Genomic DNA, 57,671 nt, shown 5'->3' on the forward strand with positions numbered 1-57,671 from the left:
GTTGCCCTGACCACCGGCGATCTGCTCCCTGAGAACGGCGACGGGCTTGCGGTGAGGTGGCCGGGCGGGGAGTTCGGGCTGGTGGTGCGCGGGACGCCGCGGGTGCGGGACGGCAGGACACTCAGGCTCAGATTCCCGCAGCCTGCCCCGGCCGGCGCCGAGGTTGCGGTCACCCGTCGGGCCGCCCTGGAGGCGCAGGCCACCGAGATCGTCCGTTCCGGACGGCAGAGTGTCAGGATCGACGCTGCGGTCACCTGGGAGGAGGACGGCACGCCGGTGGTGGCCGGGATCTGCACCCCGCCCCACGGGGAACACGTTACGTTCAATGTCCGGGCCGACGCACCGATGGGCCTGGCCAGAACCCGGCCGCTCGACGCCGATGGGATCAGTGACCATCTCACCAGGACCGGCGGCACGCAGTTCTTCATCGGCCGCCTCGACCTTCAGTACCCCGGCGGCCTCTTCGCCCCGGCCTCATACCTCAACGCTCTCCGCCGGCAGGTGCTGGCCGCCGTCGGTTCGGCCCTCGTCGCCGCCGCCCGCCCACCTGTCGATAATATTGCCGCCGCCCGCGAGCGCCTGGCCGCGCTCCTCCCGGACCTGGAGAGGAGCGCCACCCCCACCCCGGCAGTGCGCCCGGCCCTCGCTGTGCTCACCGACATCCTTACAGGAGTGGCTGCCGCCTCCGACGCAGGGGCCGACCTGATCTTTTTCGAGCCCGCGCCGCCGACATGCCGCCCGGAGACCTTCGAGGAAGCGATCAGGTCCGCCGGCGACCGGCCCCTTGTCTGGAAATGGCCGCGGATCGTCACCCGCACTTTCCTGGACACCGCCCCCTCTCTCCTCTCCGCCGCCCATGCCGCCGGGATCGCCGGGGTGATGGTCGAGGGGCACGGATGTGCCGAGGCCGTGCGCCGGGCCGTGCCCGGCATGCCCCTTTACGGTGGATCCGGGCTGAACATCTGGAACCACGTCTCCGTCGCTGCCCACCCTGACTTCGCTCTCCTCACCCTCTCGCCGGAACTCTCGGGTGAAGAGATCCTTACTCTCGTCTCTCGCCTCCTGGTCGGTTCTCCCGCCCCCTCTCTCCTCGTCCAGGGGACCGTCGAGGCCGCGGTCACCGAGGACTGTCCGCCCGCCACTGCCCTCGGATGCCCGGCCGGATGCAGCGGCATGGCCTGGGCGCTCAAGGACGAACGGGGGATGGTCTTCCCCCTCAGACCCGCCGGGGCGTGCCGGACCGCGATCGGCAACGCCGTCGAGACCTGCCTCCTCGACTACCTCCCCGAACTTGCCGGTGCCGGGGTGGCGACCTTCATCATCGACGCCAGATGGCGCGGCCCCGCCTATGCCGGGGAGATGACCGGGCTGTATCGTGAGGCCCTTGCCGGTCCGGAACGCAGGGCCGACCTCGAACGCCTCAAAAAAGAGATAAAGAAACATGCCCTCGGCGGTATCACCGCCTCTTCATATGTTCACGGTACCCGCGCCTGATCAGGGCAGGTTCCCCTCCCCGGTCCACTCCCGCTGCCGTTCCTCGCTCATCTCAACCAGGATCTCGAAGATCCGGCGCACCTGCACCGGGTCGACCTGCTTCTCCACCGCCGCCTCAAAGGCCGCCTCCAGCAGTGCCTCCCGCCGCTCCTCGTCCCGCACCGCCGCCCCGGCCAGATACTTCTCATGGGCCATCCGCACCGCCGCCGCCTGGCGCGCCGTGATGAGGTCGATGATTCCGGCATCGATCCGGTCGATCTCCCGCCTGACCTCCTCGATCGTCATGACTTTTCCTCTGCTCTCACCCTACAAAACGGTGCCGACCCACAAGGATAAACCCCGGGACGGCGCACTTCTTGTATATGCTAGAGAGAATCCCGCAACGCGAACGGCGGGACTTGCTCGTGGCCTGGGCGGCGATCGCCGTCGCCTTCACGTTCCTCTATCTTCGTGACTTCGCCAACCCGGTGGGACTCCTCATCGTCTTCGTCCTCTCCCTCCTCACCGTCGGGATTGGTTTTGTCCTCCACGAGCTCGCCCACAAGTTCGCCGCGATGCACTTCGGCTACTGGGCCGAGTTCCAGAAAGACAATGTCATGCTCCTCATGGCCGTTGTCCTCGCCGCCCTCGTCGGGGTCGTCTTCGCCGCACCCGGCGCAACCATGATCTACGGTGCCACGACCAGACGGGAGAACGGACTCATCTCGGCCGCAGGCCCGGCAACCAACCTCGGTCTCTGCGCCCTCTTCGCCGGCGTCTATCTTGCGGGCCTGAGCCTCCAGTCTTACTGGGTCGTGATCCTCGGGGTGATGGGTGTCCAGATCAACGCCATGCTCGCCGCCTTCAACATGCTCCCGGTGAGCGTGCTTGACGGGAAAAAAGTGTTGGCGTGGAACAAAGGGGTCTTTGCCGTCCTCTTCGTCGCTTCGTTCGGGGCGGTCATCGCCGCGCTGACATTCCTGTAGTCCGGATGGAGACGACCTCCCCGACCACCTCTCCCCCTTTCTCTTTTGCCTCGGTCAGTGCGGTCGGGTGGCCGCTGATCCCGCCGTACTCGTCCATGTTGTTCGCGATGACATTGTCGTAATACTCGAAACCCGTCCCATTGAAGAACGCCGTCACCATCGGATAGGCCGAGTCGAAGACATAGTCCCACTTCTGCCCGGCCGTCGAGATGAAAACCCCCTTGTGCGCCCGCATATGCTCGTCGGTGAAAAAGAGATCCTTGAGCACGAACTTCCGCGCCCAGAGGAACTGCGCCCGGTCGATGAGTCCTTTCAGGTCGGCGGTGATCCCCATCGAGTAGATCGGGGAGGCGACGGCCAGGACATCGGCCTCCTCGATCTTTTTGAAAAGTATAGTAAGGTCGTCCTTCACCACGCAGACCCCCAGGGTGTGGCAGGCATTGCACCCGCGGCAGGCCGAGTACTTCAGTTCCCTGAGCACCACCTTCTCGACCTCGCCGCCCGCCTCTTGTGCCCCTTCCAGGAAGGCGTCGAGGAGGGTCTCGGTGTTCCCGTGCCGGTGCGGACTGCCCGAGATCCCGAGCACCTTAACAGTCATCGCCGAACCGCTCCCTCAGTTCCCTGACCAGATCTTTACCAAGCGTCTCGGCATCGGCCGCGGCCGACGGGTGCTCCTTCACCTCGCCGGCATGGTCCACCCCCTTCACCATCAGGTACGAGATGTCGGCGTCCCTGATCTCCATCACATGATAAAAACACTTCACGGCCGGCACCGCTGCGTCGAAGACATCTTCCCAGGTCTGCCCGGCCGTCGAGAGAAAAACCCCGAGGCGTCTGCCTTTCCGCTCGGGCGGGACCACCGGCAGGTGGAGGACATATTTGCGCGACCGAAAGACCTGGGCGCGGTCGATGAGCGCCTTGGCCTGAGCGCAGACACCCATGCAATAGATAGGGGCCGCAAGAATGACACAGTCGGCGTCCAGAAGTTTGGGGCCGAGCCAGTCGAGGTCGTCGCGCTGCACGCACCGGTTCAACCGTTCGCAGGCATTGCACCCCCGACACGGTCTGACCGTCACCTCGTTGAGGGTGATCTTCTCAACCTCGATCCCGGCCCCGCCTTTGGCCTGCATGGCGGCGATCACCCAGTCGAGAAGCGTCTCTGAGTTGCCGTGCCGGCGCGGGCTGCCGGCGATGGCGAGGACATGGAGCACCATTACAGGTTCTATCTCCCGGAACCACAAAAAGGTTGGCGGTCAGGCCTCCTCCCGGTACCAGAACCGCCCGACGGGAACCCTGATCTCGAAGCGTGCCCCCTCGCCCTCCCGTCCGGTCTCGACGATTACAAGCCCGGTCAGGGCGAGAACTTCGCGAGAGAGGAAGAGCCCGAGCCCGGTGCCATGTCCGGCCCCGTACCTGAAGATGTCTTCTTTCTGCCCTTCCAGGATCCCGACGCCGTTGTCTTCATAGATGATCGTGACTTCGTCCCCTGCGGGCACGACATGAACGCGGGCTCTGCTCGCTCCCTTACCGTGACGGATCGAGTTGTCCACCAGGTTGTAGAAGACCCGTTCGAGGAGGGGGTCGGCGAGGATCTCGAGGTCTGGCGGAACTTCGACCTCGAAGGCGAGATCGGTGGGCGAAAGTGAGGCGAAGGCCCCCTCGATCTCCTCCCTGACTCCCTGCCAGGTCGGTCCCTTCACCCCGAGTTCCTGGTAGTCGCGGGTGAAATCGACCTGCCGTCTGATCCGCTCCGAGGCCCCGGCGATCTTCTCCAGATACTCACCCGCCTCTCCACTCTGGCGGGCGAGTTCGAGGTAGCCCTGGAGGACGGTGAGCTGGTTGAGGAGATCGTGGCGGAGGACCGAGTTGAGGAGGTTGAGTTTTCGGTTCGCCTCATGGACCGCCATCTCCATCGCCTTGCGTTCGGTGATCTCGGTCCCGTACAGGTTTACGTACTCCCCCTCGGGCACCGGGACACAGGTGACTGAATAGTCGGCACCGTCGACCTGAAAGTCCTGGCGCTTCCCCTCTCCTGCGGAGAAGGTCTCCCTGACAAACGTCCAGAGTTCGTCAGGTACCATGCCCCCCTCCTGGATCCCCCAGAGGTCCATAAAGTGCCTGCTCGCGGGGTTTGCGTAGAGCACCGTCCCGTCTGGGCGCACCCTGAGTACTGGTTCGGGAGATTCTTCCGGGAACTTCGCCAGGTCTCGTGCCTTCTCTTCAGCAATTTTACGTGCGGTGATGTCGTAGAGGAACCCTTGAAGGGCTGCCGGCTCCCCTTGTGCGTTCAGGATCGTCTGGATCTGTTCGTGGACCCACCTCGACGTCCCGTCCTTCCTGACAATCCTGAGGTCCATGGCCCCGGCCCCATGCTTCTCAATAAGGTCGGCAAGAAAGGTATCGAAGGCTTGTCGGTCATTGGGATGGACGATCTCACGCCAGTCCACCTCTCCCGACAGGAAGATGTCAGGGGTATACCCGGTGATCCCTTCTACATCCCCAAAGATATGGGCCGGACTGAGGTCCGGCTTCGCCCTGAAGGCGATACCCTGGAAGTTCTCCAGGAAGACGCGATACTTTTCCTCGCTCCGCCTGAGGGCATCCTCCATCGCCACCCGCTTGGTGACATCCCGTCCGATCCCTGTGGTTCCGATAACTGTCCCGTCCGGTCCGGTGATCGGGGTCTTCACCGTCTCGACCCAGGTCTCGAGACCGTCGGCCCGGCTCAGCGGTTCTACCAGGAACCGTCGTCTCCCTGAGGCCATCACCTCCAGATCCTCCTCGCGGTACCGCTCGGCCAGGTGCGCCGGCCAGACCTCCCGGTCGGTATGCCCGACGATCTCCTCACGCCTGCGTCCAACGAATTCTTCGAACGCCCGGTTGACGGCGATGTACCGACCTTCCCGGTCCTTGAGCCAGGCATAGTCGGGGATGTTGTCCAGGATCGCCTTCTGCACCACCTCGCGCCGCTTGAGTTCCTTCTCAGCCGTCACCCGGGCCGTGATGTCGGTAATGAACCCTTCGAGGGCGACGAGGGCACCGTCAGATCCCTGAACCCCCCGCCCCTGTTCCCAGACCCACCGGTCGCTCCCGTCGGCGGTCGTGACACGGTATGTAACCCTGAAGGCTGTTCCTCTCTGCACCGCCGACTGGATCTCCTCCCAGACATAGTCGCGGTCTTCCTCTCTGATCAGGTCGCCGTAAGAGACCCGTCGGTTCATTACCAGGTCTTCGGGGGTGTAGCCAAGCACCTCTTCGCTCCCGTCGCTCACGAACTCCATCGTGTACGTGGGATCGTTTCTGCACCGGTAGACCATCCCGGGCAGGTTGGCCATTAGGGTGGTGATTTGCCGTTCCCGCTCTTTGAGGGCCTCGCCGGCGCGGCGCCCCTCGTAGGCCTCCAGGGCCGCCCGCACCATCTCACCGGTCCCGCCCGCCATCCCGCCGACCGACCGCGTCTCGATGACCACCGACCGGTCGCCCTCCGAAGGGACGACGAGGAGGTCGGGTGGTGTCTCGCTCCTGAGCACCCGCTCGAAAAAGTCCGGTCCCGTCTCTTCGAGCGGGGCGATGACAACTTCGTAGCGCTGGCGGTCGAGTTCGGCCAGCGCTTCATCAGGCCCCGGAACAATCGTAACCGGGGCCTCCTCTGTCCGGGGCCTGGGACTCTTCCCGACGATCAGGACGCTGGCCCCTTTTTGTATCGTCTCCATGGCTCAAAAGGCAGGGGCCGCTGAGGCTTCCTGCTCAAATCTCCTTAAAACAGAGGTACCAGTCCTTGCAGTCGTACCCCTCTTTTGCCCGCCGTTCCATCTCCTCCGCCGTTTTTGGCGGGGGGACGACGACTTTTTCACCTGGCTGCCAGTTTGCCGGGGTCGCCACCCCGTGCTGATCCGTGACCTGGAGGGCCTTGACCAGTCTGACGATCTCGGGGATAGAACGCCCGTTGCTGAGCGGGTAGTAGATCATCGCTCGCATCTTCCCATCGGGATCGATGAAAAAGACCGTGCGCACCGTCGCCGTGCTGCTCTGGCCGGGATGGATCATCCCGAACTTCCGCGCCACCTGCATGTCCAGATCGGCGATGACCGGGAAGGGGATCGTCACTCCCATCTTCTCCTTGATGTTCCTGACCCAGGCAAGGTGGGAGTGGACGCTGTCGATGGAGAGTCCGATCAACTGCACGTTCAGGCTCTGGAGTTCGTCGTTCGCCTGTGCCAGGGCCATGAACTCGGTCGTGCAGACCGGCGTGAAGTCGGCCGGGTGTGAGAAGAGCACGACCCACTTCCCACGCAGGTCCGAGAGTTTCAGCGGACCCCGGGTGGTCAGGGCCTCAAAGTCGGGCGCCTCCTCCCCGAGGATGGGGAGGGAGTGTCTCTCCTCCATATCTCGTCCCCCCTCGATCTTTCGCTCTAGTCCATGAACTCCTCAAGCGCGGCTTTCCCATAGACGTAGGCCGGCATCCCGGCCAGGAGGAAGGCAACCCGCAACCCCTCCTCGATCGCCTCCTTCTTCACCCCCAGGTTCTTCGCCCCGGCCATCTGAGCCCGCACTGCGTGGCGGTCGCGGAGCGACGCGGCGATCGCGATCGCGAGCACTTTTTTCGTCTGTTTGGAGAGCGCCCCGTCGGCCCATACCAACTGGTCCAGGCCCATCACCTTCTCATAAAGGTCGGGTTCCATCTCCTTGAGTTCGGCAAAGATCTTTGGCACCTTGCCGATCTTCTCTTCCAGTTCTTTCAGTTTCTGTTCCATTTTCATCACTCCCGGAGGACCATCGGTTCGCCGCAGCAGACCAGTTCTCCTCCTCCGACTTCTTTGACTTCGACCACGTTCCCGCAGATCTCACAGAGGAAGACCTGCCCTATCTCTTCGACATTGGCCATTAGTTATCCCTCACTTTCGTTTCGGGGGGTGGACCGCGTCTTCGGGCGTCTTGATGTCGGGCCTGATGTGAGTCATGGGGAAGCACTGGTACTCCTCGCAGGCACAACTCGGGCACTTGACCAGATCTTTCTCGGCATCGGTCACCTTCAGTTCCCGCCCACAGTCGATGCAGATGTACTTGCCGGGCCCCACCCGCTCCCCGGCTTTTACTTTCTCCGGTTCCTCTGCTGTCACGCTCTCACCGGCGGAGGATTATAGTCGCTCTTATATAATTCTTCCCGGCACGGGAGGGGGGTGGGGGGGCGGGCCAGGCATAGATAGATATAGGCCGGGACAGAGGAGTCATCCATGCCCGAAAAGATCATCGCTCTTCTGGGGAGCCCGGTGAGGGGGGGCAACACCGCGTATCTCTTTAACAAAGCGGTGAAAGGGGCCGAGGCGGAGGGGTGCGAGGTCGAGAAGGTGATGGTTCCTTCCCTCAACTTCCAGCCCTGCATGGAGATCCTCCACTGCATGGCCCATGAGGACTGCCAGATGCAGGACGACCTTACGCCGTATTATCAAAAGTTCAGGGAGATGGACGGCCTGATCATCGCCACGCCGATCATGACGATGGGCATCCCCGGCAAACTCAAGTCGTTCATGGATCGGTTCCAGGTCTTTTACATGGCCAAATATATGCGGAACAACTCGTTCATCACGCCCGAGCACCGGGCGCGGAGGAAGACGCTCTTCATCTGCATCTCGGGGATGGACCTGCCCGACAACTTCGCCGGGGCCCTCCAGACGACGCGGGCCTTCTGCGAGATCATCGACTGTCCGTACTGGGACGGAGTCTTCCAGCGGGATATGGATCATGTCAGGGACATCAGGACGCGCCCCGAGGTCGTCGAGGCGGCGTACGAGAAGGGAAAAGAGCTCTGTCGCCTGGTCAGGAGGGAGGACTGACCGCGCCGTCCTCCTCCTCGCCGGGCTCGATATGCACGATCACCTCTGTCATGCCGGGCACGGCGGCGATGATCGCCGCTTCGATCTCAAGAGTGAGCGCATGTGAGGTCTGCACGCTCATCCTGGGGTCGACGGTGACGTGGATGTCGGCCCGGCGGTCACCGGCCCCGCCCCGGCACCTGAACCGGTGGTAACCCTGGACGCCTGTGATAACTGTCACGGCCTTCCGCACTGCATCTTCGCAGTTGACGGTGGCGGCGTCGGTGAGGATCATCCCGGCGTCCTTGAGGATAGAGAGCCCCATCTTCCCGATGATCGCCCCGATGGCCAGGGCGATGAGGGGGTCGGCGAGCGGGTAGCCGAGACAGACGAACCCGAACCCGCCCAGGACCGAGAGGGAGACGAGGATGTCGCTCTGGGTGTGTTTTGAATCGGCGATGAGAAAACTGCTTCCCAGTTCTTCGCCGGCACGGCGTTCGTACCAGGCGACCAGGATGTTGACGACGATCGTCGCCGCCATGACGCCGATGGTGAGTCCGGTGATATTCGGGGCCGCCCCGGTGGTGATCCTGGCCAGTCCTTCGGTGATCACCCAGTAGGCAGTGAGGAGGAGGAGGCCGCCGACGACCAGGGTGCCCATCGTCTCGAACTTGGCGTGGCCATAGGGGTGGTTCTGGTCCGGGGGCATGGCGGCGACGGTCATGGCCGCGATCCCGATGATGTTGGAGACCGAGTCGAAGGTCGAGTGGAGGGCGTCGGCGACCATGGACATCGAACCGGCGAGGAGGCCGAAGACCGCCTTGGCCAGGGCGACGATGATGTTGGCGATGAGGATGAGCCAGAGTACCCGCCTGGCCCGTACGTACTGCATGTCCGGAGTAAGTTGACGTCTCGATATTTAGGGTTTCACAGAAGGCCGCGCTCACGCATGGAGAGGTGATTTTTCCTGGTGAGAATGATATGGTCGAGAACCCGGATCCCCAGGATCCCGGCGGCGTCGAGGAGTTGTCTGGTGATGGCGATGTCCTCGCGGCTGGGTTCAGGGGATCCTGAGGGGTGGTTGTGGACAAAGACCACGGAAGCGGCGCGGTCGGTGATGACGTCGGCGAAGACTTCGCGGGGGTGGACCGGGCTGTAGTTGAGGAGGCCTTTGGTGACGACGCGGTTGCCGACTACCTCGCCGGCGCCGTTGAGGGAGAGGCAGACGAAATATTCCTGTTTTCGCTCGGCGATGTGGCGGACGAGCGGGATGACGTCTTCGGGCGTGCTTATCCGGATGTCTCCGGGAACAAATCGCCGTCTCGCGAGTTCGAAGGCGGCGGAGATCTGGGAGGCCTTGGCGGCGCCGACGCCGGGTATGGCGAGGAGGTCGGCATAGGCGGGAATGCCGCCGGGGGGAAGCGTCCCTTCGATCGCCCGTGCGACCTCGAAGACATCATGACCGGGGCCGCCGCTCCCGATGATCGCGGCGATGAGTTCCCGATCGGTGAGGGCCTCGGGCCCTCTGACGGCGATCTTCTCCCTGGGACGGTCGAGGGCGGGAACCTCGGAGATCCGTTTCATCATCAGGGCATTCATCGGTATCAATGATATATAAATGTTTGAATGTTGTCTATCTGGAGTTTCAGGCGGTCTGAGATCTCTCTAATCCGATTGCGTGGCGTTGAATGGGTTTTTCTGTATCCTGAAGGCAGAAAGTATTTTTAGCGGGCGCTCTGAAGAGATACGTATGGCAACGATGGAGAACCTCAAGGATGCATTTGCCGGTGAGTCGCAGGCGAACAGAAAGTATCAATCTTTCTCCGAGAAGGCAGACGAAGAAGGTTTCCCGAATGTCGCACGTCTCTACCGTGCGGCTTCCAGGGCCGAGGCGATCCATGCCCGCCGCGAACTCAGCGTGATGGGCGGGGTGAAGAGCACGGCCGAGAACCTGGAGGGGAGCATCGCCGGCGAGACCGAGGAGTTCACCGAGATGTACCCCGGCTTCATCGAGGAGGCGAAGCAGGAGGGAAACACCGAGGCAACGGTCATCTTCACCCATGCGATGAAAGCCGAGCAGGTGCATGCCGGGTTGTACACAAAGGCTCTGGAGGCGCTGCAGGCCGGCAAGGATTTCGAGGGTGTCGAGGTCTTCCTCTGCCCGGTCTGCGGGAATATCGAGATCGGCAAACCTCCGGAGCGGTGCCCGATCTGTGGGGTGCCTGGTGCGAAGTTTATGACGGTGGAGTGAAGGCTCTACCTTTTTTCGTGGCAATCAACTGAAACGAATATTTCATGAGGGATTCTGCAGTGAACTCCTCGATAGTTTTAGAGTGAGACAGGGATATTTTTTAACGCGGTTGTCAGAGATCAAGGGAAGACCATGAAAGAGACAACGCTGACATCCCGCCTGGTCGGCGATGCACAGAATATGGGGATCGATCTCTTCGGCGTGGCAGCGGCCGACGGTTTTTCTGATCCCGAATATCTCGGGAAACGTCCGGGGGATGTCTTTCCAGGTCTCGCGTCGGTCGTCGTCATCGGGGTGGCGGTGCCGAAGGGGGCGATCAGGCCTCTTCCGCGAGGGAGGGCACAATACACGAACACCCTGATGGCCGGGACGGCGACCCTGCGTGTCGCCGCCTTCGCTCTGGCCCGCACCCTCGAGGCCGAAGGGTATGGGGCGGCGATCGTACCCTGTGAGGGAAGTGAGTTCGGGTACTGGTATGCTGACCGGCAGACGTTGATGGCAGATTTCTCGATGAAATATGCCGCGTGGCTCGCAGGCCTCGGATCGTTTGGGAAGAACCATCTCCTGATCACAGAGGCGTACGGGCCGCGGGTGCGCCTGGCCGCGCTCCTCACCGACGCACCTCTCGAACCCGGCCGGCCGGTGGGTGGCCTTCTTTCCGAGCAATGTGCCGGGTGCACACGGTGCATCGAGGCATGTCCGGTCGGGGCGTTCACCCATGAAGGGATCGACCGTCAGAAGTGTGCGTCCTATATGTTCGGCGAACTCGGGGGTCTGCGGTGTGGGATGTGCATCAGGGCGTGCCCTCTCGCCGGAGAACACAGGGGCGGGAGTGTTCATGAGTGATCGCGGCCCTGTATCCGGCGGACCATATATCAACAATTTTTGATAGGGCGGGATCACCGCTTCATTGCCGCCCCCCGGCGCGAGTGAGCGACTGAAATTTCTTCAGCCTTGTTATGGGGTGGCCCATCCGACCAACGTGCCTTTCCCCACGCTCGCGTCGGGAGGTCTCCCCTCGGAACCCCGGGATTGCGATTGGATCGGGCAGGCAGCGGGGGATCATGAAGAGGATGGTGTCGCTCCCGACGTTCTCTTCACGCGAGGATAGAGAATTCTCTCGTTCAAGGGCTCTATTGAAAGCCTCTTCTGGAGTGACCATGCGGGGCTGCTCACACCCTTGCCCCTCTGTGATGGATCGGCAGAGGACAGGGACCCCCTCCGAACAATCACCGGCCGCCTTCCCGCCCGACCGCAGCATCTTCACCGCTGTCTCGCACCGGGGGGCGTTGCCCCCCGGACCCCCCACGTATGAAGATAGCCGAGGGGCGGCAAATGAACAGTATCCTTCAGGTGCCCTGTTGCAAGGAGAGGAATCAAATATCCCTCCCCACTCAGGAAAACTGCAACGAGAGATTTTCATCACGTATGCTTGAGCCGGGGGTTCATGCCAGATTCAACAGAGCCCGTTCAAGGGTATTCATGTTGATGACCTTTTGTTCATGAATCGCCACCAGACATTGGGGATGTTTGTGAGCGGATCCAATGGTGTGAATCGGCCATAAAAATTCTTAGATGTTTATTCAGGAGATTTATGATGGTTTTTTGGTGGCTATCAATTTTCATTGGCCTTCAAAAGATAAATAAAAAGATATAATTCTCTCCGCAGAGACTATCCGTCTGGGTTCTCAGATGCAGAAAGAACAGCAGAAAAGATGGCCGATCGGATATATCCTGATGATTGACCCGGATGAAGGGGTTCTGAACCGCATAAAAGACGCGCTCGGTTACGACGACACGCTCCCGGTCGTGACATGCCGTTCGGAGGACGAAGCACTGGCACACCTTTCGGCCGCTCCTTGTGAAGCTGTTTTTGCGAGGTACCGGATGCCGGATACCAACAGCCGCGCCTTTCTCAAGACAGTGCGGGCCCGAAACCCGGATATCCCTTTCATCTTCTTTGCGGGGACAGCACAGGAGGATGAGATCGCGGGGGTGTTCGGTTGTGGGGACGGCCTCTTTCTTCCGACCGTCGACGGAGGTCCGGCACTTGAACCGGTGATCCACCGCATGGTGGCGCATCGACAGATGATGCGCCACCTCGGCATGGCGCAGATCGCCCTCGAACGCGCCGGCGATCTGGTCTTCTGGCTGGACGCCAATGGGCGGTTCGTTTATGTCAATGATACAGCCTCCGCCCTCCTGGGTTACTCGCGCGAGGAGTTCGCAACGATGACTCTTGGCGAGATCGATCCTGCTTTTCCGACAGAGCGGTGGCCTGAGGCCTGGGAGGAGATGAAACGGCGCCGGCGTGTCTCCCAAGAGTCTTCCCACCTGACGAAGACGGGGACGGTGATCCCGTTAGAGATCAGGGGCGAATACCTTCATTTTGACGGGAAGGAGTATCTCTGTGCCGTCGCCAGGGACATCTCCGCTCACAAACAGGCGATGGCCGCGGTGCAGGAGGCGAACAAGAAACTCAATCTCCTCTCCGGCATCACGCGCCACGACATCCTCAACCAGGTCACCGCCCTCACTGGCTACCTCCATCTCCTCGACCGGGAGGCGGGGGCGCTGGACAACCCGGCGGTGCAGCAATATCTTGAACGGTGCAAGGAAACTGCAGAGACGATCCAGCGTCAGATCTCGTTTACCCGCGACTACGAGGTGCTGGGTGTGCACGGGTCGGCGTGGCAGTCGGTGGATGAGGCGGTGTGGCGTGCGGCGACCGCGGTCCTGCCTCCGGGTGTCGACCTCCGGGCTGAGACCGGGGCGCTGGAGGTCTATGCTGACCCGATGCTGGAGAAGGTCTTCTTCAACCTCCTGGAGAATGCCGTCCGTCACGGCGACGGCGTGACCGGGGTGCGGGTCGGGTTCTCCGTGGACGAGAGCGGCGGGGTCATCGTGGTGGAGGACGACGGCGCCGGCGTCCCGGACGGGAAGAAGTCTTCGATCTTTGAGGTGGGGTTTGGCAGGAAGACCGGAGGGTTCGGGCTCTTTCTGGTGCAGTCGATCCTGGCTATCACCGGGATGACGATCGTCGAAACCGGACGGGAGGGCGAAGGGGCACGCTTTGAGATCAGGGTGCCGCCCGGAGGATACCGCAAGGGGGCGGGGGGACGGTGAGGACTATCTGTACCCAGGCACCCGCATCTCTATCATCACCTCCTGCAAACCTCCTTCCAGATGTGTGGCACGGATGACGAGATGGATCAGATCAGAGATTACGTTGAGACGGCCCTGCAGGAATCAGGTTCCCACGGTTTTGATCATATCCTTCGGGTCACCCACCTTTGCGAGGCGATCGGCCGTGTCGAGGGTGCGGATATGCGGGTGCTTATCCCGGCCGCCCTCTTCCACGACATCGCCCGACCTCTTGAGGATGAGCGCGGGATCCCCCATGAAGAGGAAGGGGCGCGGATCGCAGAAGGCTATCTCAATGCCGTCCATTATGATGCCGACCGTATCCCGGGAATCGCCCATGCCATTCGCACCCACCGCTACCGTTCCACAGCAACGCCTGAGACCCTGGAGGCACAAATACTCTCCGACGCCGACAAACTCGACGCCATCGGGGCGGTCGGCCTCGCCCGGACATTTCTGCGGGCCGGGGAACATGGGGGTGGGATACAGGACGCCGTCGATCATATCGGGGAAAAATTGCTGAAGTTGAAGAGTCTGATGTACACGGACGGCGCCCGGCATATCGCTGAAGAGCGCCACGCCTTTCTCACCCGGTTTGTCGAGAATCTGGAGGGGGAGATGCATTCCGGCGGCCGAAGTCGCTGATCCGAAATGGCGCCGGCCCACCCCACAACCCTTTTATCTCCCCTTCACCACCCCCCTCCCATGCCAGAAGTCACCGTCTACTCAACCAGACAATGCCCATACTGCCGGATGGTCAAGGCCTTCCTGGAAAAACATGGGGTCGAGTATCGAGACATCGACGCCGGCGCCGAGGAGAATGCGGCCGCCGACCTCTATCGCATCTCCGGCCAGCTCGGCGTACCGGTCACCGTCGTCGGCGAGGAGGTGATCGTCGGCTTCGACGCTCCGCGGCTCACCGAAGTCTTCGGGGCCGAACCCGGCGGCGACACCTTCGACGTCGTCATCCTCGGCGCCGGCCCGGCCGGGCTGACGGCCGCCGTCTACACCGCCCGAAAATCCCTCTCCACCCTTGTCATCTCCGAGAACATCGGGGGTCAGGCCATGGAGAGTTGGGCCGTCGAGAACTACATGGGCTATCGGATGGTCACCGGCGAAGATCTGATGACCAGGTTCGAGGAACAGGCCAGGGGCGCCAATGTCCGCCTCGAACTCGACCGCGTCACCGGTGTGAGCAGGGCGCCCGACGGCCTCTTTGCCGTCACCACCTATGCAGGCCAGACCTTCCAGGCCAGGAGCGTCATCGTCGCCACCGGCCGCCGTTCCCGCCGCCTCGGGGTCGAGGGTGAAGAGAAGTTCTGGGGCCGCGGCGTCTCGGTCTGTTCCACCTGCGACGGCCCACTCTTCAAGGGGAGAGACGTCGCTGTCGTCGGCGGCGGGAACTCCGCCGTCACCGCCGCTCTGGAGATGGCCAGGATCGCTCACCACGTCCACCTCATCGTCCGCTCCCAACTCAGGGCCGACCCGGTCTATGCCGACCGCCTGGCTGAGCACGAGAATATCACGATGCACATGCCTTACACCGTGACCGGCCTCCTCGGCGGGGAGGTGCTCACCGGCGTGCGGATCAGGGAGGCGAAGAGCGGCAGAGAGAGGAGACTCACCGTCGACGGAGTTTTTGCCGAGATCGGTCACGAACCCAACACCGCCGCCGTCAAGGATCTGGTCAGGCTCAACGACCAGGCCGAGATCCAGGTGGACGAGAACTGCCAGACCAGCCAGCCCGGCATCTTTGCCGCCGGCGACGTCACCTCGGTGAGAGGCAAACAGATCATCATCGCCGCCGGCGAAGGGGCGAAGGCCGCCCTCGAAGTCCACGCTTACCTGATGGCCGGAGAGGTACAGGCTGCGGCAAAAGTTGCAGTCACCCCGCCGCTCATCCCCCCTCACCCCTGAAGAGCGGGTCGACGCTGGCGACCTTTTCCTCAGGCCCGATGACCACGCAGACGTCCCCGGCCTCGAGCACCGTTTCGCCGCTCGGGGTGGAGAGGACCATGGTCCCCCGGCGGACGGCCAGGACCGTCACCCCGTGGCGCCGGCGGAGGTCGAGGTCGGCCAGACTCCGCCCGTCGGCCTCCGCTCCCTCGCCGACCCTGAGGCTTTCGATCTCTGCACCGGGCTGGAAGAACCCGATGTCGTGGAGGCACGGCGCCTGCCTTGCCGTGGCCCTGAGGAAGCCGTAGCCCCCGGCCCGCACCTCGGTCGTGAACCGCTCGATCTCCTCTCTCGGCACCAGGTAGGTGGTGAGGATTCTGGTGAAGATCTCGACCGAGGTCTCGAACTCGGCCGGGATCACCTCGTCGGCCCCGAGCCTGAAGAGTTCCTCCATCTCGCTCATATACCGCGTCCTGGCGATGATCCGCAGGTGCGGATTCGCCCGCCTCGCCGTCGCCACCACCCGTCCGGTCGCCGAAGGGTCGGAGATGACGACGACGAGCGCCTTCGCCCGGTCGACTCCGACATGGTCAAGGACCGCGGTCCTGGCCGCGTCGCCGTAATAGATCGCCTCCCCCCGTTCCCGTTCCTCACGCACAGTCTCCGGGTTCATCTCGATGACGACGTACGGGATCTCGGCGGCCCGGGCGGCCCTGGCCACATGTCTGCCGCTGAGCCCGAACCCGACGATGACGATATGATCTCGCAGCACCGGTTCGTCGGGGGGTGCCTCCCTGATGTTCCCTGACCTGACCCGCTCAGGGAGGGGAAGGCGGCCAGCCCGGTCGGCGAGAGTCGGCGAGAGCCCGACGGTGAAGGGCGTGGCGATCATCGTGACCACCGCCACGGCCAGGAAGACCTGTTCGGCCCCGGCGCTGAGGAGGCCGTATTCGATGCCCACCACCGAGAGAATAAACGAGAACTCTCCGATCTGGCTGAGCGCCGTCCCGGTGAGGACTGAGGTCCGCAGGGACGAGCCGATGAGGGAGGTGACGGTGCCGGCGACGACGCTCTTGCCCAGGATGACGGCGAGGGCAAGGAGCAGGACCGTCCAGGGGTGGGCGACGACGAACCCGAGGTCCAGGAGCATCCCGACCGAGACGAAGAAGAAACTGGTGAAGACGTCTTTGAAGGGGAGGACGGTGCCGAGGGCCTCGTGGGCGTATTCGGACTCGGAGATGATCAGCCCGGCAAGGAAGGCGCCGAGGGAGAGGGAGAGTCCGGCACTCTGAGTGAGCCAGGCGGTGAAGAGGCAGACGACGATGATGGAGAGGAGAAAGATCTCGCGGCTCCGCAGCCTGGCGGCGTGGAAGAGGAGTTTAGGAACAAGCCACTTTGCCGAGACGACCACGTAGGCGATGAGCCCGACCGAGGTGACGAGGAAGGCCATGACCGCCCCGCTGCTGGGCTCACCGCCCTCCCCTGCGAGGAAGGGAACGAGGAGCATCATCGGGATGATGACCAGATCCTGGAAGATGAGGATCCCGAGGGCCGTGCGGCCGTGCGGGCTCTCCACCTCTGAACGCTCCTGGAGGAGCGAGAGGACGATGGCGGTGCTGGAGAGGGAGAGAAGGAACCCGAAAAAGATCGCATGGCCTGGTGCGAGCCCGAAGAAGAGACCGGCCGCTGCCACGGCGAGGACGGTGAGGACCACCTGGAGGGTGCCGCCGACGAGCACAGCCCGGCGGATCCGCAGGAGGTGCTGGAACGAAAATTCCATTCCGATGGTGAAGAGGAGGAGGACCACCCCGATCTCGGCGAGGTTCTGGACGCTTTGGGGATCGTCGATGAGCCCGAGGGCGTGCGGCCCGGCGACCATCCCGGTGATGAGAAAGCCGACGATGCCGGGTATCTTCAGCCGAGAACAGAGGAAGAGAATGGCGATGGAGAGGGCGAAAATGACGATGATGTCGTTGAGGATCAGTTCTTCCATGTGGAACTCCTGATCGATTTATCTCGATCCGATCAGAAGTACGTTTGCAGGGATCCCGATGCGAGGATGTGGGGGGGAAAAGCGGGAGATCAGAGAAGAGGCGTCTCCACCGTCTCCTCTGATTCAGGCCTTCTTCCCGGCACGCTGCCGGTCCTTCTCCTCGTAGCCCTCGCGCAGGAGGGTCATGAGATCCTTGACCGGGAGGTTCGTATGTTCGGAGATATGATATTCGCAGAACGGGCAGCATGAGACGACCATCCCGGCCCCGCTTGCCTCGAAGGCCTCGCCGCGTTTTTCGCCGAGCGCCGCCGCCACTTCCGGCCGGCCCGAGCGCACCCCGCCGCCTGAACCGCAGCACTGGTTCGGGGTCTCGACAAACTCTTTGACCACGGTTCTGAGGAGGGCCCGCGGCTCCTCGCTGATCCCCTGGCCGCGGAGGAGGTGGCAGGGGTCGTGGTAGGTCACGGTGAGCGGGAGCTTTGCCGGGGCCTCGCACCCGTATTTCGCGAGCACCTCGGTGGCGTCCATCACCCGAAACGGCGTTTTGTAATCGTTCTTGAGCGTCGACCCGCACCCGGCGCACATCGTCATCACGAGATCAATATCACGGGTTCTGAAGGCCTCGATGTTGCGGCGCTTGAGGTAGTCGACGAACTCCGTCTGCCCGGTCCTGATCAGGGGCGAACCGCAGCAGACCTGCTCGTGTGGGATGATCACCCGGATGCCGTTTCGTCGCATCACCGCAAGCATGTCGAGTGCGGTCTCAGGGAGACGGCCGTTGTACATGCAGCCCACGAAGAACCCGATCGTCGCCTTCACCTCGCCCTCGGGCTCGATCACCGCAGGCACCTGCTCGAGGAGGGTCGGTTTTGTCCGGTCCACACTCCGCCCGGTTTCCCTGACCATCTCGGCCACCGTCGTATGGCGCGGGAGGGCCAGGCCCTGCCGTGCCGCCACCTCGCGGAGTTTCTCGATCGCCTTGCCTGGGATCTGGATCTCCTTGGGGCAGACGATCCTGCACTGCTGGCAGGAGGTGCAGGCGAAGAGCCCCCGCGCCACCGCCTCGGCCGCCCGATTGCCGGTGTCACGGGGGTCCAGGGCCAGGCGAAGTTCCTGGCGCATCGCCGTTGGCCCCGCGAAGTCCGAGACCTGCAGCGCCGGACAGACCGAGACGCAGGACATGCACTCGATGCACTCGCGCAACGGTTTGATCGCCTCGATCTCGGCCTGCGTCGGGAACTCGGCAGATTCGGCCGGTTCGATGTGGGTGAACCGGCCCAGGTACGGCGCCAACTCCACCTCCAGGTCTCTGGTCACCGGGAGGTCGAGAGGCTCGACGACCATCCCGTCGCGGGCCTCGGTCAGGCACGCCAGGCCGGGTATGCCGTCCACCTTCACCGCACAACTCCCGCACTGCCCGGCACCGCAGCACCAGCGGTAGGCAAGCGTCGGGTCCATGGCATGGACGGCGTGGAGGGCATGGAGAACCCGCGCCCCGTCGTGGACCTCGACGGTATACTCTTCAAGGTGTGGCTGACTGTCGGTCTCCGGGTCAAAGCGCGAGACCCTGAACGTGATCTCCTTCATGCCTTTCTCTCCTCGATGGACGCTCCATGCAGGCTGATCCTGGTGTGCCCGTACGGCGAGTGGGCCGGGTCCGGGCCAGGGGGCACGTCGGTCCGGTAGTGGGCCCCGCGGCTCTCCGGACGCAGCAGGGCCGAACGGACGATGAGCAGTGCTGTGGTGCAGAGGTTCCGGGCACCGCAACACTCGATGAGGTTGCGCTCGGAGACCGCTTTGAGCGGGGCGGCGAGCAGTCCTTCGACGACCCGCTGTGTTGTTTGCAACGCGGTCGCGTCCCGCCGGATCCCGGCGCCGTCCCACATCGCACGCTGGAGGTGCTCCCGCGCCCAGGTCGGCGAAGATTCGCCCTCGTAGAAGGCGGCGAGCCGTTCCTCCTGCGCCGCCACCTGGACTTTATCCAGGACCTTCGCCCGCTCAGGTGTCTTCCCGGCTGCCTCGCCGGCCCGCTTCCCGAATACCTGGGTCTCGGCAAGGGCGTTGCCGCCGAGGCGGTTGGCCCCGTGAACTCCGCCGGCGGTCTCGCCGCAGGCGAAAAGCCCGGCCAGGCTCGTCTGGCAGGCGGGTGTGATCCGCAGCCCGCCCATCACATGGTGGGCGGTGGGGGCGACCTCCATCGCCTCCGTCCTGATGTCCACACCGTACCTGAGGAACTGGGAGAGCATCAGCGGGAGGCGCTCCTCGATCTGCCCGGCCGGCAGATGGGTGACATCCAGCCAGACGCCGTCATGGGAGGTGCCCCGCCCCTCCAGCACCTCGGTGGCGATCGCCCGCGCCACCACGTCGCGGGTGGAGAGTTCCATCCGCTCGGGGTCGTAGCGGTGCATGAATCGTTCGCCCTCGGCATTGACGAGGTGGCCGCCCTCGCCCCGCACCGCCTCGGTGACCAACCGTCCCCTGGCGTCGTACGGGTAGACCGCACCGGTCGGGTGGAACTGGACCATCTCCATATCGATCAGGTCGGCCCCGGCCCGGTAGCCGAGGGCGAACCCGTCGCCGGTCCCGGTGCCCGAGTTGGTGGAGACGTCGTAGACCCTCGACCCTCCACCGGCTGCGAGGACCGTGGCGTCGGCGCGGACCGCGATCAGTTCGCCTTTCCTGTTGAGGGCCAGGGCCCCACAGACCCGGTCCCCATCTCTGAGCAGTTCGATTGCAGCCGTCTCCTCAAGCCGCTCGACACCGCTCCCGCGCAGCCGCTCCATCAGGGTGGCCATGATCTCGTGGCCGGTCCGGTCGCCTGCATAGCAGGTCCGCGGGAAAGACTGGCCGCCGAAGGAACGCTGGGCAACCTCCCGGTCTGCAGAGGCGTCGAAGACCGCTCCCCATCTCACCAGGTCGGTGAGGCGTGCTGGAGCATCGTGAACCAGCGCCTCGACCAGGGCCGGGTCGTTGAGGTATGCTCCTCCGCGGAGCGTGTCTCCCACATGGAGGTCGCAGGTGTCGTCGTCTTTGAGGACGGCGTTGTACCCACCCTCGGCCATCGTCGTACAGCCTCCCTTCCCGGTGAGACTCTTGGAAAGGAGGACCGTCTCACCATACTGGTCGGCCTCGATCGCCGCCCTCACTCCGGCGCCGCCACTCCCGATTACGAGTACATGGCAGTCGATCACGTCCAGCGCGCGCATTCACTTATTACGTGGGCGGTATCAGTACATAAATAACATCGTGTGGGATCAGAGAGAGTGAGCCAGAAATGAGGCTTGTAATGAAATATGGGGGCACATCTGTCGGTGATGCCGAGTCAATCGCCCGTGTGGTCGATATCCTTGCCCGGTATCATGCCGAGGGACACGAACTCGCCGTCGTCGTCTCGGCCATGTCCGGCGTGACCGACCGGCTCCATGCCATCGCCGCAGAGGCCGAATCCAGCGTAGAAGAACCCCAGATTGCCGCATTTATCCAGGCACTGCGGGCAAAGCATATGAAAGCCCTTGAGGCCGTCGCGCCCTCCCAGGTGGAGATGGTCGGGGCGGTCATCGACGAGCGTCTCTGGAAACTCGAGCATATTCTCACGGCGGTCCACGCCCTTCACGAGTTGACCAGACGCTCCAAGGACTATATTGTCAGTTACGGCGAGCGTCTCTCGTCGATGATCGTGAGCGCGGCCCTGCGCGAGCGGGGTATCCAGTCGGTCGCCCTCGACGGTTGCGAGGCCGGGCTTCTCACCACCGACCGGCACGGCGATGCCCTGGTCCTCCCGTCCAGCGACGCCAGGATCAACAGCCGCGTCCTCCCTCTCCTGATGGACACGGTCCCGGTGATCACCGGGTATATGGGATGCACGCCTGAGGGGATCGTCACTACGCTGGGCCGGAGCGGTTCTGACTACTCGGCAGCGGTGATCGGCCGGGGGATCGATGCCGACGAGGTCTGGATCTGGACCGATGTCGACGGGGTGCTGACCTCGGACCCGCGGGCGATCCGGAATGTGCGGGTGTTGCCGTATGTCAGTTACCGGGAGGCAATGGAACTCTCGTACTTCGGGGCAAAGGTGCTTCACCCGAAGTCAATCGAACCGGCGATGGAGAAGAATATCATCGTCCGGGTGAAGAACACCTTCAACCCCGACCATCCGGGCACGGTGGTCCGCCGGCAGGAGAATAAGGAGAAGCGGGTGGTGAAGGCAGTCACCCACATCGACCGCGTGGCCCTGGTCAATGTCAATGGGGTCCAGATGGTCGGGCGGCCGGGAACGGCGAAGGAGATCTTCTCGCTTCTCGGTGACGCGGGGGTGAATGTGATGATGATCTCGCAGGCCTCGTCGCAGGCGAATATCTCGATGATCATCGAGGAGGCCGACCTGGCGGTGGCGAAGGACGTCCTCTCCGGCCCGGTGAAAGCCGGGTTGGTCCGCGAGGTCACGGCCGACCGGAATGTCGTGGCCGTGGCGGTCGTAGGCGCCGGGATGGCCGGGACACCCGGGATCTCAGGCCGGATCTTCACGGCGCTGGGGCATGCGGGGATCAATGTGATGATGATCTCGCAGGGCTCGTCTGAGGTGAATGTCTCCTTTGTGGTGAAGCAGGAGGAGCATCACCAGGCGTTGCAGGTGCTGCACGATGAGTTCAGGCTTTCCGAGGAGTGTGACGATGAGTAATACAGAAGGATATGCGGCGGCCGGGGTGGATATCGACCTCGAAGCGGCGGGAGTGCGGACGCTGATCGAGCAGTTGACTTTCAGGCGGTCGGGGGCGTTTCAGACAATCGGGAAGAGCGGGCATTTCGCCGGGCTGGTGGAGTTCGGCGATATGGCGCTGGCCCTGGCGGTCGACGGCGTCGGGACGAAGATGCTGGTGGCTGACGCCTTGGAGAACTGGTCGACGGTGGGCATCGACTGCATCGCGATGAATGTCAACGACCTCTTTGTGATGAATATCGAGCCGGTGGCGTTCGTTGACTATATCGCGTGCAACGAGATTTCACTGGACAAGATGCGCCAGATCGGCGAGGGGCTCAACGAGGGTGCCCGTCTGGCCAACATGAACATCGTCGGCGGGGAGACGGCGACGCTGAAGGGCCTGGTGACCGGCCTCGACCTGGCGGGGACATGTCTCGGGGTCCAGCAGAAGGACCGGATCGTCACCGGCGAGAAGGTGGCGCCCGGCGACCTGATCGTGGGCGTGCCGTCGACGGGTGTCCACTCGAACGGTTACACGCTGGCCAGGAAGGTGGCGCTGGAACACGGCGGCTTTGACTCTGTCCTTCCGTCGGGCCGGACGGTGGGCGAGGCCCTCCTCACGCCGACCCGGATCTACCTGGAGGCGCTGGACGCAGCGGCGGCCTGCGAGGTCCATGGCATGTGCCACATCACCGGCGGTGGGCTGCTGAACTTCACCCGTCTCTCGAACTATGGTTTCGATATCACCGATCCCCTCCCGGTTCCTGAGATCCTTGCATGGGTCGGGGAGCAGGGCGAGATCGCCGAGGCCGAGATGTACCGGACCTTCAATATGGGGATGGGCTACGCCTTTGTCATCCCTGAAGAAAGTCTGCCGGCGCTCAAGCGGGTGGTGCCCGACGCCGAGGTGGCCGGGGTGGTGGTGCCCGAGGCGGGTGCGTACCTCCGCGGCGAGCGGATCCGGTAAAATATTTTATACTTTTTTTTGGCTCGTTCGATTGACGCGAGCAGTAGGACGAACGATCAGAGGGTCGCTCCACTAGAAGGACGAAGAATTTCAGGTCGTTCTTTCGCCCACCGAACCCCCCCACGGCGAGGATAGGCGGGGGCGGCGATTGAATGATGATCCACTCCGCTGTATTGTCTCAAGAGAAATCATCCGGGAATTCGCCAGATGTCTTCCTCAGGATATCCGGCGTGGCCGTCCCGTCCCTATCGCAGGATCTTCACCGCTCTCTCGCGCCGGGGGATCCCCCGCGTTCTCCAGAGAAAAAAAGAAAAAAGATTACTCGGTCTCCAGATGACTCTGGACACTCCCGTTCACGAACTCGACCTTCCGACAGGCACACCCCTCGCCCGGCACCTCGACCGGATACTCGCCGGTCAGACACGCCGTGCAGAGGTCGCCGATATCGATCCCGATCGCATCCACCATCTTGCACAGCGGCACATGATAGAGCGAATCCGCGTGGATCTGGTTGCACACCTCCTCGGTCGAACGGTCGTGGGCGATCAGTTCGGTCCTCGTCGGGAAGTCCACGCCCAGATAACACGGGGCGACGATCGGGGGCGAGCCCACCCTGAGATGGACCTCCTTTGCCCCGACGTCCCTGACGATGTCGATGAGCCGCCGCGAGGTGGTCCCCCGCACCACCGAGTCGTCGACGAGCACCACCGACTTGCCCTCCAGGTGCTTTCTGATCGGGTTGAGTTTGATCCGCACGGCGTTCTCCCGCATCTGCTGGTTCGGCATGATGAACGTCCGGCCCATATACCGGTTCTTCATCAGGCCCTCCAGGTATGGCGTCCCCGACTCCGTGGAATAGCCGATCGCATACGCCGTCCCCGAGTCCGGAACCGGCGCCACCAGATCGGCCTCGGCCGTCGCGCCTCTGGCTAATTCCTCACCGATCTTGCGGCGCACGTCGTAGACCAGCGTCCCGTCGATGACCGAATCGGCCCGTGCGAAATAGACATACTCGAACATGCAGTGGGCTCTGCGGTCGGAAACCGCGATCTGCGTCGACCTGACCCCATCCGCCGTGATCGTGACGAGTTCGCCGGGCCGCACGTCCCGCAGGAATGTTCCGTTGAGGGCGTCGATCGCCACACTCTCCGACGCCACGATGTGGCCGGCCCTCGTCCTGCCCAGGCAGAGGGGTTTGATCCCCAGTGGATCGCGGAAGGCATACAACGTCTCGTCGAGCATCAGCACAATCGAATACGATCCCCGCAGGAGCCGCATCGCCGCCGCCACCGCATCCTCCACCGAGCCGGAGGTACGGATCTCGTGGGCGATGATCGTTGCGATCACCTCAGAGTCGGTGCTCGTACAGAATATCTGCCCGTCACGCTCGTACTGCGCTCGCAACGCATCGGTGTTCACCAGGTTTCCGTTGTGTGCTAAAGAGATGGTCTGGTCACGGAAGACAAAATTGAATGGCTGGATGTTTTCCGGTAAATTCGCACCGGTCGTCGGATACCTGACATGCCCGATCCCGACGGTCCCCTTGAGCTCCTGAAGAATAGATTCATCAAAGACCTCAGCCACCAGCCCTTTGCCCTTGTGGACATAAGGCCGGTGGTCAAAAGTGGACATGCCCGCGCTCTCCTGCCCGCGGTGCTGAAGAGCATACAGGGCATAATACAACGGGAAAGAGACACCGCCAGCATCCACGATGCCAACGATCCCACACATATTCAGACTACCTTAATGAGTTGGTACTTTGGGGCGCTTGGTTGTCCACTTGTAGCTGCTCATCTTCTTGCTCTGGCCAAAGCCACAGGCCGAGCATACCTTGTGCTTAGCGTGGAATGACTTCTTTCCACACCTGCGGCAGGTGATGTGGCTGTTTTTCTGCCGCTTACCCATCGATGGTGTACCTTTTGACATGAACGCTCACCCTGCTTATTCAACTGAAGGAGATATATAGATCACATTGTCCCCGCGGACGATCACGGTGCCGTGCTTCTCCACCGTCCCTTCGACTTCTTCCTCTGCCCGGTCGAGGACGAGGTTCAGGTGGACATCGTACCCCTGCAGGATCCCGCGGATCTCACGCCCGCCTTTAAGAGCGATAATGACCGGCTGGCCGTTGAGTACCTGATCAAGAATCTCCAGTGGTCTTTTTGTCATGGTAATTACCCTTTGACCCGTTTAAGAGTACCATACATGCGAGGGGAATCTACTTAAATATACCGCGGCGAACCATTTAATGAGAGATACAGGGTATTGTGGTGGGCCATGGGGGATATTCAGGTTAAAAAAAGACACAGCGTCAAGAAATCTGCGGCGGTGCATCTCAGAAAGGCACTTGAAGAGGAGATCGGGGTCGATGCAGGACTCTTCGACGCAAAGACGATCGAAGTCGTCGAGACTGACTCGGCGTTCACGATCTATCTGGTGGAGAAGAAGCCGCTCTTGATGGAGTTTGAGGGGTGGGTCTTCCCGACGGTGCGAGGGGCAGTCGAACGACCATTCGAGGTACGAAGGGTGACGGTCGACTCGGGCGCAGTGCCCTTCGTGATGAACGGTGCCGACATCATGCGGCCGGGAGTGGTCAACGCCACGTCTGATGTCAAGAAGGGTGCCCCCTGCATCATCGCCGAAGAACGATACGGCAAACCGCTGGCCGTCGGGATCGCTCTCTATGACGGGATCGACCTGCTGGCAGAGGAGAAAGGGAAGGTCGTCAGGACGGTCCACCGGGTAGGGGACGGCGTCTGGAACCTTGAACTCTGAACAAAAATTGGATACCATTAAATAAATTCCATTCTAGAGTTGTTTTCATGGGAAAATTCCTCGAATCCATTATAGGCAGGAGTGCTTCTCCGAGGCAGGACGACTATATGGACCTCGACCTCAGTACCTTTGAGGGCGCGAACGACGACGAGCCTGCGTCCATGTACGTCAAGGTCGCCCAGATCACCGATCTCAAGGATACCCCCAGGGTGAAGGACGAGGTCTACAACGGCAATCTGGTCATCGTGGACATCACCCGTCTGAAACTGGACAAGATCATGTACGAGCGCGTGCTCAAAGACCTGCGCGAGGTGGCGAGCGATGTCAAGGGCGATATCATCGGCCTCGGTGAGCAGCAGTACGTGATCATCACCCCCATGTCGGTGCGGATCTCCAGGGAGAAGATCGGAGGGCTGTAGTGCGCACTGTCCTCCGCGCCCCCTGCCCGGTCTGCAGAGAGGAGATCGAATATGTCTATCAGACCGAGGAGGTTCCATACTTTTCTGAGATCCTCATCGAGAGCGCGACCTGCCCGTGCGGCTGGCGGATGAGCGACGCCTTCATCATGCGGGAGGGCGTGCCGACGAGGGACGAGTTGACGGTTTCGGGCGAGGAGGATCTCTCGGTGCGGGTGGTCCGCGGCTCGGCCGGGACGATCGAGGTGCCTGAATTTGGGGTCGAGATCAAACCGGGGCCGGCGGCCGAGTCCTTCATCAGCAATGTCGAGGGGGTGCTCGACCGGATCGATGCTGTCCTTGAGATCGCTCTCAGGGGGGCGGAGGCCGAGGAACGGGAGCGGTGCCTGGCGATCCGGGCCAGGATTGCCGCGGTGAAGCGCGGTGAGGAGAGGGTCACGCTGATCATCGATGATCCGACCGGGAACTCGGCGCTGATCCGGAACCCCGGAGACGGCTGCGAATAATCTGTTCGGCTCTGGAGTATTCCTATTCTGGAGTGCTGCCGGCTCTGCCCTCAGTCACGCGATGCCGGGGTGCGGTCGGCTCCTGGCTCCCCTTCCAGAAGAGGACTTCAATAGGTTCATTTGTTCATTTCTTTTCGGGGCCGGTCGAATATCTGCAGATCTCGTCTGGCCGCCCTTCTATCGTCTCCGGCCTGAACTCTTTGTATGCATCTGAATGGCAGGTCGTGAGCCTCTGCTCCGGACAAAATGAATCGAAAAGTAGCGAAGGATGGATTTGAACCATCGGTCTACGGGTTATGAGCCCGTCGGGATCTCCTGACTACCCCACCTCGCTATGTTGTGTAAAATTTGTTTTATTTATAAGATCAGAAAAGTAGCGAGGGATGGATTTGAACCATCGATCTACGGGTTATGAGCCCGTCGGGATCTCCTGACTACCCCACCTCGCTATGCTGTGGGCTATAATCTTTGATCCGTTCATATATATATTTTTCCTGCCAGTCCTGAGACATATAGATTATTCAGGACATCCCATTCAGGATCATGGACGAAGACCTTGAACTGATCCGGCAGAGGAAGCAGGAAGCACTCGCGGCACGCATCGCCGCCCTCAGACAGGGCGTGATCAGGGTCAACGATCTCAACTTCACCAATATGATCCAGGAACATCCCCTGCTTGTCGTCGATTTCTCGGCCGAGTGGTGCGGCCCCTGCCGGCACCTCGCCCCGGTGTTTGAGGGTCTTGCCGCCGAACTCGCCGGCACTGTCTCCTTCGCCACCTGCGACATCGACGAGTCTCGTGGAACGGCCTCATCCTTTGATATTGAGGTGGTCCCGACCATCGTCTTCTTCTCGCACGGAAGGGCGGTGGGGCGGCTCACCGGTGCGGTATCCGGCGACGTCCTCCGTGCGCACGTCAGAAAAGTTTTCGAGTTATCTGAATAACCCTTTTTTCGCGGTCATCCCGCTGAGCTTCGCGGCCAGGACGAAGTCGGTTCGCGTCAGTCCGCCGCAGGCGTAGTTGTACCACAGGACGTCGACGTGGCGGTATTGCGAGAGGACGATGTCGGGATAATGGTCCGCACCGCTCTTCGACCCGATCTCGATGACCCGGTTGATGAACGCGGTTGCCTCTCCAACGGTTCGGAAGGAGAACCTCCTCCACAGTCTCCCGTTCTCCAGTGTCCACTCCGGCACCTCGGGAAGGAGCGCAAGCATCTCCCGCCTGGTGAGCGGTGCCGATCCGGGTTCCACCGGCATTGCTGTCTCTGCACTGAGAGGCATGCTCCTGCCTTCCCGTCCCAGGATATAAAGGTTGTTATGCGAGGAGACCGCACCAATTCTCTGTGTCGTCAGTCTACGCTGCTCTTCACCCCACGCTCAGGAACGTGCTCGCCCACCGCCTCGGCTGGGACGACCTCCGCCCGGTCCAGGAGGAGGCGTGCCGCGCCGCCGCCGACGGGGCGGACCTCCTGGTCGTCGCCGGCACCGCGGGGGGCAAGACCGAGGCTGCCTTCATCCCGGTCATCGATACCGTGCTCAAGGAAGGACTTCCTGGCGTCGCCTGTCTCTGCCTCTTCCCGCTCAAGGCCCTCATCAACGACCAGGCAGGCCGGGTGGAGGAGTTCTGCACCCCGGCCGGGCTCTCGGTCACGAGGTGGCACGGCGACGTCGGACGGGGCGAGCGATCCTGGGTCGGGGGCGATCCCCCCCACGTCCTCCTCACCACCCCCGAGTCCCTGGAGGTGATCCTCCTGGACAGGGGACTCCGGGCGGCCCTGAAGAATCTCCGTTTTGTCATCGTCGACGAACTCCATGCCTTCGTCGGAGACCTGCGGGGCGTGCAGGTCAGATGTCTCCTCGATCGCCTCGACGAAGTGGCCGGCCGGCCGCTCCAGCGGATCGGTCTCTCGGCGACCGTCGGGAATCCTGAGGAAGTTCTCGATTGGTTCTCCGGGCCCGACCGTCGCCGCCGTCTCGTAGCCGTCCCGGCACCTCCGGGGAAGAAGCAGTTCTCCTTCGTGGTCGCCCGTAGTCGTGAGGAGCGTGCCGGCGCTGTCGCCCGTCTCGTCGCCGGTCAGCGCGCTCTTGTCTTTGTCGGGAGCAGAAGCCAGGCCGAAGGCCTTGCCGGAGATCTTACGGGTGCGGTGGGGGACCTCTCGGTCCACCACTCCTCCCTCTCTCCGGCGGTACGCCGGGCGGCCGAGGAGTCCCTTGCCGGGTCAGGGAGCGCCTGCGTCATCTGCACCTCCACCCTCGAACTCGGGATCGACATCGGCGGCCTCGACCTCGTCGTCCAGGTAGGCCCGCCTCCATCGGTCTCCTCCTTCCTCCAGCGTCTCGGTCGGACCGGCCGCCGTGGCTCGCCGGCCAGGATGGCCTTTGTCCTCGGCGACGACCTTGCCCTTCTCATCGCCGTCGCGACCGTCGAGGCCGCGGTCAGCCACGAAGTCGAACCCCTCACTCCCCCGCGGGCGCCGTACACCGTCCTGGTCCAGCAACTTTTCCTCCCCCTCCTCGCCCGCGGTCGTGTCCCCTCGCACTCGCTTGTCGCCGGACTCTGTCGGCTCGCACCCTTTGCAGGCATGGAGGTCGAGGTCACAGCTCTTATTGAAGATCTCCTCACCTCCGGGTACCTCACCGCCGACCGTGCCCTCCTTATGCTCGGGCCTGAGGCCGAACGAACCCTCTCGCGTTCACACTGGGCCGACCTTCTCTCGGTCTTCACCTCGGCCGCCGCCTACCGCGCCCTCACCCCTGAGGGGGAGGCGGTCGGCGAACTGGACGCCAGGTTTGTAGCCGGCGGCGCCGGCACGGTCTGCACCCTCGGCGGTCGACGGTGGCGGATCATCGCCCTCGACCAGGACTACCGGATCGCCACCGTCGTCCCTGCCGGCGGCGGCCCCGCTACCTCCGACCGCCGACCATTCTGGTCGGGCACCGGCGCTCCCCTCAGTCCGGTTGTCGCAGCGTCGGTCCGGCGCCTTCTTGTCAGGGGGTGCTCTATCCTCCCGCTCGGTCGAACCGAACAGGCGGTGGTGGGCGGTTTTGCCCTGGAGATCGGGGGCGCCGTGCCGCCGGACGGCTTCCTCGTCCTGGAACGGTCAGAAGGGATCGTCGTCCTTTCCTTTCATGGGAGCCGTTTCAATCGCGTCCTCGCCTATCTACTCTCCGACACTCTTCCCGGCGGCCCGAAGGTCAGGGCCGCCGACCTCTGGCTCCTTGTCGAAGAGATGACCGGCCCGGACCCCACCGGCGAGGTGACGGCGGCCCTTGCCGCAGTCAGGGGTCTGGGTGCGGACGATGTCGCCGCCGCCCTCCCGCTACCCGACCCGGAGGAGTGGAAATTCGGCTCGCTCCTCCCTCAAGAACTCTTCGCCGGAATGGCCGCTGCCGACCGGAATGACTGCCCGGGCTTTGTCTTAATTATGAAAAGGGAAGATATATTTATGGTCTGACCATATTCATCAGGTTGATGAGGCCCGCTCTCTCCGCCCGGTTTATTCCATGGAATGCCCCCTATGACGGAGACCTGCCGGTTACTCTGATCGGTTCTCTGACATCAGGCGTACAGGAGTGGGGGAGTCTCTGATGCGGGCCCGTTTTCTTGCCGCCGCTGCCATCCTTCTCATCTGTCTCAGTGCCGTCGTCTTCCACCTCTCAACCACTTATGACGACTACAGCAGATACAATGTCCAGTGGAACGGCACCTCGGCCTTCTTCTCGCACCTTGAGGAGCAGAGGGCGCAGACAATCACCGATCCGGCCGACCTCATAAACTATGACGACGCCCTCCTCCTGGTTATCGCTCCGGAAGGCCCGCCTGGCCCGGAGAGGATCAGGGCCTACAATAACTTCCTGGCACGCAACAACACCCTCGTCCTCTGTGACGACGCCGGTGAAGTTGCCGGACTCCTCGCCGCTCTCCCGACCACAGTCTCGATACTGCCCGGCACCGTCTCTTCGGTCGAACGGGAGTACACCACCACCGCCGCGGTGAGGGGTTATCCGGTCGGCAACCATACCCTCGTCGAGGGAGTTTCGACTGTTCTCTTCAACCGGCCAATGGCGCTGGAGGGCGGGACGCCTCTCCTCCAGACTCCTCTTCTCTCATGGATCGATGAAGACAGAAACGGCAGGATCAACGGTGAAGAGACGGTTGGGCGCTACCAACTTGGAGTCACCGAGGAGATCGGCGGGGGTGAACTGGTCGTCATCGGGGATCCAGGGATCTTTCTCAACTCGATGACCGGTCTTGGTGAGGGGAACCAACAGTTTATCGAGAACATCCTCACTCTCCACCCGGTTGTGCTGGTCGACGAGGGGTGGAGCAGGACGACTGCGGCCGGGCCGTTCACCGGCGCAATATTATGGGTGAAAGAATATCCACTCTCTCAGATCGGAGTGGCGGCACTGTTTATCGGTGGAGCGGTATACTTTTTCAGGAAGAGGATCAGGAGGTAGACGAGATGGATCTGAGTGAGCGTGATGTGGCACCGATTGCCGAAAAATTTCTGGAGATCAAGGAGACTGTCAACCAATATGTGGTCGGGCACGAGGATCTGATCCGGCTGATCGCCATAAGTTCTCTTTCAGAGGGTGCGATCCTCATCGAGGGTGTCCCCGGTACGGCGAAGACGACGGTCTCGAAAATTATGGCACGCCTCCTCTCCGCTTCATTCAAGCGTGTGCAGGGGGCGGTAGACATCCAACCGGCCGACATTATTGGAGTGCGGATCTATACCCGTGATGAGGAGGAGTTCATTCTCAAGAAAGGTCCGATCTTCTCGAACTTTGTCCTGGTCGATGAGATCAATCGCCTCACCCCTAAGACTCAGTCCGCCCTCCTCGAGGCGATGAGCGAGCAGCAGGCGACGATCGATGGAGAGACCTATCCTCTGCCACGCCCCTTCTTCGTCATGGCCACCCAGAATCCGTACGAGTTCGAGGGAACCTTTGCGCTGGTGGAGGCTCAGCGGGATAGGTTTATGTTCAGTGTCCCGCTCAGATACCTCAATGGAGAAGACGAGTTCGAGATCCTCTGGCGCGCCCAGACCGGGAGACTGGTCTGGGAGGATTATGCTCGGACACTTGCCCCGGTTCTCAATCCCGGAGAGATCGAAGGGATGATCAGAACGGTCAGCGCCGTCCATGTCGAGGAACCGATCTGCCGGTATATCACCGATCTGGTGATGGCCACCCGGAACCATGCCGATATTCGTCTGGGGGTGAGTTCGAGGGCATCTCTCGCTCTTCTGCGTGGGGCAAAGGTCAATGCTGCCCTGGAGGGCAGGACCTATGTGATCCCTGACGATGTCAAGACCCTTGCCCTCCCCGCTCTCTGTCATCGGCTCATCCTGGAGCGGGAGGCGGTTATCGGGCGCGTTCCGGTGGACTCGATTGTCAGGGAGATCCTGGATCACGTCGAGGTGTCCTGAACCGTGAAGCCGGGTCCGGCCGCAGAAGGCATGGGGGTGCTTGCCCTTGCTGTCGCCGCCTACGCCATTCTCTTCGACGACCCTGCGGGTTTTGTCGTCGCTGGAACCCTGCTGATATATCTTGTATACCGGGCCCATTTCTTTCTCCGGAACCTCTACCATCTTGTCGGGTCATTGACACTCGTAAGAACGGTGGAGAAAAACATTGTCAGACAGGGGGGGGGTGTCGGCGTTGAGGCGGTCGTCACCTACGAACCCCGCCCGGGGTTTGCGGTCGGTGTGGAGGATCTCGCTCCGCCGGTCACCGTCCTGGATGGGGAACAGGCGTACGATGCGTCGGAGTCCGGGAAGGTGGCGGTCAGGTACAGGGTGAAGTTTATGGCCGCGGGGCGGACCTCTTTTGGGGGAATCAAACTCACAGCCCGAGATTTGTTCTTCTCCGGTTCCCTCGCTCTGAAGAACAGGGTCTTCATGGTCCCGTCAGTTACGGTCGTCCCCTATGGAACCCCGCTAACCACCGCGGCCGAGGGGACGGGGTTCGGGGATCGGGAAGGGGGGGGTGCGTTTCTTCTGAGAGGCCAGGAGACTCGTGCCTATCGCGATTACATCCCAGGCGACCCCCTTGACCTGGTGGACTGGAAACTCACGGCCAGACACGGGAAGATGTACATCAGGGAAGCGGAGGGTATGAGTGGGGGGGCTCCCTGTATCGTTGTCGACCTCCCTGACCCGGGACATGAACTCTCCGACGATGAAATGGCCAGGTATTCTATGGCGGTGAACGGTGCGGTCGAGGGGACATACACAAGGTACGGCGTCTGTCCGCTCCTTCTCATCTCCGGGGGTCAGGTCGTCGCCTCCCTCCCGCCGGAAAGTCGAGAGGAGGAGATCTTCGGGGCTCTGGCGATGGTTCGGCCAACCGAACGGACTGTCCATCTCTACAGGTATCTCGACCGGGCGATGATGCAGGCGCCTCTTCAGGGACTGCGGGAGGTATCAGGATGGGACGGGCCGTTCAGGGATAGACTGAAATCTCTCGTCTCTTCCTTTGGTTCAGTGGAGGGACTGGTTTATTTCAGGACGCAGGTCTCCGGGGCCTTGCGTGCCTCCAACTCTGGGGGGGTCTATCTCTACACCCCGGCTCGGGGCGATATCAGCCACCTTGTCCAGGTGGTCCTGGAGGCGCGGCACCTCGGGATCGAGGTTTCGGCCTGCTCCCTTTCGGGGCCGAAGAGCGCGGCGGTCAGGGCCGAACTGGCCGCATGCGGGGTGGACCAGATGGAGGAGATCTGAATGGACGGGCGGATCTGGCTCGGGCTCTCCCTCATGGTCGGGCTTGTGGCCTCGCTCCTCGGTCCGGCTCCCCTGGCCGAGATCGGTGCGCTTGTCGTTGCTGTCGCGGTCATCGCCCTTACCCGGGGGGAGAAGGACTACTGGTTCGTGGTGCTTGCCGCCGGTGCCCTGGTCGCTGTTGCTGCGGGCTTCACCTCCCCCATCTGGTCGGCCGTTCTCGTCCTCATTCTCCTCGGCTGGGTGGAGGACAGGTTCGCTTTCCTCTCGTCGAGAGGTGGGAAGGTGGCCTACCTTGTCTTTGCCGGTGTGGCCGGGGCGGTCCTTGTCCCGGTCATGCTGATGAGGCATGTCCTGCTCCTCTTCGGAGGTCTGGTGATACTCCTGCTGGTTTCAGGGTTATTTCTCTCGTTATCATGGTACAGACTGGTGTGGTCTGCACGGAGGAGTGAAGAATGAAAAAACATTTTTTGATGAATGACACGACTGCTGCCGGGGCGCTCCTCCTCGTGGCCGCCATCGCCGCCCTCGCCCTGGCTGGGCTGACCGGTCGGGGCGATCTCACGACTGCCATGCTTATCCTTGCCGGTTTTGGCTCGTTCGCCTCAGGGCTGTTTCTCCTTGCCCTCACCAGGGGACGAACGCCTGACCCGAAGTTCGCCGCCCTCCTGCCGGTGCAGGGGACGGTCGGGATCGCCACGCTGCTTGCCGACCTCGGGGTGCAGGGGGACGCCAGGTTTTTTCCGCCCGACCCGAGGGGGCATCTCCGCGCCCTGATCCCTGCCGGGGGGCAGGTGCTCCGCTCTCCGCCGGAGAGCACCTATTCGTATCTCACGACAGAGGAGGGTGACGCCGTGATGATCACCCCACTTGCCGCCCCCTGTCTTTCCTATCTGAAAGACTCCTGCTCTTTTGAGGTGCCTCCCGAACGAGAACAACTCTGCGAGGCAGTCGTCGAGATCTGCAGGGATGTACTCGAGATCGCGGAGCGTATCGAGGCCACGTTTGACGGCGACAACCTTGTCGTCGACCTGAGGGGTTTTGCTCTTGCCAACGGCTGTCAGGCGGTCAGGGAGGTCTCCCCGAAGTGCTGCACCATGGTCGGGTGTCCCTTCTGCTCGCTCATCGCCTGCATCGCCGCTGAGGGGACGGGGATGCCGTGCCGGATCCTTGCGGCGTCATCCTCGAAAAAAGGGAGAAATCTCCGCCTCATCATCGGGCCGTCGGCCTGACCGTGATCCAGAGGTGGAGATCCCGGTAACTCGCGTTGATCCGGTCCTTATTCCAGACTGCATCTGAGGGCACCGTCTCGTTGAAGAGGAGGAACTGGAGGCGGTTCATCTCGGTATTGGTGACGGTGAAGTTGTACGGGCGTTCGACAGTCTCGTTGTGCGGCACCGTCACGGTGAACTGGTCGAGTCGTTCCATGGCGTTGATCTGTGAGGTGTTGGTGGCTTCGTTGAAGGTCTGGTTGGTGAGCAGCACCTCCACGGTATAGGGCACTTCCCGGTACTCATGGTTCCCGATGCCGATGATGAGGGACTGTTCGCTCCCGGCGGAGAAGGTGGTCGGGTAGTCGGCGGCCTTCCCACCGGCGCCGAGGATGTAAAACTCGGTGAAGTGTTCGCCTTCTTTTGGGACGACGATGACGTAGACAGTCGTCACCACCGCCGCGAGGATGGCGAGGACCAGGATTACCGAGAGGGCGCGGTCGAGTTGTGACTGTTCTTCAGGGAAGAGTTCGGCCTTTGCCTCGGAGGCCATCTCCCTGAACGGAACGACAAAACGCCGATCGGCCGGGAGGAGCGCCCGCCGCCAGTGGGCGGCGATGAGCATCGCGAGGGTGAAGGCGATGAGAGAGATGAGGATGGGTTCAAGTCTGATCCCCCATGGGGTGTAGTTGAGCGCGAGCCCGATGAGGGGGACGACCGCGATCGAAAGTCCGAAAGAGAGGGCGACCCGTTCGATGCCGTCGATGTCGTCTTTTTCAGGGAAGAGTGCGGCGATAAGGGCATAGCCCGGGATGAAGAGGACCATGGGAAGGCCGAAGATCACCTGGATGAATGTCCCGTGGGTAAGCGGGAGGTAGATCGCAGGGATGGTCGCGAGTGTCCAGAGGGCGATGAAGATGAGATCTTTTGGGGTGTGCTTTGGATCGAGTGCTTCAAGGATCACGGGCATCGCTGGCTGTTCTTCACTCATGAAAACCTCTTAATACTTTTTATCTGAGTCTCTTGCCTGTGATCAGGGCGATGACAAGAGCGCCGATGGCACACCCGACCGGAAGTGGGGACTCCTTCGGTGTCGTAGTGGTGGCAGTATGGGACACTGTGGGGTTTGTAACTATTGTGGCTGTTGTGCCGGCAGGGGCTGCGGCGGTTGTGTGTGCAAGAACTGGTGTCACGATCGCAAACTCGCCTGCTTCTGAGATCTCTGTCGATATGGTCGATCCGTTGATCCGGCTTGGCAGGGGTTTCCAGCGTCCGTCGATATACGCGAGGATAGTGAGCGAAGCGGTTTTGTCGACCCCGGCCTTGTTCAGGTCAAGGGTGAGGGTCGCCCCGGGGTTGAAGGATGCACCTGACGGAAGGATTGCGTAGGGGCCGGCGGCCGCCTGCCAGTTCTCGGGCACGGCACGGTTGCTCACCATGATGGCAAGGTCATTGGTCCGGGCACCGGAGAGAGACTCTTCATCGAAGGTGAGGACTGCGCTCCTGTCAAGGGATGAGATGGTCAGGGTCTTCTTTTCGGTCGTTGTCGTCGTCACCGTGCTGTCGTCCCAACCCGACGAACCACTGCTGGAGGAGGATGTCGTTGGTCTGGTCGTCGGTACAGTTGTTGGTTCCGAGGCGAGGACAAGGGCGCCGTCGACATAGATTTTTACGTTGGCGGTCCCCCCGTTCAGACCGCTGATCGTGAAGGTCATGTCCGAGTTCTCGGGGCCGACCTTCTTTCCTGAGAGATCCATCGAGGTCGTCACAGAGTCTGCTCCGGCGGTGCCCTCCCCGTTGAGGGTGATATACTGGATGAGTCCCTGTGGGATGTCGTTGTTCTGTCTGATATCCACAACACCGTCTTCGCCGTCGCCATAGACCATGACGGTCTTGCCGCCCATTTTCGCGCTGAGGCCTGCGGTCTTCACGTTCTCCGCGTGGATCGCGATCCGTCCGTCATCGAGGGCGAAGGGCATCTGGAAGTTGTTGGTGCTTAGCGAGAAGCGTCCGTCTGTGTCGAGGGGTATGGACGTCTCGATCTGGATCATGAAGGTACTGTTGTCGGGGAGATCTCTGATCGAGATGGTGATCGGGTCATTCTCGCTGACGGGGTCTGGTGAAATGGTTACCGTTGCGGCAGAGAGTGGGGCGATAAGAATGATGAGCCCAATAATCACTGTCAGCAATTCGGGGGTGCTGGGCAGTTGCATGCAAGCATACTCCTCGGGGATAGTATATCTCTTTTGCGCATCCTGGGGGCGGATCCCGTATTCACGAGCGATTTTTTTATATAATTTAATATATATAATTATCTTTTTTTAATCCTGGGTGATTTTCGAAATGTTTATATCTGGACTCTTATATTTATCTTGGTAACTTGGAGGTATTATATTGGCGTATTTACCTTTGCGTGGTCTTCTGACTTTTCTTATATTGCTGGTCCTGCTGGGTTCTGTCAATGCAGGAATCCCCGGCGGCACGGTCGTCCAGACGGACGAAAAGGTGCCTTTCATTGTTGTCCTCAAGGACCAACCGGAACGCGGAACGACTTTCTCGACGATGAAAGCCGAGGCTGCCGCCAGTCAGGCATCGGTGCTCTCGTCCATCAGTGCGATCGACTGCGCCGCCGCGCGATCCGCGGAGCGGTTCTGGATTGTGAACGCGATCCGGGTCGAAGTGGACCAGGCGACGATAGAAAAAATCGCCGCCCTGCCCGGTGTCGACCATGTGGAACCCGACCTGATGGTGATGGCTGACGACCCGGTCACAGGGACCTCACACATTGTCGATGCCCGGTACGTACGGAGCAGCGACACGTTTGTGATGCCCTGGAACCTCGACTGGGTCGAGGCGCCTGCTGTCTGGGGTGCCGGGAACCAGGGTGAGGGTGTCACGATCGCAGTCGTGGACACCGGCATCGACGCTTCTCACCCGGCCTTCGGCGGCCGCGTCAGGGCCTTCGCTGACTTTGTGAATGTGAGCAACACCCTGGCCAGAGACGACAACGGCCACGGCACTCACTGTGCCGGCACCGCCGCGGGCGGCGAGGTTACCGTATCTCGAAATAACGGGGGTGACATGAACCTCGTCCTCGGTGTCGCCCCGAAGGCCGACCTGATCGGTGCGAAGGTGCTGGACTCTACAGCTGTCGGTCCTACCAGCACTATCATCAAGGGTGTTCAGTGGGCGGTTGAGAACGATGCCGATGTGCTCTCTCTCAGTGTGGGATCCTACTTCTGGAAGTCGGATATGAGACCAAACGAGAACGACGAATCATATCTCGCTATCGGGCCGGGAGAGACATTGACCCTGACCCTGGAGGTCTCCTCGAATTACGGTGGAGGCGCTGATGTTTATGAACCCCAGTTTGTTGTCGGCGGGTATGAACTCGAACAGATGGGGCAGTATTATGCGGCTGCACCATATGCGCCCACACCAGCCAATCTGACATTCTCCCTTACTGCGCCCAACGGTGTCACGCCGGTGGGAGGGTTCATCGACTGGGGCGGCTTTGACCATTCGTCCTCCAGGGTGATGTTCAAGGCGCCGTACACCAGCAACAGCGGGAACTGGAATGGTTTCTGGACACTGAATGTCACCAACAACGACAATGAAACGGTCTACCTGGAGCAGGCCGCGATCGCCGAGGCCTATGAGTCCGACGGGAACACCGCCTTTGACCTTACCCTGAACAACCTTGTCGAAGGCGGTGTGGTGGCGGTCGTTGCGGCCGGCAACGACGGTTATTTCGGCACCGGCACCATTGGGACGCCTGGCACGGCGGCGGACGTGATCACGGTCGGCGCCACCGACTACTGCATGGACTACCGGGCGAGTTTCAGTTCCATCGGGCCGGTGAACCAGGCAAACCCCTATGTCAAGCCTGATGTGATGGCCCCGGGTGTCGGCGTTCTCTCCGCCTGTCCGGACGGACAATACGGCGTGATGGACGGCACCTCGATGGCGACACCCTGCGTTGCCGGCACGGCCGCCCTCATGCTCGCCGGGAATGATACCCTGACGCCGGCAGAGGTCAAGCAGACCCTGATGGACACGGCTGTCCATATCAGGGAGGACGGCACGGCGATGGCGACCCCTGAACTGAACAACCTCTACGGCGCCGGCCGGATCAGTGCCTACAGGGCTGTCGAGGCCACCGGCGGGTTGCACGGTGCCCCCGAAGCGGCCTCCTCTCTGACCGAACTCTTCGGCGGGCCCTACTATGATCTGAATGACCCGAACACGGTGGAGGTGCTTGGGGTCTGCTGGAACGCCACGGCAGGCGTCCCTGTTGCTGGAGAGACAGTGAATTTCAGCCTCTATCTCTACGAAAACTCTAATTGGAATATTTACCGAACACAGTCGGCCTTCACGGATGCCGACGGCATGGCGACCACCTCCTTCGATATCTCAACTCTCGCCGCGGGTCGGTCTTTCAAAGCCGAGGTGACGTGGGGAGACCGCGTCCTGTCCGGTTCCTACGGGAAGTACAGCACGCCCGGCAGTGGTGGCACGAACACTCCTTCTGCTCCGATCTATGAGGCGCAGTCTTTTATCGCTCCACCGGACGGCGCCGTCACGATCCGCTATCCACTCCTGAACATTGATGGTTCGGCCTACACCGAACCGGTCAGGCTGGTGGTGGCGAACACCACGACCACGTTCTTTGATGATAACCTGACCCCGGTCGACGGTGTTGTCACGGCCACCGTCGACTTTGCGGGCTTCAATATCGATCCTTCACTCTATTGGACACGTCCCCGCATCACGATCAACGGCCGGTCTGCCGGGACAGTGTCGTTTTCGTATGAGGTCTACTATGGGGCCATCTCCTCCCCGAGACTGGCGATCTGCCCGCCCGGCAGTTCGATCGACATCGCCCTGCAGGTCGCTGAGCGTCATGGCAATGGTGGCACCGTCACATCGAAGGACTACAAGGTGGACGTGACCGCCTTCACCGAGACGCAGATCCTCTCCCTCTCGCCCGATCTCATCGGTCAATTTGCAATCGGGGCACCTATCGGGGGTGCCGCCCTTCTCGAAGCGGCAGGTGGTCTGAAACCCGTAGAGTCGACCGGGATGGTCAGCGTCACCAACGGCATCGGCATCTACAACTTCACGATGCCGGCGGGATGCTCTGTGGCGGTCGTCAGTTTTGCCGATCCGGATAACGAGTATAATGAGCGGGACTCGTTCATGATCTCGGTCGTCTATGGTTCGATGTCGCCCTGGACCCTCCACCGCGTGACCCCGCCGGTGCCGGTCGCACTGGAGGCGCTGGACAGTACCTATATCGGCATCTCAGACTACGCCTGGCCGGCGACCTGGAACCAGAGCGAATACCGCTCGGTGCCCGGCGACCAGGCCACCCTTACGGCCTTCGTACTTACCGTGAACGGCACGACCTACGATGTAACCCGTGACGCCGGAAAGACGGTCCGGCTGTACACCGCCGACGGTGTCCGGACGAACACGACCGACGTCAACGGCACCTGCACCTTCACGCTCGACGTGACAGGAAAGACATCTGAGGACGTGATTCTGCTCACCGAGGGCATCGACTTCTCTGCGGGAATATTTCCCTATATTCCCTTTGAAATCGACTCAAAAAGCCGTATTTATCCCGGCCTCCTCGAATGCGAACCCGGGACTGCCGCAGCCCTCACGACTCTCCGCCCGGCGTCGGAGACCCGGTGGATGGATGTCACCTATCCGGGCAGCGGTTCGTACCAGGTGTCGCTCCACTCCTATGGTCCGGACGACACCCCGATCACCGAGCGCGGGATCTTCACCGCAAGTCCCTGTGCCGATTGGTGTACGCAGGGGACCGAATTTGCCGACACGTTCGCCTACATCGGTGACTGGACAAAGACCATCACCCCGGCCATGAACGGAACCTATGTGGCCCACGCTTCGGTCCTCCGGGGTGGAAAGTTCGTCGATTGGATAGGTCAGATGTTCAGCGTGCCCGAGGCCCATGTCAACTACACCGTGAAACCCGATATTCTGGTCGGATCAACGGTCCCGGTGACTTTCACCGTCGCCGACGATGACGGCAACCCGATCAGCAACGCCAAGGTGGGTTTCCTCCTCGGCGCGGCTGCCCAGGCCAATTGCGGCGTAGACTGCTACGATATCCGTCCGATCAACCTTGAGCACCTGGAGATGGAGTACCCTGATCCGTATTCCGAGGTGCTCGTCGGTTATACCGATGCGAACGGCCAGGTCATCCTGAACATCCACGCCCCCTCGGCCGGGATGGCGATCGAAAGGAATCTCCTTGGCTTCTCCGACTATGTGCCCTACAGGACGGTCTGTTACAAAGGCGACGAGGTTATCAAGGGCTGCATGGAGTTCGAGATGGAGCTCGACATGCAGTATTATGACGGCACCTTCAGACTCACCGCCGAGCCCCTGCCCGACTTTGTCCCCGGCGTCCGCGCACCCCATGTGGTGAAGGTGCACAGGGACGACACGATCGTGGTCGACAACCTCTATCTCGACATCACAAACCAGGGCACCGCGGACTTCGTCCACACTGACACGGATATTGTGGTGAAGGCATCGGTCGGGAACAGAGACCAGTCCACCACCTATGCCGGCAACATCGCTGTCGGCGAAACAAAGACCGTCCTGCACCTGGGTTTCGAGGCAGCCGCCTCCGACTACGGCATCGACACCAGCAACTACAACCTGCCGGTGGACATGAACATCGACGTGACGGTGAATCAGGATCGGACGATTGCCGAGGTCTCCTATGCGAACAACAACATCGTCTATCCGGTGCGGATCACCGCTCCCGACCTCGTGGCGGAGATAAATGTCCCCTCAGTCGTGATCGAGAGCGGCACCCCGACCCCGGTCGCTCTGGTCGTGACCAATCAGGGCGAGGTGCCGGCCGTTGCAACCACCATGACCTACGTGACCACCGGGAGCCCGGCCGAGACGATCGCCGTCCCGGCGCTCGGCGCCGGCGAGTCCTGCACGGTCTGGAGAAACAGAACTTTCCTCACCGATCCCGGCGCCTACACCCTCAATTTTGAGGTGAACTCGAACGGTGCAACCGACTACGAGACCACGTTTGCGAACAACAAGGTGACGCGGACGGTGAACTGCTACCTCCACCCACTGACCTCTGTCGTGCTGCCGCAGGACCTTGTCCTGGTGCCGGGAACGACCTACGACCTGCCGATCGTGGTGAACGGCGCAGAGAACCTTTCGGCCTGCCTGATGACCTTCACCTTCGACCCGGCGGCCTTCACGGTCACCGATGTGACCCCGGGTGCGATCCCGCTGATCGCAGAGAACCTCAAGACCCCAGGTGAGGCGATCTTCGAGGCTGACGCTCCAACCGGCGTCAGCGGTGATGTGACCGTGGCCACACTTCACCTCTCGGTGACCGGTTCGAGCGGTACCATGTCGGCGCTCCACCTTGACGCTGAACTCAGTGACGAGAACGAGTACTCGATCCCGGTCGAGGTGACTCAGGGCAGCGCCGTCCTTCTCCTGTACGGCGACGCGAACGATGACGGGAAGGTCAACCAGGCCGACACCCTCCGCGTCCTGAAAGTGGTCGTCGGTCTGCCGACGGCGCCGATGCCGGCCACTGGGACAACGCCCTTCCTCCAGGCGGACGTCCATAAGAACAGCGTCATTGAGGTGGGCGATGCGATGTTCATCGCCCAGAAGAATGTGGGCCTCAGGGATCCGTACTTCAGGATTGTGTGAGGTGATTGCAGATGAATGTGAAAAATATCCTGATGGTGGGGTTTCTCCTCACCGCTCTTCTGGTATCGGCGGCGTCCGCGGCTGACCTTGTGGTCACGCCGCAGAGTTCTACGAGTGCGCTCGGTGAGGTCACCGAGGTGACACTGCGGGTTGAGAACGTGGCCCATCTCGGCGGGTTCGATATCGATCTCCACTGGGATCCCTCGGTGGTCACGCTTGACACCGAACCGGACAATGTGACCATCGGTTCCCTCTTCTGCGGCCATGTGAACAACTCCGCATGGGGTAGTGATCGCGGGGGTGTCCGCGTGGCGGCGTTGAACGCCAGTCTTGACGGTGTCTCGGGTGCCGCTGAACTCTTCACCGTGCGCCTGAAGACGGTTGACGACACCGGCAAGTCGACACCTGTTGCGGTTGTGGTGAACAATTATGGATTCCTCAATTCGACAAGCGGTGACGACATCCCGGTGAACACGATCACGAACGCCACGATCACCGCGCAGCGGGTCAACCGCATCGTCTCGTATGTTGGTGTTACGGCCGAGTCCGTCCCACTGGATGCCGAGACTGTCAGTGTCTTCACCGTGGCAAACCAGCGCAATGTCCTGACCTCGAAACTGACGATCAACAGCACCATCTACGCCCCCAACGGCTCGGTCTTCAACACCGAAGAACGGAGTGGGGTTATTCTGAAGCCATACGAGCAGAACGTGCAGCAGATCGCATGGACACCGACGCAGACCGGCACGTATGTCCTGAATGTGACGGTGACCTCCGACACCGATCTCCCGGTCGTTGGAACGACCACGGCGGAACGCTCGGTGGCCGCGCGCAACTTCAGCCTTGAGTTTCATCCGTATGTATACGGCTACTCCCGTCCCCAGGTGGACACATGGTTCTGGATGGTATGGTATGTCAAACCAAGTGAGAGCGGGAAGGTAAAACTGAACCTGAGTGTGCCGGAGAGTATCGAGGTCTGGGGCGAGGCCGAATCTGAACTGTGGATGACCGGCGATGCCCTGAACTATGTCGCGTTCCGTCTGCGTGCCACCGAGATCGGCACCTTTACCCGTGACCAGTTCAACCTGACGGCGTCGGCACACGGAAAGACGGCCTCGAAAACGAGCACTCATGATGTCTCAGTCTGGGTACCTTCGATGGAGGTATCGTCGGTGGACTCGGTGAAAGTTGACACCACCGGTGATTTCGAGATGTCCTACAACACCCTCCACACCAACAACACCTGTGACAACCAGACCACTATCATTGTGCAGTCGGGCGCCCGCGGCCGGACGCTCGCCGGTCTTGGCTATCTTGTCGGTTATCCGTATGGGTGTGTCGAGCAGACCACGTCGAGGATGCTCGCCTCAATGAACGTGAAGAACTACTATCTTGACCGTTCGGACAGGCCGGCCAATTTCCAGATCATCCGCAATGATGCGAACACCTCGGTGAGCAACGGTGTGGTCAAACTGGTGCGCGGGGGCCAGGTCGGTCAACATGAAGACGGCGGCTGGAGTCTCTGGGGCTGCGGCGAATCCGAGTCCTCTTCCAGTTCGTACGCCGCCTACACGCTGGCGCGGGTGAACGAGTCGGGCGAAGACCTGAACCACCTGCTGAACGGCAAGGTCAGCAGCGACGCGACGGTCGACGATGGCACGGTCAACTTCGAGAAAGCGGTCGAATGGTTCCACGAAAACCCGGACGACGATTCGAGCGGCACCTGGACGTGGAGCGCGGGCGTTTGCCATGCGTGGACGCCGACCTCGAACACCGGGTTCGTGATGCTGATCCACGATATGATCCGGGATCAGGGCACGGTTGCAGAGCCCTATGCGACCTACATGACGGAGAACATGCAGAATGCCACGCGTTACTTCGTTGGAATCCAGAATTCGGATGAAGGTTACTTCGGCAATGGCCGCGACCGGGCTATGGCGACCGCACTCGGGCTCTGGGGTCTTGAGGTCTATGGGACGCCCTCGGATGATGTGACGCAGGACCAGATCAACGATTCAAAGGCGAAGGCAACCGAATGGCTTATCAAAAACCATGATGCCGACGGTTGCTGGGGCGCCGACCCTGTCTATGGGTACAGCAGCAAGGGTCGGAGATCTGAGAGCACCGCCTACGCCATCCTCGCCCTGAACGCCACCGGCATCCCCGCGGAGAACGAGACGATCCAGGGTGGCGTGAACTGGCTTGTCGAACAGTACGAGTCCGGCGGGAAGTGGGGATACACCTGGGCAACCCAGGCGGCGATCGACGCTCTCATCCACTGTCAGCCGATTGAGGTCAGTGACGGCACGCTCTCGATCTCCATCGACGGGGAAGACATCTGCACGCTTGAGGTCAACGAAACGAACCCGAAGGTGGAGTACCCCCTCACTGCTGATCAGATGGCGACGGTGATGGCGAACGGTAAGTCGAAACGCGAGATCACCCAGTACTCGAAGGTCAAGCAGCACGCCGTCACGGTGACCAGGAACAACGGCAATGGTATGATCCTGGTCTCGATCGAGAACACGCAGCGCGCACCGGTGAACGAGATCGACGATCCCATCGAGGACACCGGCACCATCCTGTCGACCGGCGGCATCATCCCCGACAACGGGTCGCCGGATGTGGTCCAGTTCTCAGAGGACATGGACATCCTTGGCGACGCCGCACCCGGAGATCTCTTCGATACGGTGACCCTCACCTCCGACCCGTCCCCGCTTGTTGCGAACGAGTCAGGAAAGGTGGCGATCCAGGTTGTGTCAGGCGTTCAGGGTGTCTTCTCGCCGATGATCGAGGTGCCGATCGAGGGATTCACCTTTGCAAATGGTACCATCAGCGATGAGAATGGGAACGATGTAGCCTATCAGGTGCTGCACGGTTCGGTCAACACAGACTCGACCTCGATCTTCATCCAGGCCAATGAATGGACCAGTGATGAGACCTACACCTATGTCTTCGACGCCAAACCCACCCATGTGGGCACTCTCAACTTCAACCTCAGGTTCAAGGCGCTCAATGACGAGGACAATGTCACGCTTGTCGAGAAGAGTCTGGACGTCATCGGACGCGGCGATGTGGCGGTGAAGGTCACCGACGAGAATGACAGCCCGGTCGTGGCGACGATTGTCCTCGACGGTTCAAGCCAGACGGCGTCGAGCCACACCTTCGAAGGTCTGCTTGTGGGCAACTATTCGCTCTCGGTCTCGAAGGAGAACTACATCACGGTGAACACCACGGTGAGCGTCGAGGCGAACGACGAGACCAATGTCACGGTGATGATGCCGACTGATCTCACGACGCCGCGGCTCATCTTCTCCCAGGGCAGCGGTATGCTTGCCGGCGTCTCGAAGGTTCCGGGCACACTCTCTGCGGCCTTTGCGGAGAACGTTACCTACAATGCGACGGTCGTCGGGAACGGCGGGAGAATAGTACTTGCGCTGGAATTCCCGCAGCGTTTCCTGTTGAACAACCCGGTGGTGCGGTTGAACGGCGTGGTGCTTGACCCGAGCCAATATGAGATCAGGAGCGGGACGTTCTCCAACCCCGATCCGTATGAACCGTTCTCAACCACCAATGCGACGATCATCATCTATGACGCCCCTGACGGTGTTTCAGAGATCTCGATCGAGTTCATAGGTGGACGGGCAGGACAGGCGCTTGTTGGCGATCATGAGACCGGCATTCTGGATGCTCTTCGTCTTGCTCAGTTTGATGTAGGACTGAAAGGTGCCCCTGAAACATTCGGATACGGTGATGTCAGCGGCGACCTGATGGTCAACATTTTAGATGCGCTCAGAATCGCTCAGTACGACGCTGGTCTGATTCCTGATCTCGCTTAGAGGTGGTATCATGAAATCATCATCATTTTTCTTTATTCTGGCAATTCTCTCGACGGGCTTGATTTATCCAGCGATTGCCGCGTCCGTCGTGTACGAGAACAACTCTCTTGTCATCAGAGGAGTGCCGGACGACGGCATCGGCCTTGGTGCATTTGATATTGTTCTCCTTTATCCGGAGGATGTTCAGGTATCGGGCGTCACGCTCGTCCCTCCGTTTACAGGTGCTGTCAACGATCAGCAGGAAGGGAGAGTGGTCCTGGCCGGGTTCCAGGTCTCTGACGTACTCACCGGCGATGTTCCTGTGGCTTCACTGACGGTCGCGGGCGACCCCGATTCTCTGGATATCAAAGTGCGTTCTCTGCTCAATCAGAGAACTGAAGAAATTCTAAGAACCAATGCCGATTATTCTGAATCTGTATCGCCGTCAGATGGAGGATCTGATGGTTCAGGGGTTTCTTCAGGATCTCAGACCCCTGTGACTTCCGGGGTTGAACGGAGTACAGGGACTGGATCATCCGGAACATCATCAGGGAAGGTGATTGAGAGGGAAGGCACCGAGGTTGCTATAGATTCTCAATTAAAGTCGGTTATGGGATCAGATGAAAACACCACGCCGACACCGGATGTTCCAGTTTCAAGCCCTTCAAATCCTGTAAAAGAAACGACCCCCCAGAGGTCTCCCCTTTCGTGGGGGACCATATGCATGTCTGTTGGTGTGCTTTGTATTGGAAATCGAATTTTATCAAAAATGAAGAGGTGCGATGATGCATAAACTCAGATTGTTAGTACTTTCAGGTCTGTTGCTGCTGTGCTGTCTTGGAACGGTGCAGGCGGCCGGAACTGGAATGATTTACGTCACTAATGTTACGGACATTAACTCGACAGAACCTGGTACGGTTCATCTTTATCTGGATAACCGGTTTGATCCCCCGGCTGCGGCCTACAATGTCCGGTTGATCTATGACGACACTGTCATCTCCTATGTTGACGGGGTGAAAAAGAATGCCACGAACATCAACCCGACGGGCAATGTCATCACGATCAATGGTATTGAGGCAATCGGGTATCCTGCCGGTCCGGTATGGTTGGCTGATCTGAGATTTGGTGCGGTTGCCGATCCTCCGGATGGAGGTTCGTCCTCTGTTAACATTACTGTGAATACAGTGGGAGATACTGACATCACGGATGTGAAGGCAAATGTAACCGTTCGGAACGGTACCGTCACCACCCGTGACGAGGTCGCCCCCAATGTCACCATCGCCACCCCCACGACAGTCTCCTCCACCTTTAACGTCGCCGGTACGATTCACGACGTCGGCGGCATGGGCACGGCGATTGCTTACCTCGACAACGGCACGGTTAACGAGACCGTGGACCTGATGCCCCTCACCCGGACCGCCGCCGACACCTGGACCTTCGACACCGCGGTCACCTGGCCGGTTTACGAACCGGTGACCATCAAGATTTCTGCCACCGACGTTGCCGGCAACACCGCCGTGCCCCTGCAGACGAAGGTGGTCCAGGTCTCCGAGGTAGGTTTCTCCGACCCCGAACCGACCGGTTACATCAACAGGCAACCCGACAAGATCCAGGTCTTCACCCGGCGGATGAATCCCACCTCGGTCACGATGACCCTCACCGGGCCTGCGACGATCCCGCTCGACGTGACCTTCGATGGCGACTATGCGCAGAACATCTCCGTTCCCACTCTCGCCGATGGAACCTGGTATGTGAACGCCACCGGTACCGACACGCCCGGTGGGAATCCCCGCTATCTCAACTGGAGTTTTGTCCTCGACACAGTCCCGCCGGTGATCAACGCCTTTACCATCACCGACACCGACGGTGACGGTTACCTCGAATCCGGCGAAGTGCTGAACTTCAACTGGGACGTATCCGGTGCGGGCGTCGTCCTCCTCATGGACAACGTCACCCATGAGGTCTTCTTCGCTTCGACCGATGCCATCGGCACCAACCATACGACCATCGACGTCGGCAACCGCGACATGGTCTTCGTCGCCTTCGACGAGGCTGCAAACGCTGCGTATGTGCCTTTCCATCTGTATTACAACTACATGGCGTGGATCAACTCCACCAGGATCGGCACGGTCTCCGGCATCGACACCAACCTCTCTGCGGTGCGCCAGCTCGACCTGACCGCGCAGGGCTCGGTCGTCTTCTACAATGCCCGCGACGTTCCCTCCGTTCCGATCGGCACGGTTAAAAGGACGGCAACAGGGGTCGGCCAGGTGACGAGCGACACTTATGTTGCGGTCGACAACACCGTCAATGCCACCTATACCGGCGCCGACACCTATGACTGCGTCTGGACCTACAACCCGTGCAGCGATCTTGACTTCCTCGTGCAGGCGCCCAACATCAATGCCGCGAACATCATAGTCCTGGAGGCAAACGAGAGTTACCTTGCTCAACTGGCCAGAGAAGGCGAGTCCGCACGCGACACGATCAATTACAACGACCTCATCCAGAAAGAGGCCTGGATCTTCATTGACGGTGGGTACACGAAGATCAAGGTCAATCCTGATGGCACCTTTACTCAGCCTGAAAAGGCCGGCAACCCTCTGATCGTCGCGGCATCTGGCAATATCATCGACACCCTCCGTATTGCCGATAACCAGGTCAACCTGACCGCCGGGTACTGTCTGGGCACCCAGGGTCTTCCTGTCATCAAACTCCCGGCCGGTGACTTTGCCCTGGTCGCCATCAGCATGGACGGCGACCGTATCGGTGTCATCACCGGGATGCCCTTCACCGTCATGGAATGCGCCGAAGTGGGCACAGTGCCTGCATCGGTGACCCGCGGCACGCCCTTCACCGCCGCCTTCCCATCCGAGTGCGATCGCATTGGTACGGTCGTCATCAGGCATGCCACCTGGGACGCCGATGTCTGGGTCAACGCCAGCACGATTAATCATGATTCGGTCAGTGTGAACCTGACATACGACGGTGTCCCGGCCACGCAGCACCTCTATCACAACATCTATACCAGCCCCAACGCGGCCGCGTACGCCTATGCCACAAACGCAAGCTCGGTCTCGGTCCCGACCGACAACCTCTGTGCCGGCACCTATGATGTCCACCTGGTCGCCGTCTGTGAAGAGAACGGCACGGTCAGATCCTACGGCTACCACCAGATCGCGGTGCAGAACCCCTGCGCCCCGGTGGCCGCCTTCAGTGCCGACCCGATGACCGGCTTTGCCCCGCTCACCGTGAACTTCACCGACGAGTCCACCGGCCACATCAACACATGGTACTGGGAGTTCGGTGACGGCACCACCTGCTGGAATCCCAATCCGGCCCTCCACACCTTCAAGAACCCCGGCACCTATCAGGTGAACCTGACCGTGTGGGGCTATGGCGGTAGCAGCACTACTTCAAAGCAGATCGTCGTCATATCCCCAACGCCGGTCGCAAACTTCAGCGCAACACCGAAAAGCGGGAATGCGCCGCTCACGGTGACCTTCACCGACAGATCCACCGGCAACATCACCGCCTGGGCATGGGAGTTTGGTGACGGCTCCACCTGTGGCAATCAGAACCCCTCCCCCCATACCTACAACGCCACGGGCACCTATCAGGTGAACCTGACGGTGACCGGCCCCGACGGCAGTAACACTGCATCCACGGTGATCACGGTGACCGATGTGGCCGCACCGATCGCCAGTTTCACCGCAACGCCGACGAGCGGGTATGCGCCGCTCACGGTGACCTTCACCGACAAATCAGTAGGGAACATCACCTCCCGGTTCTGGGACTTCGGTGACGGCACCAACTGTACCCAGGAGAACCCGACTCATGTCTTTAATTCGGTCGGAACCTACACGGTGGGCCTGACCGTGACCGGTCCTGGCGGTGCTAACGCCACCTCCACGACGATCACCGTCAGGAAGAGGTCTTCAGGCGGTAGTGGTGGAGGAGGGGGCCGTTCCTCTCCCCCGACCCAACCGATCGGCCCCTCGGCCCCTGTTGCAGATCTCTGGGCCGCCTTCGCTCTGAATGGTGCGAACTTCACGACCACGGATGGAACCCAGACCTTCTCGATCGACCTCGATGAGGCGGGCAGGATCAAAATCGAGGGTGATATCATCACCTTCAAGAAGAACGGTCTGATCATTGAGATATTGGCGTCTGATCTCAAGAAGACCGGGAACACCATCATCGGCACGGTCAAGTCGGTGAAAGTCAGGGCCGACCCGCTTGAGACCGAAGTTGAGGGTCTCGGGAATGTTTCCGCACGATTCACTGCAGATTTCCCGTCCTTCCCGTTGAACGGCACCCTCCATGCCACACTGGTCGAGAACGTCACTGAAAATGTCTCCTCGGCCTACAGTCTCGCCCTCCTCGACAAGGGGTTCGAGGTCTCCGAGATCGCCTATACCATGAAGGTCGTCAAGAAGGGTATCGGGAAGAGCGGTCCCGCGACGATCACGATGACCGTCCCGCCCGAGTGGGTGACGGCCCGCGGCGGCGTTGAGCAGATCCGGATCCTCAGGCTGGCCGACGACGGCACCACCCAGGTGCTTGAGACGGTCTTCAAGGGCTATGATGCCAACGGCCACTACATCTTTGAGGCGGTCTCTCCTGACGGTCTCTCCGAGATCGGGCTGGTGGCGGTGACCGCGTCGACCGGCGTCACGGTGCGGCCCACCGATGTGGGCGTCGGCGTGGAAACCCCTCCGACGCTCCCGGCCGGCGAGACGCCCACTGACGGGGGTCTCCCGGTCGGTGTGATCGCCGTGCTCCTGGTGGCCATCGTCGCTATCGCTGCGGTCGGCTACTATCTGCAGAAGAAGGAATAATCTCTCTTTTTTTCCGCTCTGTTAAATTACACATGAGTCGAGAGTGCGCCTTGAGCATGCCGTATGAACAATTGTTCTGAGCAGTGCTTTGGGGTGTGGAAGGATTCTTGATCCCTCTCAATCGCGACCGGGCGGCGGGGAGGACACCACTCAATCGCCGCTCATCGGCTATCTTCGTCGTGGTGGTTTCTCCCCCCGGTGCGAGAGAGTGAAAAAAATATCTTCGTTTTTCTGTGGGACAGTCTGTCTGATCGACGTGCCCTCCCACTCCATACGCGCCGGGGGCTCTGCCCCCGGACCCCTGGGATGGCGAAAGGAGGAGGGAAAGGCAGATGATGCATGCTCACGCCGGGAGAGAACCCGATCGCCACAGGATCTCTGGCATATTCTTCATAAGAACCGCGGTGTCGCCAGGTTTCACCACCTTTTGCGCGCTCCTGCTATGGAGAGGATGCCCACGACCGCACCGATCGCCGGGAGGATGCCGGCAGGTGTCTGGGTGGGGGTGGCGGTTGTGGTCGGTGTTGTCAGAGAGGCTGTCTCTTCATGGGTGTTCGCCTGGCTTTGAACGGTGGCTGCCGTCGTGACCGTCGCTGTAACCGGGGCATAGGTCATCAGGGCATAGGTGCCGGTGGTTGTGATCGTGGCCGAGATCTCTTCGCCGTTGATGCTGGAAGGGAGCGGTTTCCACGTCCCTTCGGCATATCTGGCCAGGAAAAGGGTATATGCCTCTGGTTCGGCTGCGATATTTTTCGGGAGCCTGAAGATGAGGGATGCCTCCGGGGAGAAGGTCTTCTCTTGAGGGGTCAGGGTGTATGCGCCGGTGATGGCCTGCCAACCCTCCGGCACCTCCGCGACCTTCACGTTGAGGACGGAAATGCAATCTGTAGCCTTCCCGGTGACACGGACGACACCGTCGACCGAGCGCTGCTCGGGGGTTGGGGTCTTGGTCACCCTCTCACCGACATTGCTGTGCCCGCTCGGAATGCCGGGGTTTGAAGGTTGTGTCGGGGTGACGCCCCCTCCGATGGTGATCTCTCTGGAGAGTTCCTCGTTCCCGTTCACCAGGGCGGTTATGGTGACCGAACCATCGGTGATCCCGCCGATCTTAAAGGAGATCTCTGAGTCATCCGGCCCCTTTTTCTCGCCGGTCAGGCTCATGCTCGTCCTGATGTCGGTGCTCTTCTCACCGGCCGTGCCGCTGAGGGCGAGGTGTTCGTAGGTTCCGGCACTGATGTTGTAGTGCTGGGTGGTCGAGTACCGCCCGTCTTCGTCGGCCAGATCGCCCATGCTGTAAGTTGCCCCACTTGTCTTCACTTCAAGTGTCGTACTCCGGGTGTGCTCGGTGCTGGCGGTGATCGTCGAGTCTTTGAGGCTGATGGGCATCACAAACTCTTCGGTCCTGAAGACGAATTTCGAACCGGGGTCGACTGCAAATGCGGCGTCTATCCTGAGGGAGAATGATGCCCCATCAGGGATTCCCTGCAGATCGACGGTCACCGTCCCACCCTCCTGGACAGTGTCAGGTGAGGCCGAGACTCCTATTGCGCCCGCTCCTGCAGGGAGGGTGCAGAGTAAACAACATATGAAAAATGTTGAAACACTTCTTATCAATCAGATCACCACTAGATTTACCATATTTTTCAGATCTAGTTTTGAGTACAAATAAAAAAACATATCACTATTGAAGATATATTATTGCCCTATCATGAATGCTGTACGATTTCTGGACCAATGGAGTCCTTTAATCTTCATAGGGCTTCTATTCCTCCTATTCGTGCCGGCATCAGCAACGGCCGCTGAGAGTGGCATGACGGTGACACTCGATAAGGTCTATAACGAGAAGGGGATGAATGTCTCCTCCATCGAAGTCCTGGATCTTGCGAACCCGTCAGTCTCGAGGGCCGAGTTGTTGTCGACGGATGGTACTGACATCAAGACGATCACCGCACCAGAGGTGCGATACTTCACCCGTTCCTTCAACAAAGAGACAGTGACAGTGCGCGGGGTAACGATCACCCTCAACAGCGCCCTGAGAGATCCGGTGTCGATCGGCACGGCGAAGGTGCAAGTCTACACAACCCCCCATGTCCCGACTCCGAAGTTGGTCGTGCCCGGCGAATCCGGTAATCCCCTTCTCGCGAAGTACAACAATTCCTTCGCCTGTCCCGAGGAACCGGTTGGCCTTGATGACCTGCTGAGCGCCTCGGAGTGCGGGTATCTCTACGCGGCAGACGGTATCGCCTATGCCAATCCTGAAACTGGGACGTATGCTATCAGCGGTACGGTCAATGGCGATAAGAACGACCTTGGCTTAACTCTGACCAGCAACGAGGTCGACCTCTCATCGTTCTCTGCCGACCCCGCACGTTCAGGGATGATGTCCGCCCCGACCCCAGGGAAGTACGCCCTGACGGCAGTCCAGTACCTCCCCACCGATGAGAAGGTACGGGTGCTTGCTTCGTACCCGGTCGTGATCCTGAACAAGGACATCTCCCTCACCATGAACGGCAAGGCCGCGGACTCTTCCTTCTATGCCGCCAAGGCCGGTGACGTCGCTCTCTCCTTCCAGGACCGCACCGGCGTTGCCCACACCTCCTACCTGATCATCAAGCAGGGCACGGCCTATGACCTTGATGCGGCGGTCGATGTCGATGCGCTCGTCAGCGATGCGAAGACGCACATCGATACGGTCTCCCCGTCAACGCCTCTCCTCGATATCCTGACCTGGGGTGTCAACCATGAGGTCGGGAAGGACCGGCCGGTGACTTACACGGTCAGGGCCGTGGGCAAGACGGCGACGCCGAGCACTACGTGGTCTGATGTCGCCATCACGCCTGGTTACGGTTGCTCTGGATATGCCGCAGCCTCGGCGGCGACGGTCCCGAAGGCGGCCCTCAACACCCTGGGCGTGGGTGCCTACTCGGTCTACGCCGTCGGGCTCAATGTCGACCATGACGTCGTCGCCATCGACCGGAAGACCATCACTGTGAAGAAAGAGTCTTCAGGCGGCGGTGGCGGCAGTGGTGGCGGTGGCGGGAGCCCCCAGCCTCCTGTTCGGCCTGACACGACCGGGCCGTCCACCCCCGGAGCAGATCTCCATTCCGCCTTCTCCCTGAGCGGTGCGACCTTCGAGACCGCGGGAGAGGCCCAGACCTTCTCGATCAACCTCGGTGAGGCAGACCGCGTCAAGGTCGAGGGCGATATCATTACCTTCAAGAAGAACGGTCTCCTCTTTGAAATGCAGGCGTCCGATCTCAAGAAGGACGGGAACACCGTTACCGGCACGGTTCAGTCGGTGAAGGTCAAGGCCGACCCGCTTGAGACCGAGGTCGGAGATCTTGGTGATGTCTCGGCACGGTTCACCGCAGAGTTCCCGTCCTTCCCGGTGAATGCTACGATAGGTGCCACTCTGGTCGAGAACGTGAGCGAGAACGTCGCCTCGGCCTACAGCCTCGCCCTCCTTGACGAGGGGCTCGATGTCTCCGAGATCGCCTACACCCTGAAGGTCACCAAGAAGGGTATCGAGCAGTGCGGCGCTGCGACGATCACGATGACCGTCCCGCCCGAGTGGGTGACGGCCCGCGGCGGCGTTGAGCAGATCCGGATCCTCAGGCAGGCCGACGATGGCACCACCCAGGTGCTTGAGACGGTCTTCAAGGGCTATGACACAGACGGCCGCTACATCTTCGAGGCTGCCTCCCCTGATGGTCTCTCCGAGATCGGGCTTGTGGCAGTGACTGCGTCGACCGGTGTCACCGTGCGGCCCACCGATGTGGGTATCGGCGTGGAGACCCCCTCGACGCTCCCGGCCGGAGAAGCAGGTGAAGGCCTCCCGGTCGGCGTGATCGCCGTGCTCCTGGTGGCCATCGTCGCCATCGCTGCGGTCGGCTACTTCTACATGCAGAAGAAGGAATAATCTCTCTTTTTTTCGCTCAGTTGAATCAGGCACGAACCCCGGGTTCAAGCATACGTGATGAAAATTTCTCGTTGCAGTTCTCCTGAGTGGGGAGGGATACTTGATTCCTCTCCTCGCAACAGGACACCTGAAGGATACTGTTCAACTGCCGCCCCCCGGTGCGAGACGGCGGTGAAGATTCTGCGGTCGGGGCGGCACGCCTGATCATCATGCCTTCCCCCATCTTCACGCCGGGGGCGTTGCCCCCGGACCCCCGGGACGAAGATAGGAGCGGGAAGGCAGAGGGCCGGATCTTTCTGATGGCGGTTTTTTTCTCCGTATATCAGGTATAAGAGAAATCTGTGTGTTCAAATTCTCATCCATAACTCCAGAATTGAACGTCTGGATCATTTTCATGGCAAACTCTATTCTGGATTGAGCATAGTGGGAGAGAGATTACTCGAACCCTACGCGCAACCGATAAAGGATATGGTGCGGCAAATTCTTTCTTCAGGATTTTGTGCTCTGCCCTCCCTGCCCCGCCGACCGGTCACTCTCCTTTTTCACCCTGCCCTCCCTCTTCGCCGTCCAGGAGCAACCGTATCCACGCCAGCGCAAGCCCGGCCGCGACGATGACCAACCCGCAGAGGGCGATGTCGGCCGGGGCCTGAAGATGAGTGACCGCCCAGGGGAGAGGGAGGAGTCCTGAGAGAATGAGGAGTGCGCCGACGAGGATGAGAAGTATGCCGATCGGGACGGCGATTCGCTCGACAAATCGGCCGGAATGGGATAAAATAGCATCTCGCCAGGATTTTTTCAGGAACAGGAAGCCGAACGAGATGATAACCAGGAGGAAGATCCATTCCGAAGGCTCGGAGAGTTCGGCCATGACCAGATCCTGGAAGGTGGTGGTGTCGGCGCCGCCGGAGAATGGCCCGAGGAAGGGGTAGAACCAGTTGACCGGTTCGCTCCACATGGTATCCAGAACCTGGTGGGATCCGATCCCAACGGCGAGGGCGAGTACGATGCCGTTGCGATACCTCCAGAAGAGAAGTGCGCCGACGAAGGCGACGACGGAGAGGACGATGAGGGTGTGGGTGTAGATCCGCCCGTATCCCAGGGAGTCAGCGAGGAAGATGTGTCCCAGCGGCTTGTCGATGAGGTCAGGGAGGATCGCCCCGAAGGCGCAGGCCGGCACGGCCCGCAGGTCCTTGAGCGGCCGGGCAAGGAGGAGACCGAGAACGACCCCGGCGGCAAGGTGGCAGAGGAGGAACATCTCTCGTACCCGTGAGTTGACTCTATATGTACTTTCTTCATCCGGTCGACGCCGGCCGGTTCGTCAGCTATAAGAGCGAGCGAGGGGAGATCTACTGAACAGTCGCCCTGCCGCCCCCTCCCCCTACGACAGGGCCTCTCCTCCTGGGGGAGTCTATCGGAGAAGAGATAGATGAGCACCGAGGTTATCAGGCTGGAACATGTGCGGAAAGTTTATCCGCGGCTTGCCGGAGACGTCGTCGCCCTTGACGACCTCTCCCTTACGATCGAGGGGGGTGAGTTCGTGGCCGTGATGGGCTCATCCGGATCGGGCAAGTCTACGCTCATGAACCAGCTCGGCTGCCTCGATGTCCCGACCTCCGGCAACCTCTGGATCTCCGGAAAAAACGTAGGTGAGATGAGCGACTTCGAACTGACCGAACTGCGCCGCGACACTATCGGGTTCGTCTTCCAGAAATTCAACCTCATTCCGGTTCTAACAGCGCGGGAGAATGTGGAGATCCCTCTCATCCTCAAAGAGAAACATCGGGACACTGAGGGCCGGGCCGAGGCCCTCCTCAGGACCGTCGGGCTCGAAGGCGAGGTGATCACCCACACCCCGGCAGAACTCTCCGGCGGTCAGCAGCAGCGGGTGGCCATCGCCAGGGCCCTGGTCAATGACCCGAAGATCCTTCTCTGCGACGAACCGACCGGGAACCTGGACTCAAAGACGAGCACGCAGATCATGGATCTCCTGGCCACTCTCCACCGTGAGGGTCGGACGGTGGTGATGGTCACCCACGACCAGGCCACCGCCGGGTACGCCGACCGGATCGTGACCATCTCGGACGGGCGGGTGGTCTGAGTGGCCTCGTCAGGGATCCTCTTCGACATGGCAAAGAGAAATGTCAGGCTTCACCTGGTCAGGTCGCTCCTGGCGGCGGTCGGGATCGTCATCGGGGTGCTGGCCATCACGGCGATGGGGATGATGGGCGCCACCCTCCAGCAGGCGGTCACCTCTGACCTCTCTGCGGGGGCCGATAGCCTGGTGGTCTATCCGAAGATCTCGGCGGCCGAAGGCGGCGGGATCACCGAGCGGCAACTGCGGGATATCAGGATGGCCGCCGGCCCGAACCAGGTGGTCCCGCTCATGACAGGATCAGACCGGATCGCCGTCGGTTCTGAGAACGGGTATGCCCAGGTCTATGGGCTTGACCCCGGCGACCTGGACGCCGTGGCCGAGGTGGAGGCCGGGGTCGCCTTCAGGGGGA

General features: G+C 61.1%; 48 protein-coding genes and 2 tRNA genes (2 of these 50 running past the window's edge). 27 read left to right on the plus strand and 23 right to left on the minus strand.

The features are described from left to right. Window positions 1-1,494 carry the 3' portion of a U32 family peptidase gene (locus RJ40_RS08765; RefSeq protein ID WP_265580479.1) on the plus strand. 1,041 nt of this gene lie to the left of the window's left edge, so the window shows 1,494 of its 2,535 coding nt (coding positions 1,042-2,535); its start codon lies off the left edge, out of view; it ends in the stop codon at window positions 1,492-1,494. Here the strand turns inward: RJ40_RS08765 and RJ40_RS08770 are convergent, their stop codons facing one another. Continuing rightward, complete coding sequence (locus RJ40_RS08770) at window positions 1,495-1,779, minus strand: chorismate mutase (RefSeq protein ID WP_265580480.1); 285 nt, start codon at window positions 1,777-1,779, stop codon at window positions 1,495-1,497. 77 nt (window positions 1,780-1,856) lie between these two features. Between RJ40_RS08770 and RJ40_RS08775 the strand changes: the two genes are divergently transcribed. Beyond that, window positions 1,857-2,459: a zinc metalloprotease gene (locus RJ40_RS08775; protein ID WP_265580481.1), complete on the plus strand. Its 603-nt coding sequence runs from the start codon at window positions 1,857-1,859 to the stop codon at window positions 2,457-2,459. Here RJ40_RS08775 and RJ40_RS08780 read toward each other — a convergent pair. The 7 genes from RJ40_RS08780 to RJ40_RS08810 are packed head-to-tail and all read right to left on the minus strand — an operon-like array spanning window position 2,434 to window position 7,579. After that, window positions 2,434-3,057, minus strand: coding sequence for a flavodoxin family protein (locus RJ40_RS08780; RefSeq protein WP_265580482.1), 624 nt, complete (start codon window positions 3,055-3,057; stop codon window positions 2,434-2,436). The genes RJ40_RS08775 and RJ40_RS08780 overlap by 26 nt on opposite strands. Then, the gene (locus RJ40_RS08785; RefSeq protein WP_265580483.1) at window positions 3,047-3,673 is read right to left on the minus strand and encodes a flavodoxin family protein; all 627 of its coding nucleotides are present in this window, start codon (window positions 3,671-3,673) and stop codon (window positions 3,047-3,049) included. The genes RJ40_RS08780 and RJ40_RS08785 overlap by 11 nt, the downstream gene beginning before the upstream one ends. 39 nt (window positions 3,674-3,712) lie before the next feature. Continuing rightward, window positions 3,713-6,172 (minus strand): PAS domain S-box protein, encoded by a 2,460-nt coding sequence (locus RJ40_RS08790; RefSeq protein WP_265580484.1) that lies wholly within the window; start codon window positions 6,170-6,172, stop codon window positions 3,713-3,715. 34 nt (window positions 6,173-6,206) lie between these two features. Next, a complete protein-coding gene (locus RJ40_RS08795) occupies window positions 6,207-6,845 on the minus strand; it encodes a peroxiredoxin (protein WP_265580485.1) in 639 nt (212 codons plus the stop codon). Window positions 6,846-6,871: 26 nt separating this feature from the next. Then, the gene (locus RJ40_RS08800) at window positions 6,872-7,213 is read right to left on the minus strand and encodes a carboxymuconolactone decarboxylase family protein (protein ID WP_265580486.1); all 342 of its coding nucleotides are present in this window, start codon (window positions 7,211-7,213) and stop codon (window positions 6,872-6,874) included. A gap of 5 nt (window positions 7,214-7,218) precedes the next feature. Then, entirely contained in the window at window positions 7,219-7,344 is a 126-nt protein-coding gene (locus RJ40_RS08805) for a desulfoferrodoxin FeS4 iron-binding domain-containing protein (RefSeq protein WP_265580487.1), read from the minus strand. A gap of 10 nt (window positions 7,345-7,354) precedes the next feature. Beyond that, window positions 7,355-7,579, minus strand: coding sequence for a zinc ribbon-containing protein (locus RJ40_RS08810; protein ID WP_265580488.1), 225 nt, complete (start codon window positions 7,577-7,579; stop codon window positions 7,355-7,357). 114 nt (window positions 7,580-7,693) lie between these two features. On the opposite strand from RJ40_RS08810, the gene RJ40_RS08815 reads away from it, so the two are divergent. Further along, window positions 7,694-8,293, plus strand: coding sequence for a flavodoxin family protein (locus RJ40_RS08815; RefSeq protein ID WP_265580489.1), 600 nt, complete (start codon window positions 7,694-7,696; stop codon window positions 8,291-8,293). On the opposite strand, the gene RJ40_RS08820 is transcribed toward RJ40_RS08815, so the two are convergent. After that, window positions 8,277-9,164, minus strand: coding sequence for a cation diffusion facilitator family transporter (locus RJ40_RS08820; RefSeq protein WP_265580490.1), 888 nt, complete (start codon window positions 9,162-9,164; stop codon window positions 8,277-8,279). The genes RJ40_RS08815 and RJ40_RS08820 overlap by 17 nt on opposite strands. Window positions 9,165-9,199: 35 nt before the next feature. Next, the gene (gene radC, locus RJ40_RS08825; protein WP_394357378.1) at window positions 9,200-9,859 is read right to left on the minus strand and encodes a RadC family protein; all 660 of its coding nucleotides are present in this window, start codon (window positions 9,857-9,859) and stop codon (window positions 9,200-9,202) included. Between the two features lie 163 nt (window positions 9,860-10,022). Between radC and RJ40_RS08830 the strand changes: the two genes are divergently transcribed. The 5 genes from RJ40_RS08830 to RJ40_RS08850 all read left to right on the plus strand — a co-directional run bounded on the left by RJ40_RS08830 (window position 10,023) and on the right by RJ40_RS08850 (window position 15,584). Next, on the plus strand, window positions 10,023-10,523 hold the full coding sequence (locus RJ40_RS08830) for a rubrerythrin family protein (protein ID WP_265580491.1): 501 nt from the start codon (window positions 10,023-10,025) through the stop codon (window positions 10,521-10,523). A 132-nt stretch (window positions 10,524-10,655) separates the two neighbouring features. Beyond that, the gene (locus tag RJ40_RS08835) at window positions 10,656-11,369 is read left to right on the plus strand and encodes a 4Fe-4S binding protein (RefSeq protein ID WP_265580492.1); all 714 of its coding nucleotides are present in this window, start codon (window positions 10,656-10,658) and stop codon (window positions 11,367-11,369) included. Between the two features lie 891 nt (window positions 11,370-12,260). Next, complete coding sequence (locus RJ40_RS08840; RefSeq protein WP_265580493.1) at window positions 12,261-13,649, plus strand: ATP-binding protein; 1,389 nt, start codon at window positions 12,261-12,263, stop codon at window positions 13,647-13,649. An 81-nt stretch (window positions 13,650-13,730) separates the two neighbouring features. Continuing rightward, window positions 13,731-14,312: an HD domain-containing protein gene (locus tag RJ40_RS08845; RefSeq protein ID WP_265580494.1), complete on the plus strand. Its 582-nt coding sequence runs from the start codon at window positions 13,731-13,733 to the stop codon at window positions 14,310-14,312. A gap of 60 nt (window positions 14,313-14,372) precedes the next feature. Then, on the plus strand, window positions 14,373-15,584 hold the full coding sequence (locus RJ40_RS08850; RefSeq protein WP_265580495.1) for an FAD-dependent oxidoreductase: 1,212 nt from the start codon (window positions 14,373-14,375) through the stop codon (window positions 15,582-15,584). Here the strand turns inward: RJ40_RS08850 and RJ40_RS08855 are convergent. From RJ40_RS08855 to tfrA, 3 genes are all read right to left on the minus strand, one after another. Continuing rightward, window positions 15,565-17,556: a cation:proton antiporter domain-containing protein gene (locus RJ40_RS08855; RefSeq protein WP_265580496.1), complete on the minus strand. Its 1,992-nt coding sequence runs from the start codon at window positions 17,554-17,556 to the stop codon at window positions 15,565-15,567. The two genes, RJ40_RS08850 and RJ40_RS08855, sit on opposite strands and share 20 nt — an antisense overlap. Window positions 17,557-17,679: 123 nt before the next feature. Further along, window positions 17,680-19,143 carry a fumarate reductase (CoM/CoB) subunit TfrB gene (gene tfrB, locus RJ40_RS08860; protein ID WP_265580497.1) on the minus strand — a complete coding sequence of 488 codons (1,464 nt, stop codon included), beginning with the start codon at window positions 19,141-19,143 and terminating at the stop codon, window positions 17,680-17,682. Next, window positions 19,140-20,762, minus strand: a complete 1,623-nt coding sequence (tfrA, locus tag RJ40_RS08865) for a fumarate reductase (CoM/CoB) subunit TfrA (protein ID WP_265580498.1) — start codon at window positions 20,760-20,762, stop codon at window positions 19,140-19,142. The genes tfrB and tfrA overlap by 4 nt, the downstream gene beginning before the upstream one ends. A gap of 68 nt (window positions 20,763-20,830) precedes the next feature. Here tfrA and RJ40_RS08870 point away from each other — a divergent pair, with 68 nt between their 5' ends. Next, the gene (locus tag RJ40_RS08870) at window positions 20,831-22,234 is read left to right on the plus strand and encodes an aspartate kinase (protein WP_449405518.1); all 1,404 of its coding nucleotides are present in this window, start codon (window positions 20,831-20,833) and stop codon (window positions 22,232-22,234) included. Continuing rightward, window positions 22,227-23,222, plus strand: a complete 996-nt coding sequence (purM, locus tag RJ40_RS08875; RefSeq protein ID WP_265580499.1) for a phosphoribosylformylglycinamidine cyclo-ligase — start codon at window positions 22,227-22,229, stop codon at window positions 23,220-23,222. Before RJ40_RS08870 ends, purM begins: the two co-directional genes overlap by 8 nt. Before the next feature lie 318 nt (window positions 23,223-23,540). On the opposite strand, the gene purF is transcribed toward purM, so the two are convergent. Genes purF through RJ40_RS08890 form a run of 3 tightly spaced genes read right to left on the minus strand, consistent with a single transcriptional unit; the run spans window position 23,541 to window position 25,391 of the window. Beyond that, the gene (gene purF / locus RJ40_RS08880) at window positions 23,541-24,953 is read right to left on the minus strand and encodes an amidophosphoribosyltransferase (protein ID WP_265580500.1); all 1,413 of its coding nucleotides are present in this window, start codon (window positions 24,951-24,953) and stop codon (window positions 23,541-23,543) included. Window positions 24,954-24,965: 12 nt separating this feature from the next. Further along, complete coding sequence (locus RJ40_RS08885; protein WP_265580501.1) at window positions 24,966-25,148, minus strand: 50S ribosomal protein L37e; 183 nt, start codon at window positions 25,146-25,148, stop codon at window positions 24,966-24,968. 15 nt (window positions 25,149-25,163) lie between these two features. Next, complete coding sequence (locus RJ40_RS08890) at window positions 25,164-25,391, minus strand: LSM domain-containing protein (RefSeq protein WP_265580502.1); 228 nt, start codon at window positions 25,389-25,391, stop codon at window positions 25,164-25,166. A 108-nt stretch (window positions 25,392-25,499) separates the two neighbouring features. On the opposite strand from RJ40_RS08890, the gene RJ40_RS08895 reads away from it, so the two are divergent. The 3 genes from RJ40_RS08895 to RJ40_RS08905 are packed head-to-tail and all read left to right on the plus strand — an operon-like array spanning window position 25,500 to window position 26,919. Next, window positions 25,500-25,997 carry an RNA-binding protein gene (locus tag RJ40_RS08895; protein WP_265580503.1) on the plus strand — a complete coding sequence of 166 codons (498 nt, stop codon included), beginning with the start codon at window positions 25,500-25,502 and terminating at the stop codon, window positions 25,995-25,997. Between the two features lie 47 nt (window positions 25,998-26,044). Further along, the gene (locus tag RJ40_RS08900; RefSeq protein ID WP_265580504.1) at window positions 26,045-26,416 is read left to right on the plus strand and encodes a cell division protein SepF; all 372 of its coding nucleotides are present in this window, start codon (window positions 26,045-26,047) and stop codon (window positions 26,414-26,416) included. Next, window positions 26,416-26,919, plus strand: coding sequence for a ZPR1 zinc finger domain-containing protein (locus tag RJ40_RS08905; RefSeq protein ID WP_265580505.1), 504 nt, complete (start codon window positions 26,416-26,418; stop codon window positions 26,917-26,919). The genes RJ40_RS08900 and RJ40_RS08905 overlap by 1 nt, the downstream gene beginning before the upstream one ends. 259 nt (window positions 26,920-27,178) lie before the next feature. On the opposite strand, the gene RJ40_RS08910 is transcribed toward RJ40_RS08905, so the two are convergent. Together RJ40_RS08910 and RJ40_RS08915 are read right to left on the minus strand one after the other, a co-directional pair. Beyond that, a tRNA-Met gene (locus RJ40_RS08910) sits at window positions 27,179-27,253 on the minus strand. Window positions 27,254-27,293: 40 nt separating this feature from the next. Then, a tRNA-Met gene (locus RJ40_RS08915) sits at window positions 27,294-27,368 on the minus strand. A 94-nt stretch (window positions 27,369-27,462) separates the two neighbouring features. Here RJ40_RS08915 and RJ40_RS08920 point away from each other — a divergent pair. Then, complete coding sequence (locus RJ40_RS08920) at window positions 27,463-27,864, plus strand: thioredoxin family protein (RefSeq protein WP_265580506.1); 402 nt, start codon at window positions 27,463-27,465, stop codon at window positions 27,862-27,864. Here the strand turns inward: RJ40_RS08920 and RJ40_RS08925 are convergent. Beyond that, window positions 27,853-28,203, minus strand: a complete 351-nt coding sequence (locus RJ40_RS08925) for a 4a-hydroxytetrahydrobiopterin dehydratase (protein WP_265580507.1) — start codon at window positions 28,201-28,203, stop codon at window positions 27,853-27,855. The genes RJ40_RS08920 and RJ40_RS08925 overlap by 12 nt on opposite strands. A gap of 62 nt (window positions 28,204-28,265) precedes the next feature. Between RJ40_RS08925 and RJ40_RS08930 the strand changes: the two genes are divergently transcribed. From RJ40_RS08930 to RJ40_RS08955, 6 genes are all read left to right on the plus strand, one after another. Further along, window positions 28,266-30,377, plus strand: coding sequence for a DEAD/DEAH box helicase (locus RJ40_RS08930; protein ID WP_265580508.1), 2,112 nt, complete (start codon window positions 28,266-28,268; stop codon window positions 30,375-30,377). 133 nt (window positions 30,378-30,510) lie between these two features. Continuing rightward, entirely contained in the window at window positions 30,511-31,383 is an 873-nt protein-coding gene (locus RJ40_RS08935) for a DUF4350 domain-containing protein (protein WP_265580509.1), read from the plus strand. A gap of 5 nt (window positions 31,384-31,388) precedes the next feature. Next, on the plus strand, window positions 31,389-32,357 hold the full coding sequence (locus RJ40_RS08940; protein ID WP_265580510.1) for an AAA family ATPase: 969 nt from the start codon (window positions 31,389-31,391) through the stop codon (window positions 32,355-32,357). A 3-nt stretch (window positions 32,358-32,360) separates the two neighbouring features. Then, window positions 32,361-33,650, plus strand: coding sequence for a DUF58 domain-containing protein (locus RJ40_RS08945; protein WP_265580511.1), 1,290 nt, complete (start codon window positions 32,361-32,363; stop codon window positions 33,648-33,650). Further along, window positions 33,651-34,106: a hypothetical protein gene (locus tag RJ40_RS08950; protein WP_265580512.1), complete on the plus strand. Its 456-nt coding sequence runs from the start codon at window positions 33,651-33,653 to the stop codon at window positions 34,104-34,106. Further along, complete coding sequence (locus RJ40_RS08955; protein ID WP_265580513.1) at window positions 34,103-34,879, plus strand: hypothetical protein; 777 nt, start codon at window positions 34,103-34,105, stop codon at window positions 34,877-34,879. The genes RJ40_RS08950 and RJ40_RS08955 overlap by 4 nt, the downstream gene beginning before the upstream one ends. Here the strand turns inward: RJ40_RS08955 and RJ40_RS08960 are convergent. Further along, complete coding sequence (locus RJ40_RS08960; RefSeq protein WP_265580514.1) at window positions 34,860-35,849, minus strand: DUF1616 domain-containing protein; 990 nt, start codon at window positions 35,847-35,849, stop codon at window positions 34,860-34,862. The two genes, RJ40_RS08955 and RJ40_RS08960, sit on opposite strands and share 20 nt — an antisense overlap. Before the next feature lie 19 nt (window positions 35,850-35,868). Next, window positions 35,869-37,071 carry a hypothetical protein gene (locus tag RJ40_RS08965; protein ID WP_265580515.1) on the minus strand — a complete coding sequence of 401 codons (1,203 nt, stop codon included), beginning with the start codon at window positions 37,069-37,071 and terminating at the stop codon, window positions 35,869-35,871. Between the two features lie 181 nt (window positions 37,072-37,252). On the opposite strand from RJ40_RS08965, the gene RJ40_RS08970 reads away from it, so the two are divergent. The 4 genes from RJ40_RS08970 to RJ40_RS08985 are packed head-to-tail and all read left to right on the plus strand — an operon-like array spanning window position 37,253 to window position 51,248. Continuing rightward, the gene (locus RJ40_RS08970) at window positions 37,253-42,589 is read left to right on the plus strand and encodes a S8 family serine peptidase (RefSeq protein WP_265580516.1); all 5,337 of its coding nucleotides are present in this window, start codon (window positions 37,253-37,255) and stop codon (window positions 42,587-42,589) included. Window positions 42,590-42,600: 11 nt separating this feature from the next. After that, the gene (locus RJ40_RS08975) at window positions 42,601-46,428 is read left to right on the plus strand and encodes a PEGA domain-containing protein (RefSeq protein WP_265580517.1); all 3,828 of its coding nucleotides are present in this window, start codon (window positions 42,601-42,603) and stop codon (window positions 46,426-46,428) included. Between the two features lie 10 nt (window positions 46,429-46,438). After that, window positions 46,439-47,200 (plus strand): hypothetical protein, encoded by a 762-nt coding sequence (locus RJ40_RS08980; RefSeq protein ID WP_265580518.1) that lies wholly within the window; start codon window positions 46,439-46,441, stop codon window positions 47,198-47,200. Then, entirely contained in the window at window positions 47,190-51,248 is a 4,059-nt protein-coding gene (locus tag RJ40_RS08985) for a PKD domain-containing protein (RefSeq protein WP_322743873.1), read from the plus strand. Before RJ40_RS08980 ends, RJ40_RS08985 begins: the two co-directional genes overlap by 11 nt. Window positions 51,249-51,665: 417 nt before the next feature. On the opposite strand, the gene RJ40_RS08990 is transcribed toward RJ40_RS08985, so the two are convergent. Beyond that, on the minus strand, window positions 51,666-52,748 hold the full coding sequence (locus RJ40_RS08990; RefSeq protein ID WP_265580519.1) for a hypothetical protein: 1,083 nt from the start codon (window positions 52,746-52,748) through the stop codon (window positions 51,666-51,668). Between the two features lie 310 nt (window positions 52,749-53,058). Between RJ40_RS08990 and RJ40_RS08995 the strand changes: the two genes are divergently transcribed. Further along, on the plus strand, window positions 53,059-55,167 hold the full coding sequence (locus RJ40_RS08995) for a hypothetical protein (protein ID WP_265580520.1): 2,109 nt from the start codon (window positions 53,059-53,061) through the stop codon (window positions 55,165-55,167). A 529-nt stretch (window positions 55,168-55,696) separates the two neighbouring features. Here the strand turns inward: RJ40_RS08995 and RJ40_RS09000 are convergent. Beyond that, window positions 55,697-56,422, minus strand: a complete 726-nt coding sequence (locus RJ40_RS09000) for a metal-dependent hydrolase (protein WP_265580521.1) — start codon at window positions 56,420-56,422, stop codon at window positions 55,697-55,699. 171 nt (window positions 56,423-56,593) lie between these two features. Here RJ40_RS09000 and RJ40_RS09005 point away from each other — a divergent pair, with 171 nt between their 5' ends. Together RJ40_RS09005 and RJ40_RS09010 are read left to right on the plus strand one after the other, a co-directional pair. Then, complete coding sequence (locus RJ40_RS09005) at window positions 56,594-57,265, plus strand: ABC transporter ATP-binding protein (protein ID WP_265580522.1); 672 nt, start codon at window positions 56,594-56,596, stop codon at window positions 57,263-57,265. Further along, window positions 57,266-57,671 carry the 5' portion of an ABC transporter permease gene (locus RJ40_RS09010; protein ID WP_265580523.1) on the plus strand. It continues 755 nt past the right edge of the window, so only the first 406 of its 1,161 coding nucleotides appear in the window; its start codon is at window positions 57,266-57,268; its stop codon lies beyond the right edge, outside the window.

It is taken from the genome of Methanofollis aquaemaris (assembly GCF_017357525.1).
In the GTDB taxonomy this organism is placed as follows: Archaea; Halobacteriota; Methanomicrobia; order Methanomicrobiales; family Methanofollaceae; genus Methanofollis; species Methanofollis aquaemaris.

Bases quoted from the DNA above. Each gene is read 5' to 3' on its own strand.
- RJ40_RS08770 (WP_265580480.1), bottom strand. From the start codon at position 1,779: ATGACGATCGAGGAGGTCAGGCGGGAGATCGACCGGATCGATGCCGGA.
- RJ40_RS08775 (WP_265580481.1), top strand. From the start codon at position 1,857: ATGCTAGAGAGAATCCCGCAACGCGAACGGCGGGACTTGCTCGTGGCC.
- RJ40_RS08780 (WP_265580482.1), bottom strand. From the start codon at position 3,057: ATGACTGTTAAGGTGCTCGGGATCTCGGGCAGTCCGCACCGGCACGGG.
- RJ40_RS08785 (WP_265580483.1), bottom strand. From the start codon at position 3,673: ATGGTGCTCCATGTCCTCGCCATCGCCGGCAGCCCGCGCCGGCACGGC.
- RJ40_RS08790 (WP_265580484.1), bottom strand. From the start codon at position 6,172: ATGGAGACGATACAAAAAGGGGCCAGCGTCCTGATCGTCGGGAAGAGT.
- RJ40_RS08795 (WP_265580485.1), bottom strand. From the start codon at position 6,845: ATGGAGGAGAGACACTCCCTCCCCATCCTCGGGGAGGAGGCGCCCGAC.
- RJ40_RS08800 (WP_265580486.1), bottom strand. From the start codon at position 7,213: ATGGAACAGAAACTGAAAGAACTGGAAGAGAAGATCGGCAAGGTGCCA.
- RJ40_RS08805 (WP_265580487.1), bottom strand. From the start codon at position 7,344: ATGGCCAATGTCGAAGAGATAGGGCAGGTCTTCCTCTGTGAGATCTGC.
- RJ40_RS08815 (WP_265580489.1), top strand. From the start codon at position 7,694: ATGCCCGAAAAGATCATCGCTCTTCTGGGGAGCCCGGTGAGGGGGGGC.
- RJ40_RS08820 (WP_265580490.1), bottom strand. From the start codon at position 9,164: ATGCAGTACGTACGGGCCAGGCGGGTACTCTGGCTCATCCTCATCGCC.
- radC (WP_394357378.1), bottom strand. From the start codon at position 9,859: ATGATGAAACGGATCTCCGAGGTTCCCGCCCTCGACCGTCCCAGGGAG.
- RJ40_RS08830 (WP_265580491.1), top strand. From the start codon at position 10,023: ATGGCAACGATGGAGAACCTCAAGGATGCATTTGCCGGTGAGTCGCAG.
- RJ40_RS08835 (WP_265580492.1), top strand. From the start codon at position 10,656: ATGAAAGAGACAACGCTGACATCCCGCCTGGTCGGCGATGCACAGAAT.
- RJ40_RS08840 (WP_265580493.1), top strand. From the start codon at position 12,261: ATGATTGACCCGGATGAAGGGGTTCTGAACCGCATAAAAGACGCGCTC.
- RJ40_RS08845 (WP_265580494.1), top strand. From the start codon at position 13,731: ATGGATCAGATCAGAGATTACGTTGAGACGGCCCTGCAGGAATCAGGT.
- RJ40_RS08850 (WP_265580495.1), top strand. From the start codon at position 14,373: ATGCCAGAAGTCACCGTCTACTCAACCAGACAATGCCCATACTGCCGG.
- RJ40_RS08855 (WP_265580496.1), bottom strand. From the start codon at position 17,556: ATGGAAGAACTGATCCTCAACGACATCATCGTCATTTTCGCCCTCTCC.
- tfrB (WP_265580497.1), bottom strand. From the start codon at position 19,143: ATGAAGGAGATCACGTTCAGGGTCTCGCGCTTTGACCCGGAGACCGAC.
- tfrA (WP_265580498.1), bottom strand. From the start codon at position 20,762: ATGCGCGCGCTGGACGTGATCGACTGCCATGTACTCGTAATCGGGAGT.
- RJ40_RS08870 (WP_449405518.1), top strand. From the start codon at position 20,831: ATGAGGCTTGTAATGAAATATGGGGGCACATCTGTCGGTGATGCCGAG.
- purM (WP_265580499.1), top strand. From the start codon at position 22,227: ATGAGTAATACAGAAGGATATGCGGCGGCCGGGGTGGATATCGACCTC.
- purF (WP_265580500.1), bottom strand. From the start codon at position 24,953: ATGTGTGGGATCGTTGGCATCGTGGATGCTGGCGGTGTCTCTTTCCCG.
- RJ40_RS08885 (WP_265580501.1), bottom strand. From the start codon at position 25,148: ATGTCAAAAGGTACACCATCGATGGGTAAGCGGCAGAAAAACAGCCAC.
- RJ40_RS08890 (WP_265580502.1), bottom strand. From the start codon at position 25,391: ATGACAAAAAGACCACTGGAGATTCTTGATCAGGTACTCAACGGCCAG.
- RJ40_RS08895 (WP_265580503.1), top strand. From the start codon at position 25,500: ATGGGGGATATTCAGGTTAAAAAAAGACACAGCGTCAAGAAATCTGCG.
- RJ40_RS08900 (WP_265580504.1), top strand. From the start codon at position 26,045: ATGGGAAAATTCCTCGAATCCATTATAGGCAGGAGTGCTTCTCCGAGG.
- RJ40_RS08920 (WP_265580506.1), top strand. From the start codon at position 27,463: ATGGACGAAGACCTTGAACTGATCCGGCAGAGGAAGCAGGAAGCACTC.
- RJ40_RS08925 (WP_265580507.1), bottom strand. From the start codon at position 28,203: ATGCCTCTCAGTGCAGAGACAGCAATGCCGGTGGAACCCGGATCGGCA.
- RJ40_RS08935 (WP_265580509.1), top strand. From the start codon at position 30,511: ATGCGGGCCCGTTTTCTTGCCGCCGCTGCCATCCTTCTCATCTGTCTC.
- RJ40_RS08940 (WP_265580510.1), top strand. From the start codon at position 31,389: ATGGATCTGAGTGAGCGTGATGTGGCACCGATTGCCGAAAAATTTCTG.
- RJ40_RS08950 (WP_265580512.1), top strand. From the start codon at position 33,651: ATGGACGGGCGGATCTGGCTCGGGCTCTCCCTCATGGTCGGGCTTGTG.
- RJ40_RS08955 (WP_265580513.1), top strand. From the start codon at position 34,103: ATGAAAAAACATTTTTTGATGAATGACACGACTGCTGCCGGGGCGCTC.
- RJ40_RS08960 (WP_265580514.1), bottom strand. From the start codon at position 35,849: ATGAGTGAAGAACAGCCAGCGATGCCCGTGATCCTTGAAGCACTCGAT.
- RJ40_RS08965 (WP_265580515.1), bottom strand. From the start codon at position 37,071: ATGCAACTGCCCAGCACCCCCGAATTGCTGACAGTGATTATTGGGCTC.
- RJ40_RS08975 (WP_265580517.1), top strand. From the start codon at position 42,601: ATGAATGTGAAAAATATCCTGATGGTGGGGTTTCTCCTCACCGCTCTT.
- RJ40_RS08980 (WP_265580518.1), top strand. From the start codon at position 46,439: ATGAAATCATCATCATTTTTCTTTATTCTGGCAATTCTCTCGACGGGC.
- RJ40_RS08985 (WP_322743873.1), top strand. From the start codon at position 47,190: ATGATGCATAAACTCAGATTGTTAGTACTTTCAGGTCTGTTGCTGCTG.
- RJ40_RS08995 (WP_265580520.1), top strand. From the start codon at position 53,059: ATGACGGTGACACTCGATAAGGTCTATAACGAGAAGGGGATGAATGTC.
- RJ40_RS09000 (WP_265580521.1), bottom strand. From the start codon at position 56,422: ATGTTCCTCCTCTGCCACCTTGCCGCCGGGGTCGTTCTCGGTCTCCTC.
- RJ40_RS09005 (WP_265580522.1), top strand. From the start codon at position 56,594: ATGAGCACCGAGGTTATCAGGCTGGAACATGTGCGGAAAGTTTATCCG.